Annotated in this window: 49 protein-coding genes (2 of these 49 running past the window's edge); 22 read left to right on the top strand and 27 right to left on the bottom strand. The window is 69.2% G+C overall.

Annotation, left to right across the window (positions count from 1 at the left end):
• Window positions 1-1,164, bottom strand: partial view of an aspartate aminotransferase family protein gene (locus A3862_RS17725; protein ID WP_043761220.1) — the 5' portion only. The gene continues 138 nt to the left of window position 1, outside the view; the window shows 1,164 of its 1,302 coding nt (coding positions 1-1,164); its start codon is at window positions 1,162-1,164; its stop codon lies beyond the left edge, outside the window.
• 95 nt (window positions 1,165-1,259) lie between these two features.
• On the opposite strand from A3862_RS17725, the gene A3862_RS17720 reads away from it, so the two are divergent.
• Window positions 1,260-2,114, top strand: a complete 855-nt coding sequence (locus A3862_RS17720) for a LysR family transcriptional regulator (RefSeq protein WP_043758065.1) — start codon at window positions 1,260-1,262, stop codon at window positions 2,112-2,114.
• 72 nt (window positions 2,115-2,186) lie between these two features.
• Here A3862_RS17720 and A3862_RS17715 read toward each other — a convergent pair whose 3' ends face one another.
• Window positions 2,187-2,915 carry a hypothetical protein gene (locus A3862_RS17715; RefSeq protein ID WP_236961363.1) on the bottom strand — a complete coding sequence of 243 codons (729 nt, stop codon included), beginning with the start codon at window positions 2,913-2,915 and terminating at the stop codon, window positions 2,187-2,189.
• A 746-nt stretch (window positions 2,916-3,661) separates the two neighbouring features.
• Between A3862_RS17715 and A3862_RS17710 the strand changes: the two genes are divergently transcribed.
• Window positions 3,662-4,726: a WcbI family polysaccharide biosynthesis putative acetyltransferase gene (locus tag A3862_RS17710; protein ID WP_043758069.1), complete on the top strand. Its 1,065-nt coding sequence runs from the start codon at window positions 3,662-3,664 to the stop codon at window positions 4,724-4,726.
• Between the two features lie 80 nt (window positions 4,727-4,806).
• Window positions 4,807-5,835 (top strand): alpha/beta fold hydrolase, encoded by a 1,029-nt coding sequence (locus A3862_RS17705; RefSeq protein WP_043758072.1) that lies wholly within the window; start codon window positions 4,807-4,809, stop codon window positions 5,833-5,835.
• Here A3862_RS17705 and A3862_RS17700 read toward each other — a convergent pair.
• Window positions 5,804-6,538 (bottom strand): dihydrofolate reductase family protein, encoded by a 735-nt coding sequence (locus tag A3862_RS17700; protein ID WP_043758075.1) that lies wholly within the window; start codon window positions 6,536-6,538, stop codon window positions 5,804-5,806. The genes A3862_RS17705 and A3862_RS17700 overlap by 32 nt on opposite strands.
• Window positions 6,539-6,723: 185 nt before the next feature.
• Here A3862_RS17700 and A3862_RS17695 point away from each other — a divergent pair, with 185 nt between their 5' ends.
• The 4 genes from A3862_RS17695 to A3862_RS17680 are packed head-to-tail and all read left to right on the top strand — an operon-like array spanning window position 6,724 to window position 10,770.
• Entirely contained in the window at window positions 6,724-7,161 is a 438-nt protein-coding gene (locus A3862_RS17695; protein WP_043353228.1) for a GlcG/HbpS family heme-binding protein, read from the top strand.
• Between the two features lie 2 nt (window positions 7,162-7,163).
• On the top strand, window positions 7,164-8,750 hold the full coding sequence (locus tag A3862_RS17690) for a peptide ABC transporter substrate-binding protein (RefSeq protein ID WP_043758077.1): 1,587 nt from the start codon (window positions 7,164-7,166) through the stop codon (window positions 8,748-8,750).
• Entirely contained in the window at window positions 8,747-9,670 is a 924-nt protein-coding gene (locus A3862_RS17685; protein WP_043758079.1) for an ABC transporter permease, read from the top strand. Before A3862_RS17690 ends, A3862_RS17685 begins: the two co-directional genes overlap by 4 nt.
• On the top strand, window positions 9,637-10,770 hold the full coding sequence (locus A3862_RS17680; protein ID WP_442919043.1) for an ABC transporter permease: 1,134 nt from the start codon (window positions 9,637-9,639) through the stop codon (window positions 10,768-10,770). The genes A3862_RS17685 and A3862_RS17680 overlap by 34 nt, the downstream gene beginning before the upstream one ends.
• A gap of 26 nt (window positions 10,771-10,796) precedes the next feature.
• Here the strand turns inward: A3862_RS17680 and A3862_RS17675 are convergent, their stop codons facing one another.
• From A3862_RS17675 to A3862_RS17650, 6 genes are all read right to left on the bottom strand, one after another.
• A complete protein-coding gene (locus A3862_RS17675) occupies window positions 10,797-11,753 on the bottom strand; it encodes a D-2-hydroxyacid dehydrogenase family protein (protein ID WP_205782296.1) in 957 nt (318 codons plus the stop codon).
• Between the two features lie 237 nt (window positions 11,754-11,990).
• The gene (locus A3862_RS17670; RefSeq protein ID WP_111473853.1) at window positions 11,991-13,619 is read right to left on the bottom strand and encodes a dihydroxyacetone kinase subunit DhaK; all 1,629 of its coding nucleotides are present in this window, start codon (window positions 13,617-13,619) and stop codon (window positions 11,991-11,993) included.
• Between the two features lie 132 nt (window positions 13,620-13,751).
• Window positions 13,752-14,639 (bottom strand): carbohydrate ABC transporter permease, encoded by an 888-nt coding sequence (locus A3862_RS17665; protein ID WP_043353258.1) that lies wholly within the window; start codon window positions 14,637-14,639, stop codon window positions 13,752-13,754.
• A gap of 47 nt (window positions 14,640-14,686) precedes the next feature.
• Window positions 14,687-15,643: a carbohydrate ABC transporter permease gene (locus A3862_RS17660; protein WP_043353236.1), complete on the bottom strand. Its 957-nt coding sequence runs from the start codon at window positions 15,641-15,643 to the stop codon at window positions 14,687-14,689.
• Window positions 15,644-15,666: 23 nt separating this feature from the next.
• Window positions 15,667-16,974 (bottom strand): ABC transporter substrate-binding protein, encoded by a 1,308-nt coding sequence (locus A3862_RS17655; RefSeq protein WP_043353238.1) that lies wholly within the window; start codon window positions 16,972-16,974, stop codon window positions 15,667-15,669.
• A gap of 71 nt (window positions 16,975-17,045) precedes the next feature.
• The gene (locus A3862_RS17650; RefSeq protein WP_043380019.1) at window positions 17,046-18,107 is read right to left on the bottom strand and encodes an ABC transporter ATP-binding protein; all 1,062 of its coding nucleotides are present in this window, start codon (window positions 18,105-18,107) and stop codon (window positions 17,046-17,048) included.
• Window positions 18,108-18,407: 300 nt separating this feature from the next.
• Here A3862_RS17650 and A3862_RS17645 point away from each other — a divergent pair, with 300 nt between their 5' ends.
• From A3862_RS17645 to A3862_RS17635, 3 genes are read left to right on the top strand one after another with little or no spacing between them, the layout of a single operon-like run.
• Window positions 18,408-19,601, top strand: coding sequence for a fumarylacetoacetate hydrolase family protein (locus A3862_RS17645; RefSeq protein ID WP_043758084.1), 1,194 nt, complete (start codon window positions 18,408-18,410; stop codon window positions 19,599-19,601).
• A 60-nt stretch (window positions 19,602-19,661) separates the two neighbouring features.
• The gene (locus tag A3862_RS17640) at window positions 19,662-21,029 is read left to right on the top strand and encodes an FAD-binding oxidoreductase (protein ID WP_236961361.1); all 1,368 of its coding nucleotides are present in this window, start codon (window positions 19,662-19,664) and stop codon (window positions 21,027-21,029) included.
• Between the two features lie 10 nt (window positions 21,030-21,039).
• A complete protein-coding gene (locus A3862_RS17635) occupies window positions 21,040-21,321 on the top strand; it encodes a DUF167 family protein (protein ID WP_043758086.1) in 282 nt (93 codons plus the stop codon).
• Between the two features lie 183 nt (window positions 21,322-21,504).
• Here A3862_RS17635 and A3862_RS17630 read toward each other — a convergent pair whose 3' ends face one another.
• Genes A3862_RS17630 through A3862_RS17610 form a run of 5 tightly spaced genes read right to left on the bottom strand, consistent with a single transcriptional unit; the run spans window position 21,505 to window position 28,072 of the window.
• A complete protein-coding gene (locus A3862_RS17630) occupies window positions 21,505-22,434 on the bottom strand; it encodes a 3-keto-5-aminohexanoate cleavage protein (RefSeq protein WP_043380028.1) in 930 nt (309 codons plus the stop codon).
• Between the two features lie 2 nt (window positions 22,435-22,436).
• Window positions 22,437-23,360, bottom strand: coding sequence for a 3-hydroxyacyl-CoA dehydrogenase (locus tag A3862_RS17625; RefSeq protein ID WP_043758088.1), 924 nt, complete (start codon window positions 23,358-23,360; stop codon window positions 22,437-22,439).
• Window positions 23,357-25,915, bottom strand: a complete 2,559-nt coding sequence (locus tag A3862_RS17620) for a branched-chain amino acid ABC transporter ATP-binding protein/permease (protein ID WP_043758092.1) — start codon at window positions 25,913-25,915, stop codon at window positions 23,357-23,359. The genes A3862_RS17625 and A3862_RS17620 overlap by 4 nt, the downstream gene beginning before the upstream one ends.
• A gap of 14 nt (window positions 25,916-25,929) precedes the next feature.
• Window positions 25,930-26,805, bottom strand: coding sequence for a branched-chain amino acid ABC transporter permease (locus tag A3862_RS17615; protein ID WP_043353271.1), 876 nt, complete (start codon window positions 26,803-26,805; stop codon window positions 25,930-25,932).
• Window positions 26,806-26,812: 7 nt separating this feature from the next.
• The gene (locus A3862_RS17610) at window positions 26,813-28,072 is read right to left on the bottom strand and encodes an ABC transporter substrate-binding protein (RefSeq protein ID WP_043353273.1); all 1,260 of its coding nucleotides are present in this window, start codon (window positions 28,070-28,072) and stop codon (window positions 26,813-26,815) included.
• A 119-nt stretch (window positions 28,073-28,191) separates the two neighbouring features.
• On the opposite strand from A3862_RS17610, the gene A3862_RS17605 reads away from it, so the two are divergent.
• The 5 genes from A3862_RS17605 to A3862_RS17585 all read left to right on the top strand — a co-directional run bounded on the left by A3862_RS17605 (window position 28,192) and on the right by A3862_RS17585 (window position 35,524).
• Window positions 28,192-28,905 (top strand): GntR family transcriptional regulator, encoded by a 714-nt coding sequence (locus A3862_RS17605; RefSeq protein ID WP_043353275.1) that lies wholly within the window; start codon window positions 28,192-28,194, stop codon window positions 28,903-28,905.
• Window positions 28,906-28,907: 2 nt separating this feature from the next.
• A complete protein-coding gene (locus tag A3862_RS17600; RefSeq protein ID WP_043758097.1) occupies window positions 28,908-29,675 on the top strand; it encodes an SDR family oxidoreductase in 768 nt (255 codons plus the stop codon).
• A gap of 155 nt (window positions 29,676-29,830) precedes the next feature.
• A complete protein-coding gene (locus A3862_RS17595; protein ID WP_043758099.1) occupies window positions 29,831-31,636 on the top strand; it encodes an IlvD/Edd family dehydratase in 1,806 nt (601 codons plus the stop codon).
• Window positions 31,637-31,834: 198 nt separating this feature from the next.
• Entirely contained in the window at window positions 31,835-34,822 is a 2,988-nt protein-coding gene (locus A3862_RS17590) for an FAD-binding and (Fe-S)-binding domain-containing protein (protein WP_043758101.1), read from the top strand.
• A 21-nt stretch (window positions 34,823-34,843) separates the two neighbouring features.
• Window positions 34,844-35,524, top strand: a complete 681-nt coding sequence (locus A3862_RS17585) for a GntR family transcriptional regulator (RefSeq protein WP_043353288.1) — start codon at window positions 34,844-34,846, stop codon at window positions 35,522-35,524.
• Window positions 35,525-35,528: 4 nt separating this feature from the next.
• On the opposite strand, the gene A3862_RS17580 is transcribed toward A3862_RS17585, so the two are convergent.
• Window positions 35,529-36,458 (bottom strand): class I SAM-dependent methyltransferase, encoded by a 930-nt coding sequence (locus A3862_RS17580; protein WP_043758105.1) that lies wholly within the window; start codon window positions 36,456-36,458, stop codon window positions 35,529-35,531.
• Window positions 36,459-36,643: 185 nt separating this feature from the next.
• Window positions 36,644-37,297, bottom strand: coding sequence for a GntR family transcriptional regulator (locus tag A3862_RS17575; RefSeq protein WP_043353293.1), 654 nt, complete (start codon window positions 37,295-37,297; stop codon window positions 36,644-36,646).
• A gap of 194 nt (window positions 37,298-37,491) precedes the next feature.
• On the opposite strand from A3862_RS17575, the gene dctP reads away from it, so the two are divergent.
• The 4 genes from dctP (at window position 37,492) to A3862_RS17555 (ending at window position 41,214) form a co-directional block, all read left to right on the top strand.
• Window positions 37,492-38,514 carry a TRAP transporter substrate-binding protein DctP gene (gene dctP / locus A3862_RS17570; protein WP_043353295.1) on the top strand — a complete coding sequence of 341 codons (1,023 nt, stop codon included), beginning with the start codon at window positions 37,492-37,494 and terminating at the stop codon, window positions 38,512-38,514.
• On the top strand, window positions 38,511-39,203 hold the full coding sequence (locus A3862_RS17565; protein ID WP_043380051.1) for a TRAP transporter small permease: 693 nt from the start codon (window positions 38,511-38,513) through the stop codon (window positions 39,201-39,203). Before dctP ends, A3862_RS17565 begins: the two co-directional genes overlap by 4 nt.
• Complete coding sequence (locus A3862_RS17560; protein WP_043356157.1) at window positions 39,200-40,552, top strand: TRAP transporter large permease; 1,353 nt, start codon at window positions 39,200-39,202, stop codon at window positions 40,550-40,552. The genes A3862_RS17565 and A3862_RS17560 overlap by 4 nt, the downstream gene beginning before the upstream one ends.
• 194 nt (window positions 40,553-40,746) lie before the next feature.
• Window positions 40,747-41,214, top strand: coding sequence for a YbaK/EbsC family protein (locus tag A3862_RS17555; protein WP_043758108.1), 468 nt, complete (start codon window positions 40,747-40,749; stop codon window positions 41,212-41,214).
• A 9-nt stretch (window positions 41,215-41,223) separates the two neighbouring features.
• On the opposite strand, the gene A3862_RS17550 is transcribed toward A3862_RS17555, so the two are convergent.
• The 4 genes from A3862_RS17550 to A3862_RS17535 all read right to left on the bottom strand — a co-directional run bounded on the left by A3862_RS17550 (window position 41,224) and on the right by A3862_RS17535 (window position 46,045).
• Window positions 41,224-42,036 carry an enoyl-CoA hydratase/isomerase family protein gene (locus A3862_RS17550; RefSeq protein WP_043758109.1) on the bottom strand — a complete coding sequence of 271 codons (813 nt, stop codon included), beginning with the start codon at window positions 42,034-42,036 and terminating at the stop codon, window positions 41,224-41,226.
• Window positions 42,037-42,059: 23 nt separating this feature from the next.
• A complete protein-coding gene (locus tag A3862_RS17545; RefSeq protein WP_043758112.1) occupies window positions 42,060-43,280 on the bottom strand; it encodes a CaiB/BaiF CoA transferase family protein in 1,221 nt (406 codons plus the stop codon).
• Between the two features lie 6 nt (window positions 43,281-43,286).
• Window positions 43,287-44,579 carry an MFS transporter gene (locus A3862_RS17540; protein ID WP_043380055.1) on the bottom strand — a complete coding sequence of 431 codons (1,293 nt, stop codon included), beginning with the start codon at window positions 44,577-44,579 and terminating at the stop codon, window positions 43,287-43,289.
• A 215-nt stretch (window positions 44,580-44,794) separates the two neighbouring features.
• The gene (locus A3862_RS17535; RefSeq protein WP_043758115.1) at window positions 44,795-46,045 is read right to left on the bottom strand and encodes a nitrate/nitrite transporter; all 1,251 of its coding nucleotides are present in this window, start codon (window positions 46,043-46,045) and stop codon (window positions 44,795-44,797) included.
• 501 nt (window positions 46,046-46,546) lie between these two features.
• On the opposite strand from A3862_RS17535, the gene A3862_RS17530 reads away from it, so the two are divergent.
• Complete coding sequence (locus A3862_RS17530) at window positions 46,547-47,482, top strand: L,D-transpeptidase (protein ID WP_043758118.1); 936 nt, start codon at window positions 46,547-46,549, stop codon at window positions 47,480-47,482.
• Between the two features lie 61 nt (window positions 47,483-47,543).
• Here the strand turns inward: A3862_RS17530 and glpX are convergent, their stop codons facing one another.
• The 3 genes from glpX to A3862_RS17515 form a co-directional block, all read right to left on the bottom strand.
• Window positions 47,544-48,527, bottom strand: a complete 984-nt coding sequence (gene glpX / locus A3862_RS17525) for a class II fructose-bisphosphatase (RefSeq protein WP_111473852.1) — start codon at window positions 48,525-48,527, stop codon at window positions 47,544-47,546.
• Window positions 48,528-48,672: 145 nt separating this feature from the next.
• A complete protein-coding gene (locus A3862_RS17520; protein ID WP_043758120.1) occupies window positions 48,673-49,989 on the bottom strand; it encodes a homoserine dehydrogenase in 1,317 nt (438 codons plus the stop codon).
• 109 nt (window positions 49,990-50,098) lie between these two features.
• Window positions 50,099-50,785: a ceramidase domain-containing protein gene (locus A3862_RS17515; protein WP_043758121.1), complete on the bottom strand. Its 687-nt coding sequence runs from the start codon at window positions 50,783-50,785 to the stop codon at window positions 50,099-50,101.
• A gap of 95 nt (window positions 50,786-50,880) precedes the next feature.
• Between A3862_RS17515 and xth the strand changes: the two genes are divergently transcribed.
• Both xth and A3862_RS17505 read left to right on the top strand, forming a co-directional pair.
• A complete protein-coding gene (xth, locus tag A3862_RS17510) occupies window positions 50,881-51,675 on the top strand; it encodes an exodeoxyribonuclease III (protein ID WP_043758125.1) in 795 nt (264 codons plus the stop codon).
• Between the two features lie 71 nt (window positions 51,676-51,746).
• Entirely contained in the window at window positions 51,747-52,370 is a 624-nt protein-coding gene (locus tag A3862_RS17505; protein ID WP_043380068.1) for a glutathione S-transferase family protein, read from the top strand.
• A gap of 27 nt (window positions 52,371-52,397) precedes the next feature.
• Here A3862_RS17505 and A3862_RS17500 read toward each other — a convergent pair whose 3' ends face one another.
• The 4 genes from A3862_RS17500 to A3862_RS17485 form a co-directional block, all read right to left on the bottom strand.
• On the bottom strand, window positions 52,398-53,300 hold the full coding sequence (locus A3862_RS17500; RefSeq protein WP_111473851.1) for a tetratricopeptide repeat protein: 903 nt from the start codon (window positions 53,298-53,300) through the stop codon (window positions 52,398-52,400).
• Window positions 53,287-55,017 carry a dihydroxy-acid dehydratase gene (gene ilvD, locus A3862_RS17495; RefSeq protein ID WP_043380071.1) on the bottom strand — a complete coding sequence of 577 codons (1,731 nt, stop codon included), beginning with the start codon at window positions 55,015-55,017 and terminating at the stop codon, window positions 53,287-53,289. Before ilvD ends, A3862_RS17500 begins: the two co-directional genes overlap by 14 nt.
• Before the next feature lie 675 nt (window positions 55,018-55,692).
• Window positions 55,693-56,553, bottom strand: a complete 861-nt coding sequence (locus A3862_RS17490) for a transglutaminase-like domain-containing protein (RefSeq protein ID WP_043758127.1) — start codon at window positions 56,551-56,553, stop codon at window positions 55,693-55,695.
• Between the two features lie 70 nt (window positions 56,554-56,623).
• A protein-coding gene (locus tag A3862_RS17485; protein ID WP_043758130.1) for a LutC/YkgG family protein crosses the window boundary here: on the bottom strand, window positions 56,624-57,017 show its 3' portion. Its footprint extends 200 nt past the window's final position; only the last 394 of its 594 coding nucleotides appear in the window; its start codon lies beyond the right edge, outside the window — the gene reads right to left on this strand; the stop codon is at window positions 56,624-56,626.

Raw genomic sequence — 57,017 nt, 5'->3', positions numbered from 1 at the left:
GTCCAGGCAGCGCCGGGTGATCGCATCGCCCAGATCCGGCGCCGGCACCTTCGTGCCCCGGTCGGCCACGATCTCGACGCCCTGCAGAAGCCCGCGGCCCCGGAGGTCGCCGATGCAGGCGAAGCGCTGCTGAAGGGCGCCCAACCGCGTGGCGAGCCGGGCGCCGGCCTCCTCGGCCCGGGCGACGAGGCCGTCGCGCCGGACGATCTCCAGCACCTTGAGGCCCACCGCTGCGGGCAGCGGATCGGAGACGTGCGTGGTGTAGAACAGGAACCCGCGGGCGTGGCAGAGATCCTCGATCTCCGGCGTGGTCAGGACCGCCGCGAGCGGCAGGCCGGCGCCCAGGGTCTTCGACAGGGTGAGGATGTCCGGGACCACGCCGTCGCGTTCGCAGGCGAACATCAGGCCGGTGCGGCCGATGCCCGTCTGGGCCTCGTCGATGATCAGCAGCATCCCCCGCTCCGCGCATTTCCGCTTGAGCGCGGCGAGGTAGCCCGGCGGCAGTTCGAGGATGCCCCCGGAGCTGAGGATCGGCTCGGCCAGGAACGCCGCGAGGTTGCCGGTCGATTGCCGGTCGACCAGCGCGAAGGCGTAATCGAGTTCGGTCTGCCAGTCGGGGGCTCCGTCCTTCTCGAAGGTGGGGCGGTAGGCGTTCGGCGCGGGGATCGCGAAGGAGCCGACGGAGGCCGGGCCATAGCCCTTGCGGCCGGCGCTGTAGGTCGCCCCGGCCGCCCCCGCCGTCATCCCGTGCCAGGATTGCGCGAAGCTCACGACCTCCCAGCCGCCCGTGGCGAGCTTGGCCATGCGCAGGGCGGCCTCGTTGGCCTCTGCGCCGGTGGTCAGCAGGAGCGTCCGTTCGAGGTCGCCGGGGGCGATCCGGGCCAGCTCCGTCGCGAGATCGACCACGGGCCGGCTCAGCATGCCGCTGAACAGATGGTCGAGATGTCCGACATGATGCGCGGCTACCGCGGCGATCTCGGGATGCCCGTGGCCCAGGATCGCGCTCATCTGGCCGGAGGTGAAATCGAGGATCTTCCGGCCGTCCGCGTCGTAGACGAAGCTGCCCTCCGCCCGCTCGATGATGACCGGCGCGAAGGAGCCCCCGTACCGCACGAGATGCCGACGTGCGCGCATCCAGAAATCGGCGTCGTCGTTCCGTGTCATCGTCGGTCCTGCACCCGGGTCCAGCCGCACCATGCTAGGACCGCCGCGGACGGCAGAAAAGCTTATCGTTCTGAACCGAGAGTTCAGAGGTTCTTATGGCTCACAGCCTCGACATCGATCTTCTGCGCAGCTTCGCCGCGGTGGCGGAGACCGGCGCCCTGAGCCGGGCGGCGGAGCGGGTCAGCCGCAGTCAGGCCGCCCTCAGCATGCAGATGAAGCGCCTGGAGGATCTCGTCGCGCAGCCGCTTCTGCGGCGGACGGGGCGCGGGGTCTCCCTGACGGTGCAGGGGGAGCGCCTTCTGGTTCATGCGCGCCGGATCCTGTCCGCGCACGACGACGCCCTGGCTGAATTGTCCGGACGGAGTCTCACCGGCACGCTGCGGATCGGCTGTCCGGACGATTATGCGCAGGCGTTCCTGCCGGCCCTGCTGCGCGGCTTCGCACCCCGACACCCCGCGGCGGCGATCGCGGTGGTCTGCGCCGCGACGCCCCGTCTGGAGGAGCGATGGCAACGCGGTGGACTCGATCTGGCGCTGGTCTCCGTTGCCCGCTCGGCCGAGGGGGAGATCCTCCGGCACGAGGAACTCGTCTGGGTCGCGCCGCGCGGTGCGCCCGCGGCTTGGCCCGACCCGCTGCCGCTCGCCCTCGGCGATCCCGATACCCTCGATCATCGGGCGGCGCGGGCCGCCCTCGACAAGGCGGGGCGCCCATACCGGATCGCCTACGCGAGCGGCAGCCTGTCGGGCCTGCTGGCCGTGACGCGCTCCGAGCAGGCCGTGGCGGTCCTGACCCGCGCTGCCGTCCCGCCCGATCTGCGCATCCTGACCCGCAGCAGCGGATTGCCGGCGCTGCCGCGCATCGGTCTGACGATCCGCATGGATGGAGCGCATGCCACTCCGCTCACGCGGGCCTTCGCCGCCCATGTCCGGTCCGTTCTGCCGGCGCTCTGAGCCTGCGATCGATCGGCGAGGGAAAGCCGATCGACCACGACGGTGAAGCCCAGCGCCGCCGCATGCCAGGATCTACGCTTCGTCACCGGATTTCGGCCAGAACACAACGATGTCGTCGTTGTCGACATCGATCCAATTGAAGTGCGTCTTCGGGTTGTCCTGACTGATGCTTTCGAAATGCGCGCTGTTGCACAGAACGTAGACCTCCCGCTCCGGCCCGTGGAAGCCGATATCGATCTCCAACTGGCGAAGGGCCGAGCGGAGGTCCGTATCGGACAGGTGTGCGCCCCGGAACTTCCGGCCAGCCACGTCCGGAAAGGCCGCGCTCCAGGCTGCCATGACCCGGGGATTGTCATACTGAACGACCGTGTCGGTTCCCACGATGCGGGATGGACTGTGATCCAGCCGGACATCCTCGCTCCAGTTGCGGTTGGCGGCGCCGATCGTCTTCGTCGTTTCCGGAGAGACGACAGGCGTCGTCGCCGTGACCGTCGCCATGGCCGCCGCGGCAATCTGGCTGCCGCGCCGATCCGGCGGATCGAACGGCATGACGTCGATCGCCCGGATCTGGGTTTCGGCCAGCGCGAAGACGGCGCCGGCCGCCTCCGGCGAGAGCGTGTAGATGGACCGGGGATCCGGTGCAGCCGAGACGGCGGCCGGCGCCGTCTTCGCTGTCGTCAGCCCGAGTTCTTCGGCGTGGTTCGCTTTCTGGGTGGCAGCCGTGACGGCAGCCAGGGGAGGTATGTAATCCATCGCGCGGTCTCCATCTCTTCGAGCCGATGCGCTCCCATCGCCGCTCAACGTGAGCGGCGTGCCTCAGCGTGCTGCGCCGGCAGACAGACGTGCCGGCGGTACAGCGGGCGAATGCCGTCCGGACCGGCAACCGGCGCGGCGACGCCCGGCAAGGCCGGGCCGAGCTGCGGTGTCGCCGCGCGGCGCGACCAAGCGCGTCAGCGGTCGCGCCTGCCGGGTCATGCCGTAGGCGGCCGGCGGCGCGGGGCGGCCCGTTCAGAACTGGACGCGCCGGTCCGTGATGCCGGTTAGGCGGAGTGGCGGGGATGCAAGCGGGAAACGCCTCGGCTCTCGGGCGCCACGCGGTCCTCATGACCACCGGCACCCAATCCGCGAGCTTCATGCTCCGTTAATTCTTACGTGCACTCAAACACTTGAAGGTGTCAAGTCTATTCTGGCCGTGCCCGCGCCTTTCCACGGTGTCGGCGACGATGTGCGAAGACAATAGGCCTGTAACGCAACAGGGTTTTCTATTTTTATACTGAAACATGGAGTGGATGACACGCAGTTCTCGGCGGTCATGCCAAGGCATGCCCCATCATGCCATGAGGCGTCCCGATTCACAGGATGCGCGGTGCGCCTGTGCCGTGGACACCCGGTGGATGCCATGCGGCGGTCCGCGGCCCGGTGATCGGGCGACCCGGTGGCCGGGGACGACGGTGCCTTTCGTCCGGCAAACACCGCCGATTCCCTCGTCCGATGGGTGGGCGAAGGCTGCGTTTGCCCGCAGCCCGCGGACATGCGAGAGAGGCCGAATGTTGACCGTCGATAGCCTCTGGCGCGCGCGGCACCGGCTCGCGCAGTTCGGGAAGAAGCGGACCGGATCGCCGCGCATCCTCGTGATCGGCGTCTGCCAAGCGGGGTCCATCGCCAAGACGATGCGCTACCTGCTGCCCGAGGCGCGGGTGGATTTCGTGTCGGCCTTTACGGCGGCCCGCCGGTTCCCGCGTCTCGCGGACCTGATGGCGCATGCGGACGGCTACGACCACGTCTTCAGCAGCATCTACCTGCCCCGGTTCAAGGGCGGCGGCACGATCGACACGCTGCGGACGCACCCGAAGGTGCGGTTGATCCCCACCATCGTGTTCAGCGCCTATCATCCGGATCTCGTCCATGTGGGCGTGCAGGATTCCGTCACGCTCAACGGCCTGATCTCGGGGCCGATGGGGCATTCGCACTCGGCGATCACGCTGTTCGCCTACCTCTCCGGATTCTCGCAGGCGCAGGCGCTGCGCCTGTTCTCCGAGCCGGTCTTCGAGCGCCTCGGGTATTTCAATCTCTGGGACGAGTCGGTTTCGTATCTGCGCGGGCTCGGCGTCCAGGCCGGGTACGATCTGGACACGCACCTCACGCGCTGGGCGCGCCGGGGCTGCTTCATGCACTCGATCAACCACACGAAGCTCTACGTCGTCGCCGACCTCGCCCGGGGCCTGCTGACCCGGGCCGGCGTACCGTTCGAGGAATGCGATCTCGACGCGTTCCTTCCGGACGATCTCGGCGGTCAGGGCAGCTGGCCGGTCTATCCGGAGATCGCCCAGCATTACGGCGTGCCCGGCAGCGCCCTGTTCTTCAAGGCGGAGACGCGCCGGTCCGGTCCCGCGCGCACGATGAGCCGGGCCGAGTTCGTCGCCGCCTCCTACGCGAATTACGACCGGCGCGAGCGCAAGCTTCTGATCTCGCAGCGTGTCCAGGGCTGGCTCAGCGACCCGCCGACGGTGGATTTCCTGCGTGAGGCCGCCGGGCGCGACGCGGCGCCGGCGCGGTCGGAGAGCCGGGCCCCGGCCCTGAGCGCCGGCAGCCTCGCCGGACACGCGTCTTAAGGTTCAGGCGGGCACTTCCCATCGGTCCCGGCGTTGTCGCGCACGGCCCGCGGCTGCGGGATGGACGTCGAGGTGGTTCGATGGGCTCTCAGTCCCGGCACAGCGCCGGTCGCTTCGCGGCCGCGGCGGCCCTGACGCTCGTCGGCTCGGCCGCGGCCCTGGCCGGCTGGAGCGGGCTCGCGGTGAACCGGCGGATGCGCCTGCCGCCCGCCCTGCCGGGGCGGCACGAACGGCTCCGGACCCGACGCGCCGGCGAGATCTCGCTCTACGGGTCGACCGAGGCCGAGGGCGTGCCGCTCCTGCTGATCCATTCCATCAACGCCGCGGCCAACGCCTACGAGGTGCGGCCGCTCTATCTGCGCTACCGCGGCACGCGGCCTGTCTACGCCCTGGACCTGCCGGGTTTCGGCTTCTCGGAACGGTCGCGCCGCTGGTACACGCCGCGGCTGATGGTGGAAGCGATCCACGCCGCGGTCGATGAGATCCGGCACCGGCACGGCGGCTGGGCGATCGATGCCCTGGCTGTCTCACTGTCGGCCTCGTATCTCGCGCGGGCCAGCCTGGAACGGTCGGATGCCTATCGCAGCCTCGCGCTGATCAGCCCGACGGGATTCGATGGGCGGCTCTCGGGGGACGGTCCCCCGGACGGTCATCGCGGCCGCGACTGGCTGCGCGACGCCCTCGACCGGCCGCCCCTGGGCCGGCCGCTGTTCGATGCCCTGGTCACGCGGCCGAGCATGCGCTTCTTCCTGCAGAAGACCTTCGGCTCGTCCGCCATCGACGAGGGTCTGCTCGCCTATGATTACGCGTCGGCGCACCAGCCCGGCGCCGAGCACGCCCCCTGGTGCTTCATCGCCGGTCACCTGTTCCCCACCGACGCGACGCGTCTCTACGAGCGCCTGCGCCTTCCGGTCTGGATGGTGCACGGCACGCGCGGCGACTTCGTCGATTACCGGCTGGCGCCGCGTGTCGCCGACCGGCCCAACTGGCGCGTCGAGACCCTGCCGACCGGCGCATTCCCGCATTTCGAGCAGCCGGCGGCGGTCGCGGCCGGCTACGACGCGTTCCTGGCGAGCATCATCCGGCTGCCGGCGGCTCGACCGGCGTGATCCGGTAGCGCAGCCACACCACGCCGTCGGAAAGGCGCTCGCAGGCCGTCAGGTCGAGCTTGCGGCGGCTGCCCATCGTGTCCGCCTCCTCGCCGGCGAAGTCGAACACCGCGGGCGTCCCGGTCAGGCCATCGACGGCGGGCACCAGGAGCAGGCTCAGTTCGTCGATGATCCCGGCTTTCAGCATCGAGCCGTTGATGTGGCCGCCGCCCTCGACGAGGAGCCGCTCGATCCCGAACAGCGTGCGCAGCTTCGTCGCCGCCAGGGCGAAGTCGACGGTCCGCTCGCCCGCGAACAGGTAGGACTGGCCGCCGGCCCGGAGCGCGCGCAGATGCGGATCCGGCACGGATTCGGTGAGCACCACCACCACATGGTCCCCCTCGATGGTATTGCGCGCGCCCCAATCCAGACGTCCGCGCGCATCGAGGGCCACGGCGTAGCCCGGCGCGTCGCGGCGGGCGACATGATCCGTCCGCGGGACCGGAACGCCGTCGTCCCGGACCGGCTCCGGCAACGGATCGGCGCTGTCGGCATAGCCCTGCATCGTCACGCGCCCGCACATCCAGGCATCGCCCTTCAGCTCGCCGTGGACGCGCTCGTAATGGCTGTCGGCATCCAGCGTCTTCCAGCGGCGCACCTTGATCCGGCCGTCGACCGACGAGGTCATGTGACAGATCACGTATGGGCGTTCGGCGGATGCCATGGACGATCCTCGATCAGCGCGCCGGGGCTCCCCCCGCGAACACCCGCGAAACTAGGCGGATCGTCCCTTCGGCCCAGGGCGGCGCGCGGGATCGAACGCCGCAGCGATCCGCGTCTGTGGACCCGGCGCGCCCCGGTCCGTAAGAATGCGGCGGCCGCCGGGAGCGGCGTCCGTGTTGGATTCCAATGATCGACCTGACCCTCGAGGCCGCCCGCACCATCGTCGACACCGCCCTGCGGGAGGCGCGGACACGGACTCTCAAGCCTCTGGCCGTCGTCGTCTACGATGCCCGCGGCGCCCTCAAGGCGGCCGCGGTCGAGGACGGGACCTCCCTGCGCCGGGCCGAGATCGCGAGCGGCAAGGCCAACGGCGCGCTGGCGCTGGGTCTCGGCTCCCGGGCGATCCACGCTCGGGCGGAGCAGCAGCCCTATTTCGTCGCCGCCGTGACCCATCTGGCCGGCCCCGCCGCCCTCGTGCCGGTGCCCGGCGGCGTGCTGATCCGGTCCGGTGAGGGACGGCTCCTCGGCGCGGTCGGCATTTCCGGCGACACCTCCGACAACGACGAGATCTGCGCGGTGGCCGGCATCGAAGCCGCCGGCCTGAAGCCGGAAACCGGCGCCTGACCATGCGCCTGCGTCGGCGCGACTGGCTGGCCGGCGCGATGGCCCTCTCGGCCGTGCCGCCCGCCCGCGCGGCCGAGGCGCTCTACCGCCGCGGCAACGACGCCGATCCCGAGACCCTCGACCCGCACCGCTCGTCCACGGTCGCGGAGGCGCATATCCTGCGCGACCTCGGCGACGGGCTGCTCACCTACGACAATTGCGGCGCCATCATCCCGGGCGCCGCACGCGCCTGGACCGTCTCGGACGACGGCGCGACCCTGCATTTCGACCTGCGGCCCGACGGTCGCTGGTCGAATGGCGAGCCGGTCACCGCGGAGGATTTCGTCTACTCGCTCCGCCGGATGCTCGATCCGGCCACGGCGGCGAAATACGCCGAGATCCTGTTCCCGATCCGCAACGCCGCCGCCGTGAACCGCGGCGAGAAGCCGGCCGACGCCCTGGGCGTGGTCGCGGAGGCGCCGCTGCGGCTCGCGATCACCCTGGAACAGCCGACGCCCTACATCCTGGAACTCCTCACCCATCAGACCGCCCTGCCGGTCCACCGCGCCTCGGTCGAACGCTACGGCGACAGTTTCACCCGGCCGGGAAACCTCGTGACGAACGGGCCCTATCGGCTCGCCGACCGCGTGCCGGGCGGCGCTATCACGCTGGAGGCCAACCCGCACCATCCGGATGCGGCGAGCCTCGCGATCCGCCGGGTCGCCTTCCTGCCGACGCCCGACATCGCATCGGCCGTGCGCCGCTACGCCGCCGGCGAGATCGACTCGCTCTCCGACCTGCCCGTCGACCAGATCGCCGACCTGCGTCGCCGTTTCGGAACACAGGTTGTGCTCGGACCCTTGCTGGGACTGGCGGCGCTGGTGGTGAACACCCGCAAGGCGCCGTTCTCGGACAGGCGCGTCCGACAGGCGCTGTCGCTCGTGATCGACCGGGAATACTTGGCCGACGGGCTCAACAGCGGCACCATGAGTCCCGCCTATTCCCTATGTCCGCCCGGCCTCGACAATTACCGGACGCCGCCCGAGACCGAGGGCCGCCGCGGCCTGCCGATCGACCACGAGGCGGAGGCGCGCCGACTGCTCGCCGAAGCGGGCTTCGGCCCGGACCGCCCCCTCACCCTGGAGTACCGGTTCAACATCAGCGACAACAACCGCACCGTCGCGGTGGCGCTCGGCGACATGTGGCGCGACCTCGGGATTAGGACCCGCTTCGTCTACACCGACGCCAAGACGCATTTCGCCCACCTGCGCGACGGCGGCGATTTCGACGTCGCCCGCATGAGCTGGCTCGCCGACTATTCAGACCCGCAGAACTTCCTGTTCCTGCTCCAGAGCGGAAATGACGGCATGAATGCCGGCCATTGGTCGGATGCCGCCTACGACACCCTGATGGCGCAGGCGGCCGCCGAGCGCGACCTCACCCGACGGGCCGGCCTGCTCTACGACGCGGAGGCCATCGCCCTGCGCGAACTGCCCTGGATCCCGCTGATGCATTACCGCTCCAAGGCGCTGATCGCGCCGCGGCTGCACGGCTACCATCCGAACCTGCGCAACGCCGCGCCGACGCGGTTCCTGAGGCTCGACGCGTGATCCGCTTCATCCTGCGCCGCCTGCTCCAGGCGGTGCCGACGCTGCTCGCCGTGGTGACCGTCAGCTTCTTCCTGATGCGGCTGGCCCCGGGCGGACCGTTCGACCTGGAGCGGCCGCTGGCGCCCGCCGCCATGGAGAACCTGCGCCGGGTGTACGGCCTCGACCGGCCGCTCGTCGCGCAGTTCGGCAGCTATCTCGCGGCGCTGGTGCGGGGCGACCTGGGCCCCTCCTTCGCGTTCCGCGACCAGAGCGTCCTGGATCTGATCGCCCGGGGCCTCCCGGTCTCCGCGACGCTGGGCGCCCTCGCCCTCGTGCTGGCCACCGCGCTCGGCGTCGGGCTCGGGATCGCGGCGGCGCTCCGGCGCGGCGGCGTCATCGATCGGCTCCTGGGCGTCGGTGCGGCCCTGACCCTCTCGCTGCCGAGCTTCGTGGTCGCGCCCCTGCTCCAGATCGCCTTCGGGCTGACGCTGCGCTGGCTGCCGCTGGGAGGCTGGAACGACGGCGCCCCGAGCCACCTGGTCCTGCCGGTCGTGACGCTGGCCCTGCCGCAGGTCGGTGCCCTGGCCCGGCTGACCCGGACCTCGCTGGCCGAGACCCTGCGGACGCAGCCGGTCCGCACCATGCGCAGCCTCGGCCTGCCGCCGGCCCGCGTCACCCGCCACGCCCTGCGGGGCGCGCTCCTCCCGGTTGTGGCCTATCTCGGGCCGCTGGCCGCGTCCCTGCTCACCGGCTCGGTGGTGGTGGAGACGATCTTCGGCCTGCCGGGGATCGGCCGCTACTTCGTCGAGGGCGCGCTCAACCGGGACTACACGCTGGTGATGGGCACGGTGCTGCTGGTCGCCGGACTGGTCATCGCCCTCAACCTCGCCGCCGACCTCGCCTGCGCATGGCTCGACCCGCGCCTCCGGGCGGCGTCTTGACCGTCACCGCCGCGGCTCCGGGGCCGGCCCGGCGCGCCGTTCTCCGCTTCGCCCGGGAACGCACCGCCGTGGCGGCCCTCGCCGTGCTGATCCTGATCGCCCTCGCCTGCCTGATCGGTCAGGGGCTCACCGGCCACGATCCGGAGCGCGCCTATCCGGACCTGCGTCAGCTCCCGGCCGGCCTCACCGCACAGCCCGATGCCGAGCATCTCCGGCCGGCGCTTGAGCGCCTCGCCTTCCGGATGCGGGTCCGGCTCGACGCAGTCGCACGCGACGGCGACACGCTGCGGCTCACCCTCGGGTCCGACGCGGGCGTCGATCGGCGCAGTCTGGCCTATCTGCCGCGCTCGGCGCTTTTCGGATCCCCCGACATCCTGGACGAGCGCGACGGCGGTCGGAGCCTCGTCGTCGCGGTGCCGATCCGGCGCCTGCACTTCCTCCTCGGCACCGACATCCAGGGCCGCGACCTGCTGACCCGCTGCCTTGTCGCCGGCCGGATCTCGCTGGCGATCGGGCTCGCCGCCAGCCTCGTCGCCCTGCTCATCGGCGTCGCCTACGGTGCCACCGCGGGTTTCATCGGGGGCGCCGTCGATGCCGTGATGATGCGCGGCGTCGACGTGCTGTACGCCCTGCCCTTCGTGTTCTTCGTGATCCTCCTGCTGGTGTTCTTCCGCCCGAGCCTGCTGCTCATGCTGGTGGCGATCGCCGCGGTGGAATGGCTCGACATGGCCCGGGTGGTGCGCGCCGTGACCCTGTCGCTGCGCGAGCGCGATTTCGTCCGCGCTGCACGGGCGCTCGGCCTCGGCACACCCCGCATCATCCTCCGGCACATCGTGCCCAACACCCTCGGTCCGGTGGCGGTGACCGCCACGCTGCTGGTGCCGCAGGTGATCCTGCTGGAGAGTTTCCTGTCCTTCCTCGGGCTCGGGGTGCAGGAGCCGCAGACGAGCTGGGGCGTCCTGATCGCCGAAGGCGCCCGTTCCATCGAGGGGGCGCCCCACATGCTCGCGGCCCCGGCCGCCTTCCTGATCGCGACCCTGGTGGCCCTCAACCTGATCGGCGACGGCCTAGCGGATGCGCTGGACCCCCGCGGAGACTGATGCCGCGGTCGGCGGCTTCCTCGACCTCAGCCCAGCTGCCGGATCGGGGCACCGGCGAGCCAGGCTTCGATGTCCTCGACGGCCTGGGTGAAGAACGTCCGGTAATTGTTGCGCGACACGTAGCCGAGATGCGGCAATGCCAGCACGTTCGGCAGGCGGCGGAACGGGCTGTCAACTGGCAGCGGCTCGGTCTCGAAGACGTCGAGGCCCGCGCCGGCGATCCAGCCCTCGTCCAGGGCCCGCACCAGGGCGTCCTGATCGATGATCGGCGCCCGTGAGGTGTTCACGAGGAACGCGTCGCGCCGCATGCGGCGCAACTCGGCCGGCCCCAGGAGGCCGCGCGTCCGATCGCCCAGCACGAGGTGGATCGTGACGATATCGCTCGCCTCCAGCAGCGCCTCCTTCGAGGCTGCCCGCTCGACCCCCGCGGCGGCCGCGCGGGCCTCATCGAGGTTCGGGCTCCAGGCGATCACCCGCATGCCGAAGGATCGCCCGATCTGGGCCACCCGCGTCCCGATCTTGCCGAGCCCGAGAATGTCGAGGGTGGCGCCCGCGAGATCGGTTCCGATCGTGCTCTGCCAGGGCCCCCCCTCGCGCATGGCCCGGCCCTCAGACGCCACGTGACGCGCCAGTCCAAGGATCAGCGCCCAGGTCAGCTCCGTCGGCGGCGTCGGACTCGAATCCGTGCCGCAGACGACCACGTTGCGCGCCCGGGCGGCCGCAAGGTCGATCGCGAGGTTGCGCATGCCGCTGGTGACGAGCAGCTGAAGCCGGGGCAGCCGCTCCAGCAGGGCTGCGGGGAACGGCGTGCGCTCCCGCATGATCACAAGGATCTCCGCCTGCGCGATCCGCGCCACGAGGGCATCCGCATCCGGAATGTGCTCGGCGATGGCCGAGACGGCGACGTGATCGGCGAGGCGAGTCCAGTCTGTGAGCGCGAGGGCTGCCTGCTGGTAATCGTCGAGGATGAGGCAGGTGCGCATGGCGATGGGGTAGGCCTCGGTGGGCAGAGCGTCAACGAAGTCCGATCGATGACACGACGTCGGCTCTTCGAAACTGCGCCGCGGTCAAGCGAGCCCGTCACGCCACGACCGCGCCGTCCAGCCCGGAGCCCGGGATCGACCAGGCCTTCGGGGCGGGCGGCCAGTATGAGAGATCCCCCCTGTCGGGGCTCTCCCGACATTCGGCCGGCGGGATCGCGGAGGAGACGCGGACGGCTCCTAGGCCTCGGCCAATGCTGCGAACGCCACCGCGACGCCGGCGGCGCCGGGATCCTGAATACCGACGAGATCGCCCATAGCCAGGTAGCTCGAGCGGCCGGCGCCGGCGCGGGTCATGCGGGCCGTGGCTTCGGCACCGGCTCGGGCCGCCGCCGCGGCGGCGGTCAGGTCTCCACTCCTCAAGGCCTCGACGGCGGGAATCAGCGCGTCGAGCAGGGTGCGGTCGCCGGCCTGAGCGCCGCCATGGTTCTGGACGCGCGCGACGCCCTGCCCGAGCGCCGTGGGCCATGCGGCCCCGTCGGCAAGGGCCGAGGCCGTCGCGGCGAAGAAGATCGAGCCGAGCACACCGCTCGATCCGCCGACGGCGCGGCCGATCCGCTCGGCCAGGGCCCGGCACAGGGCGGCCGGATCGGCTAGCGGCAGTCGGTCGAACTCAGCCCGTACGGCGCGCGCGGCCCCCGCGAAGGTCGTCCCTGCATCGCCATCGCCGACCTTGGCATCGAGACCGTTGAGGGTCTCCTCAGCCTCGATCAGCGCCTTTGTGACGGCAGCGATGCGAGCCCCCGTGACGGCGTCGTGCGACGGTGTGAAAGTCTCACCCGCAAGCCCCTCCGGCACCGGCCGTAGGATCGGCGGCGCGATCCGGACTGCCGCCGGCCAGGCCGCGACCGGCACGGGCTCCGACAGGGCCCGCTCCAGCGCATCGTCGAGCGGGAGGACCGACAGCGAGGCGCCGTGCATGTCCAGCGCCGTCATCAGCGGCGCCGGACCGAGCAGCAGACGGACGCGCCGGCCCAGATCGGTGGCGAGCACCGCCCGCGTGAGGATCTGCATCTCCAGGGCTGAGGCGGAGCCGAGATTGTTCACAAGGAGGGCCAGACGGTCGGCACCCGCGATCGCCCGCGAAAGCTTGTCGGCCATCATGTGGGCGAGATCGCTGGCCCTCGGCAGGGTGATGCGTTCCACGCCCGGCTCCCCGTGGATGCCGAGGCCGAGCTCGGCCTGACCCTCCGCCAATCGCTCGCTGCGCGGCGAACCGGGGATCGTGCAGGTCGAGACCGCGATGCCGAGCGACTTCGCCGCTTCGGCCGCCCGGCGGGCAAGCGCCGCAACGGTTTCGAGCGATTCCCCGGCTTCCGCAGCATGACCCGCCGCCTTGTGGACGAACAGCGTTCCGGCGACGCCGCGCGGCTGCTTGGCATCCGGCAGGGCGATGTCGTCGGCGACGATCACGGTCTCGACCTTATGGCCCAGCGCCCGGGCCCGCTCGGCGGCGAGACCGAAATTCAGCCGGTCGCCCGCATAGTTCTTGATCACGAGCAGGCAGCCGGCGGGTCCCGTCACCGCGAGGATCCCGGCCAGCACCGCGTCGACGCTCGGCGAGGCGAAGACGTCCCCGCAGACGGCCGCGCTCAGCAGACCCGGCCCCACGAAACCGGCATGGGCCGGCTCGTGACCGGAGCCGCCACCGGAAACCACCGCGACCTTTCCGGGCTCCGGGACGGCGCGCAGGATCACGCGGATCCCGGGATCGCCCTCGAGCCGCGCAAGGCGCCCGCCGCTGGCTGCCAGCAGGCCGTCGAGGGCGTCGTTGACCAGGGTTGCGCGGGCGTCGATGACATGGGCCATGGCGTGACCTTCGATGGGGCGGTCACCGATTCTGGGTCGGCGGATCCGCACGCAGTGTCGGCGCAATCCGGTCGCCCAGGCAACGGCCTCGTCACGCCGTTCGCGATGATGGAGGCGTCGAGCCGGCCTCCGTCACTCCTTCACGGCGCCTGTGAGCGCCGACACGTAGTACTCGACGAAGAACGAGTAGAGGATCACCAGCGGCAGCGAGCCGAGCAGCGCGCCGGCCATCAGCGAGCCCCACTTGTAGACGTCGCCGTCCACGAATTCGCTCACGACGGCGATGGGCACCGTCTTGTTCTGTGTCGAGGACAGGAAGGTCAGCGCGTAGATGAACTCGTTCCAGCACAGCGTCAGAGAGAAGATCCCGGCCGAGATCAGCCCCGGGAAGGCCAGCGGCAGGATGATCTTGGTGAGGATCTGCCACCGGCTGGCGCCGTCCATCAGCGCGCATTCCTCCAGCTCGTACGGGATGGTCTTGAAGTAGCCCATCAGGAGCCACGTCGAGAACGGGATCAGGATCGTCGGGTAGGCGAGGATGAGGGCGATCGGCGAGTCGAACAGGCCGTAGGCCTGCACGATCGTGGCCAGCGGGATGAACAGGATCGAGGGCGGCACGAGGTAGGCGAGGAAGATCGCCGCGCCGACCCAGCCCGCGCCCCGGTAGCGCACGCGGACGCAGGCATAGGCGGCGAGCACGCTGGCGAACAACGACAGCACGGTCGCCGCCACCGACACGTACATCGTGTTCCAGAGCCAGCGCGGATACTGCGTCTCGAACAGCAGCTTGTGAATGTGCTTGAACGTCGGATCCACGACCCAGAACGGGTTGAACCGCTCCATGTCGATCAGCTGCTCGTCCGGTTTGATGGCCGTCAGCGCCATCCAGTAGAACGGGAACAGCAGCACGGCGAGGATGACGAGGAGCGGCAGGTAGGTGGTCACGAGCCGCCGGGGCAGGCGCTCGAGATAGGCCATCCCCTCCGAATTGTCGGTGAGCCCGGCCGGTCGCGCCTCCATCACGGGGGCGAGGTGCGGGTCGACGTGGGCGGGCGGTGCGGGCGCGCTCATCGGTCGGACTCCCCGGCCTGCCAGGCCCGGCGCTGCAGGCCGAACCACGAGATTCCGATGGCCGCGAGCAGGAACGGCACCATGGCGGTGGCGATGGCGGCGCCCTCCCCCAGGGTCCCCGAGAGGATGCCCCGCTGGTACGAGAGCGTCGCCATCAGGTGCGTGGCGTTGACCGGTCCGCCGCGGGTCATGGCCCAGATCAGCTGGAAATCGGTGAAGGTGAACAGCACCGAGAAGGTCATCACCACGGCGATGATCGGTGTCAGCAGCGGAAGCGTGATCCGCGAGAAGATCTGCCAGTTCGAGGCGCCGTCGAGGGTCGCGGCCTCGTAGAGGGACGGCGAGACCGTCTGCAGGCCGGCGAGCAGCGTGATGGCGATGAACGGCACGCCCCGCCAGATATTGGCGAAGATCACGCAGGCTCGCGCCATCGCTGGATCACCGAGGAAGTCGATGTTGCCGTCGATGACGCCGAGATGGCGCAACGACCAGGATATGATCGAGAACTGACTGTCGAAGATCCACCAGAACGCGATGGCCGAGAGCACGGTGGGGACCACGAACGGGATCAGCACGATCGAGCGGATGATCGCCTTGAACGGCATGTTCTTGTTGAGCAGCAGGGCGAGATAGAGCCCGATGCCGAACTTCACCACCGAGGCCACCGCCGTATAGAGGCAGGTGTTGAACACCGAGAGCCAGAAGACGTCGTCGTCCCAGAGCCACGCGTAGTTCTCCAGGCCGATGAACACGCCCTCGCGGCCGATCCGCGCGTTGGTGAAGGACAGCCAGATGCCCTTCAGCAGCGGATAGGCTAGGAACAGGCCGAGGATCAGCGCCGTCGGCAGCATGAACCAGAAGCCCGCCCAGCCGCGGCTCGCGCGCAGGCGCTGCCAGCCCGAGCGGATCGGGACAGCGACTGGCGCCGGCTCTGTCAGTGCGGAATGCGCCATGGTCTCGCCTCCGGCAGCCGCGCTCAGGTGTTCCGGAAGATGCGGGTCGCTGCGCGTTCGGCGTTCTTGATCGCGCCCTTCACGTCCTCACGGCCGGTGCAGTGGCTCGCGAACATGTCGACGATCACGAAGTCGGCGAGCACCGCGGCGATGCGCTCGCTGACCGGTGCGAGGCCGCCAGCCGCGAGGGAGCGCCGGCCGGCCTCGGCGAAGACCGCGTTCTTCGGGTCGCTCGTCCAGATCGGGTTCTTGGGGTAGTTCGACAGCGGCTCGCACAGGTAGCCCTGCGCCGCTTCGAGCCAGGGATTGTAGTTCGCTGCCTCCATCATGAAGCTGATGAAGGCCTTACAGGCGTTCGGCACCTTCGAGTATTTGAAGGCCAGGATCGGGAAGGCGAGCTGGAACTCGGTGGGCTTGCCGGCGGGGCCGATCGGCCAGACGGCGTGGTCCATGTCCTCGGCGAGCTTCGGGTTGTCCTTCTTGGCCGCGGCGTAGATCGAGATGCCGTTGTTGGTGAGGTACAGGTCGCCGGCGAGGAACGCCTTGTTGTTCGACGAGTCGTTCCACGACACCGTGCCGGGCACGAAGGTCTCGTAGAGGGATTTGACGTATTCCAGCGCCTTGGCGGTCTCGGGCGAGTTGATCACGATCTTCTCGTTGGCGTCCACGAGGTTGGCGCCGTGGGACCAGAGGGCCCAGTGGCACCACGTGTTGCCGTCGCCCGTGGCGTGACCCAGCGCGAAGCCCGCCGGCGTGTTGTTCTTCTTCAGGCCCCGACAGAGTTCGAGGAATCCGGCCGTGTCGGTGGGGAACTTGTCGAAACCGGCCTTCTTCATCGCTGAGATGCGGTAGTTCGGATAGCCGCCGTTGAAGGCGACGGGGATCGCGATCCACTTGCCCTTGACCTTGCCGTAGGCCTCCGCCGACGGGAACCAGGGCCCGTATTTCTTGGCGAGCGCGTCCGCCACGTCCTCCAGCGGCAGGCACTTGTCGGGGAAGAGTGCCGGGAACGAGAACAGGCCCCAGACCATGTCGGGGCCCTGTCCGGTATTGGCGGCCACCGATGCCTTGGGCTGGATGTCGTCGAAGGATTCGTTGGTCACCGTGACCTTGACGCCCGTCGCCTTGGTGAAGGCGTCGACCATCTTCATGAACGCCTCGTCCTCGCTCGGCACGAAGCGCTTCCAGCGCAGGAGCGACAGGCTGGCGCCGGGCTCGGGCTTCCACTCGGTGCTCTGCGCCCAGGCCCGGGCGAAGCCGAGGAGGTCGCCGCCGGCGAGGCCGGTCGCAGCGGCACCGGCGAGGAGGGAACGGCGGTCGAGAACGGGCATCGGTTCTTCTCCCTCAGTGAATCTGCTTCAGGTGCGCGCCGCGCGCGCGCCCGCATCGGCCCCGATGCAGGTCAGTTCGGCAGGCGACGGCCGGTCTCGGCGTCGAAGAAATGCACGCGGTTCGGACGCAGGGAGACGGTCTCGCCCGGCCGCTCGCGCACGCGCTCGCGCAGCACGCAGGTGAGCTCCTGGCCGAGGGCCCGGACCGCCAGCATGGTCTCGGATCCGGTCGGCTCCACGACCACCACCTCGGCGGCGATCCCGTCGGATGCGAGGTCGAAATGCTCGGGCCGGACGCCCAGGATGAGGGGGCGTCCCTCGACGCCGGAGGGGGCGTCGGCAAGCGGGATCGTCAGGCCGGTCTCGGTGGTGAAGGTGAGACGTCCGTTCGCCCGGACCTTCCCGGGCACGAAATTCATGGCCGGCGAGCCGATGAAGCCCGCGACGAACAGGTTGTCGGGCCGGTCGTAGAGTTCGAGGGGCGGCCCGATCTGCTCCACGACCCCGTCGTGCATCACCACGATCCGGTCGGCCATGGTCATCGCCTCGATCTGGTCGTGGGTGACGTAGATGGTCGTCGTCTTCAGGCGCTGGTGCAGCTCCTTGATCTCGGTGCGCATCGCCACGCGCAGCTTGGCGTCGAGATTCGAGAGCGGCTCGTCGAACAGGAACACCTGCGGGTCGCGCACGATCGCCCGGCCCATGGCGACGCGCTGGCGCTGGCCGCCTGAGAGCTGGCGCGGGTAACGGTCGAGCAGGTGGGTGAGACCGAGGATCTGCGCCGCCTTGTTCACGCGCAGGTCGATCTCGGAGGCCGCGGCCTTCCGGATCCGCATCGAGAACGCCATGTTCTCGCGGACCGTGAGATGCGGGTAGAGCGCGTAATTCTGGAACACCATGGCGATGTCCCGCTCCTTCGGCGGAACATCATTCACGACGCGCTCGCCGATCCGGATTTCGCCGCCGGAGATATTTTCCAGCCCGGCGATCATCCGCAGAAGCGTCGATTTTCCGCACCCCGACGGACCGACCAGGATCACGAATTCCCCGTCCCGGATGTCCACGGACACGCCGTGCAGGACGTTCGTCGACCCGAAAGCCTTGCGAACCTCGCGGATTCCCACCGAGGCCATGCTTCCTCCCGATCAAGGCCGCTCTATCGGCGGCTCTAGGGCGGCAGTACAAAGGAGGGGCCGGGGGAAAGCAAGCGGGGACCTGGGTAAAGCTACAGATAATCTTCGTTCTGTCAGGCGACGCGATCTGTACCCGTGACGAGGGCGCCGCGGTGAAACCAACCGTCGCGTCTCGGCGCGCCGGGGATGGTATGGGACCGCGATCCGGCCTCGCTGCCGGCAGGCCGATCCGGAATCGTGGCACCGAACCCCCGTCGCAGCGGGCTGCCCGGTTCCCGGACATCCGAGAGAGGTGAGCGCATGTCGTCATCGGGTCTGACTGCACGGGAGATCCTCCCCGCCGACGGATGCCGTGGCGCGCTCGTGGGCCGGGTCTGGCGTCCCGATGCGGCCGGGCCGAGCGTCGTGGCGATCCGCGCCGATTCCGTGGGTGAGGCTCGCGTCGTCGACATCACCGCGGCCTTCCCGACGGTCAGCGACCTGTGCGAGGCGCGCGACCCGGGAACGGCCCTGCGCGGCGCGGCGGGCGAGGATCTCGCAAGCCTGGACGCCATCTTGGCGAACACGCCGCCGGACGACCGCGACCCGGCCCGGCCCTGGCTCCTCGCACCGGTGGATCTGCAGGCGCTCAAGGCGGCCGGCGTGACCTTCGCCACCTCCATGCTGGAGCGGGTCATCGAGGAGCGCGCCCGGGGCGATCTCGCCGCCGCTGCGGCGATCCGTGCCGAGGTCGAGCGCTTGGTCGGCCACGACCTGCGTCGGCTGAAGCCCGGATCGCCCGAGGCCACGGCGCTCAAGGCGGTGCTGGTCGCGCAAGGGGCCTGGAGCCAGTATCTCGAGGTCGGCATCGGCCCCGATGCCGAGATCTTCACCAAGGCACAGCCGCTCTCGGCGGTGGGGTGCGGCGCGGATGCGGGCCTGCACCCGGATTCGCGCTGGAACAATCCCGAACCCGAAGTGGCCCTCGCCATCGCCTCCGACCAGCGAATCGTCGGCGCGACCCTCGCCAACGACGTGAATCTGCGCGACTTCGAAGGGCGATCGGCGCTGCTCCTCGGCAAAGCCAAGGACAACAACGCCTCCTGCGCCGTCGGCCCGTTCCTCCGCCTGTTCGACGACACGTTCGGTCTCGACGATGTCCGCCGGACCACGGTGACCCTCGAGGTCACCGGGACGGATGGCTTCCGGCTTGAGGGCACCTCGCCGCTCGCCGAGATCAGCCGCGATCCGGAGGAACTCGCGGAGGCGCTCATGGGGCGCACGCACAATTACCCGGATGGGGCCCTGCTCCTCCTCGGCACGATGTTCGCGCCGATCCAGGACCGGCACGGGCCCGGCCTCGGCTTCACCCATGCCGAGGGCGACCGCGTCGTGGTGGCGAGCCCGGAGCTCGGCAGCCTCGTCAACCGCATGCGCCCCTGCGACGCCTGCGAGCCCTGGACGTTCGGCGCCCGCGCACTGATGCGAAACCTCGCGGCGCGGAAGATTCTATGAGAGAGCGTCGCGCGGAGTGCCGCCCGACGCGGCGACCAGACCAAGCCTGAGATGATGCTGATGACCGACGCCGCCTTCCTCGACCGCCTCGCCGCGATCGTCGGACCGTCCGGCCTCGTCACGGGCGCGGAGCTCCGCGGGCGCTCGGCCAACTGGACGCGCCCGGCCGAGCCTTGCGCCGCTCTGGCACTCGTTCGACCCCGCAGCACGCAGGAGACCAGCGCGGTCATGGCAGCGTGCCACGAATCCGGCGTCGCCGTGGTGCCCCGCGGCGGAGCCACCGGCCTCGTCGACGGGACGCTCTGCCAGCCTGACGAGATCACGCTGTCGACGGAGCGGATGACCGGCATCGAGCCGGTGGATCCGCTGGGCATGACGGTGGTGGTCGGGACCGGCGCCACCATCGAGAGCGTGCAGGACGCGGCCTCGGCGGCCGGGCTGTTCTTTCCCCTGGACCTCGGCGCCCGCGGCTCGGCGACCATCGGCGGCGCGATCTCGACCAATGCCGGGGGCCTGCGCGTCCTGCGCTACGGCATGATGCGGGAGATGGTGCTCGGCCTGGAGGCCGTGCTCGCCGACGGCACCGTGGTGTCGTCCATGCGCCCCCTCATCAAGAACAACACCGGGCTCGACCTGAAGCAGCTGTTCCTCGGCACCGAAGGCACGCTGGGCATCGTCACGCGGGCCGTCCTGCGCCTGCGCCCCGAGCCGGCCGGCTACGCGACGGCACTCATCGCCTGCCCGGGGGTGGATGACGGCGCGCGGGTGCTGCGGGCAGCTCAAAGCGCCTTCCAGGGACGCGTGTCCTCCTTCGAGGGGCTGTGGCCGGATTTCTACCGCCTGATGACGGCAGCCGGACGGGCGACTCCGCCCCTCGGCCATGACTATCCGTTCTACGCGATCATCGAGATCGAGTGCGTCGTCGAGGAATCTGACCGTTTTCTGAGCCTCCTCGAAGGGCTGATGGGCGAAGGCACGATCCTCGACGCCGCTGTCGCCGCCTCGGAGGAGCAGCGCCGGGGCATGTGGCGCATCCGCGACCGCGTGGAGCATCTGAATGCCGACGGGATCGAACGCGCTTTCGACGTCAGCGTGCCGCTGTCGCGGATGGATGGCTACGTCCGCGGAGCGCTCGACCGGCTCGCGGCAATCCCGGGCTGCCGGGCCGTCGTCTATGGGCATATCGGCGACAACAACCTGCACTGGAACACGACCCGCCTCGACGTCGCCGGCAACGCCGCCATCGACGCGGCGATCTACGAGCCCCTCGCGGAGCTGAACGGCTCCGTCTCGGCAGAGCACGGGATCGGGCTGGAGAAGCGGAGCAAGCTGAAACTGTCGCGCTCGCCTGAGGAGATCGCCGTGATGCGGATGGTCAAGCGGGCGCTCGATCCGGACGGGCGGTTGAATCCGGGCAAGATCTTCTGAGCGATCGCCCGTGGCAACCCGGCTGGCTGTCCGCCTCACGCCGCGTGGCGGCCGCGACGCGGCGGAGGGCTGGGCACGGGACGAGAAGGGCCAGCCCTACCTGAAGGCGCGCGTCGCGGCGCCACCGGTGGAGGGTGCCGCCAACGAGGCCCTCGTGGCGATGATCGCCAAGGCGCTCAAGGTCGGACGCCGCTCGGTCCGCATCGTCGCCGGCGATCAGAGCCGGTTGAAGATCCTGGAGATCGACGGCGTCATCGAGGCGGATCTCGAACGGGTGTTCGGTCAGCCTTGAGAGGCTGCCGACCCGGCTTTTGCGCGGAGCGGGAACATCCAGCCGGGCACGCTCGCCGATGGCTCGCTCCGCTGAGCGGCTTTGCCCTGGTCGCCAGGAGGGCCCGGGCTCGCGAAACCCCGCGGCGGGGGACAGTGCGCTTCGCCAATCGCGACGCACTGTCCCGATTCGCAGGACGCGCTGTCAGAACGCGACCTTGTCGCCGCCCTTCAGCGCCAGCATCTCGCGCGCCTCATCGGGCGACGCGACGGCGAGGCCGAGCCCCTCGATGATCGACCGGACGCGGCGCACCTGCGCGGCGTTGGTCTCGGCGAGCTTGCCGGGCCCGTCCCACAGGCTGTCCTCGAGGCCGACGCGGACGTTGCCGCCCATCGCGGCCGCCATGGCGGCGATGTTCATCTGATTGCGACCCGCCCCGAGCACCGACCAGCGGTACTGATCGCCGAACAGCCGATCGGCGGTGCGCTTCATGTGCATCACGTCGTCGGGATGCGCGCCGATCCCGCCCTGCAGTCCGAACACCGTCTGGATGAACAGCGGCGCCTGCACGAGGCCGCGGTCGAAAAAGTATTTCAGATTGTAGAGATGCGCGGTGTCGTAGCACTCGAACTCGAATTTCGTCCCGTTCGGACCGCAGGTCGTCAGGATGTGCTCGATCTGGCCGAAGGTGTTGCGGAAGATGATGTCCTTGTTGCCGAGATAGTCCCGCTCCCACTGATGCTTCAGGTCCTTGAAGCGGTCGAGCATCCCGAACAGGCCGAAATTCATCGAGCCGAGGTTCAGGGAGGCGACCTCCGGCTGAAAGGTCGCGGCCGGGCGCACCCGCTCCTCGATCGACATGGTCGGCGCGCCGCCGGTGGTGATGTTCACCACGCAGTTCGAGCGCTGCTTGATCACCGGCAGGAACTTGGCGAAGGCCTCGGGTGTCTGGTCGGGCTGGCCGTTCACCGGATTGCGGGCATGCAGATGCACGATGGCGGCGCCGGCCTCGGCGGCGCCGATGGCGGCGTCGGCGATCTCCTCAGGCGTCACGGGCAGGTGCGGCGACATGCTGGGCGTGTGGATCGCGCCCGTCACCGCGCAGGTGATGATGACTTTCCGCTGTGAGGCCATGCTCAGTCCTTCTGTGAAGCCTTGTGGGCCCGGAGCGCCGCCAGCCGCGTGTCGCGGCGGTCCATGCGTGCGGGTAGATCGTCCGGCGGCTGCCACTTGGCCAGGATCGCCTCGGTGGCCGGCGCCTCGTAGACCGAAGGCGGCGCCGGATCGGCGGCCAGGCTTTTGTAGAAGCCGGTATAGCGGGCGCAGTAATCGGCGATGCCGCCCGGCGCGTTCAGCTCGATCGTCTCGAACGGTCCCATGAAGCTCCAGCGCAGGCCGAGCCCGTCCGCGACGGTCTTGTCGAGATCCTGCGGGGTGACATAGCCCTCCGAGGCGAGACGGAACGCCTCCGCCAGCAGGGCGCCCTGAAGCCGGTTGAGGATGAAGCCCTCGATCTCCTTCAGCACCGTGATGGGGACCTGTCCGATGGCCTCGTACACCGCTCGCGCTCGTGCCAGAGCCGCCGGATCGGTCCAGGGCGCGCCGGAAATCTCCACGAGCGGGATCAGGTGCGGCGGATTCACCGGATGGCCGATGAGGCAGCGCGCCCGACCCGGCAGATCCTCGGTGAACAGCGAGCAGCGGATGGCCGATGAGGACGACGCGATCACCGCGTCCCGCGGCGCGTGGGCATCGAGCTCGGCAAAGAGGGTCCGCTTGACGTCGAGCCGCTCGGGCCCGTTCTCCTGGACGAAGTCCACACCGTCGAGGGCGGCGGCGAGACTCCCCGCGCTCCGGATGCGCCCGGCAGCTCCCTCTGGATCGGTACAGAGCCCGTTGGCCGCCAGGGTGCGGAGGCCTTCGGCGCAGAGCGGAAGCGCGGCCTCGGCGACGCCTTCGGCGGAATCGAACAGCCGCACGTCCCAGCCGGCACGGGCGAAGATCATCGCCCAGGCCCGGCCGATCAGGCCGGCGCCGACGATTGCGACGCTTTCGGTCATAGCCACAGCACCTTCCGTCTCAGCTCCTGATCTTCGCGCAAGAGGCGCGACTCGCCCGCCCACTGCACGCTGCCCCGCTCCAGCGCTACGGTCCGGTCGGACAGGGCCAGCGCCAGATCGAGGTGATGGTCCACCAGGATGATCGCGATCTCGCGGCGCAGCCGGTCGAAGGCCTCGAACAGCTCCTCGGTCACGGCCGGCGACAGGCCTTCGAACGGCTCGTCGAGAAGCAGGAGCCGCGTATCGCCCGACAGCGCGCGCGCCACCGCCACCATCTGCTGCTCGCCGCCCGACAGGCGGGCGGCATCGACGGTCCAGCGCTCCTTGAGCCGCGGGAAGAACTCCAGAACCTTCTCCTCGTCCCAATGGATGCCGGCACCGGTGAGCCGCCGCAGACGACCGAGGCCCAGATTCTCGGCGACGCTCATCCCGGCGAACAGCGCCCGCCCCTGCGGCACGTAGCCGATGCCGAGCCAAGCGATCTTGTCGGGCGAGAGGCCCGCGATGTCCCGGTTGGCGAGCACGATCCGGCCGGCGGCCGGTGATGCTGTGCCGATCAACGTCTTGAGCAGGGTCGACTTGCCGGCGCCGTTGCGGCCGAGGAGCGCCACCACCTCACCCCGGTTCACCGTGAGGTTGACCCCGTTGAGGATGTGCGACTTGCCATAGAAGGTATCGACGCCCTCCATGGCGAGCAGCGTCTCGGCCTCGGCGGCGCTGGCGCGCGGCTTCGCGGCGATCGCCGCCGTGCCCGATCCGAGATAAACCGCCTGGACCCGGGCATCGTCCCGGGCATCCGCGACGGAGCCGTCGACCAGCACGGCGCCGTCGGCCATCACGGTGACGCGGTCGGCCAGACGGAACACGCGGTCGATGTCGTGCTCCACGAGCAGGACCGGGATGTCGGCCGAGAGCGCCTTGATCAGCTCGCCGACGCGCTCGCGCTCGGCGGCGGCCAAGCCGGCGAGCGGCTCGTCGAGAAGCAGCACGCGGGGTTGCGTGGCCAGCGCCAGCCCCATGTCGAGGAGCCGCTGGCCGCCGTAGGACAGGCTGCCGGCCTCGGCCCGCTCGATCCCGGCGAGGCCCGTCCAGCGCAGCAGCTCGGCGGTGTCGTCGGCGATCGCGCGGATCGAAAGGGCGTCCCGCCAGGGGCTGAAATGCGCCGCGTGGCGCGCCTGCACCGCCAGGCGGACGTTCTCCTGCACCGAGAGGCCCGGGAACAGGTTGGTGATCTGGAACGAGCGCCCGAGTCCGGCCCGGGTGATCGCGTGCGGTTCCAGGCCGGCGATCTCTTGACCGTCGAGGCGGATGCTGCCGCCGCTCGGCCGGAACATGCCGGAAAGCAGATTGAAGGCCGTGGTCTTGCCGGCACCGTTGGGGCCGATCAGGGCGTGAAGCGTCTTGTCCGCCACCGCGAAGGAGACGCCCCGCACCGCGTTCACGGGGCCGAAGTTCTTCCTGATGGCATCGGCGACGAGAACCGGTCCCGTGCCGCGTCCCTCGGCGATGAAGCGCGCCGGGACGCGGCCCGAGGCGCCGGCGCGGCGGGCCGCCATGGCCGCGCCCTCGGTCGGGACGCGCCGGAACGGCTTGAGCAGCCGCGCCGCGATGCCGACCAGCCCGTCCGGCGAGAACACGATGAAGGCGACGAACAGCAGCCCGAAATACAGCAGCCAGTCGGCGGTGTAGATCGACAGGAACTCCCGGAACAGGATGTAGAACAGCGCGCCGAGGGCCGGCCCGAGGAACGAGCGCATCCCGCCGATCACCACCATGGCGAGCAGTTCGCCCGAGAACGCGATGGAGATCGGGTCGGCCGAGGTGAAGCGATGACTGTAGGCCGAGAGCGCCCCGGCCAGCCCGGTGATCGTCGCCGAGATCACGAAGGCCGCGAGCTTGTAGCGGTTGGTGGCGTAGCCGAGGAAGCCGGCACGCTGCTCGTTCTCGCGGATCGCCACGAGTACCGTGCCCATCGGCGAGCGCCGGAACCGCCAGAGCGCGACCAGCACCGCGAAGGCGATACCCGACACCGCCGCGTAGTAGGCGCCGGGCTCCTGCAGCACCGCCCAGCGGTGCAGGTTGCCGATGCCGTTCTCGCCGCCGGTCAGGTCGGTCCAGCGGAACGCGATGGCGTAGAGCATCGCCGTGAAGGCGAGCGTCAGCAGCGAGAAGTAGACACCCCGCCGTCGCAAGATCAGGGCTCCGGCCGCCAGAGCCGCGACTCCGGTGATCGCCAGGGCGCCGAGGAGCGGCAGCGCCATGTCGCCGGGGACAAGCCGCGTCTGCAGGATCGCCACCGCGTAGGCGCCGATCCCGAACCAGGCCCCATGGCCGAAGGAGGTGAGCCCGGTCCAGCCGACCAGGATGTTCAGGCCGAGCACGGCCAGGGCGAAGATCACCACGTCGGTGGCGGTGATCAGCGTCAGGCCAATGGCGTCGAGGGCGAAGGGCAGGACGATGAGGGCGGCGAGCGCCGCCCAGAGCTGGCGGCTCTCGCGCAGGATCAGGCCGCGCTGCGGCAGGGCGAGCGGCAGCGGCTCGGCGGTTCCGGACATGGGACGCTCTCCGCTCACTCGAACCGGGCGATGTGCTCGCCGAACAGGCCGCGCGGGCGCAGCAGCAGGACGAGCACCATGAGGGCGTAGACGGCGGCCTCGGTGGCCGGCGGATAGGCGTAGGCGGTGAGGCCCCGGACCACGCCGACGATCAGCGCGGCGAGCACCACCCCCCAGAAAGAGCCGAGGCCGCCGATCACCACCACCACGAAGGCGAAGGTGAGGATCTCGGCGCCCATGGCGGGCTGGACCCCTGTGACCGGGGCCATCATGGTCCCGGCCAGCGCCGCGAGTCCCACCGCGATGGTGACAACGGCGGTCATGTAGGGCCGGAGCGAGATGCCGAGGGCCGCGACCATGTCGGGGTTCTGCACGCCGGCCCGGACCACGCGCCCAAAGCTGGTGCGGGTCAGGAGCAGCCAAAGGCCGGCCACGCAGGCCACAGCCACCACGAGGATCGAGAGCCGGTAGCGCGAGTAGATCAGGTCGCCGATGAAGACCTGACCGCGCAGCCATGTCGGGATCCCGAACGGCACCGGCGCCGCCCCGAAGGCCATGCGCAGGGCCTGCTCGGCCACCATGGCGAGTCCGAATGTGAGGAGCAGGCCGAGGGTCGGATCGCCGCGGTAGAAGCGCCGCAACAGGAAGCGCTCGATCACAAGCCCGAGCACCCCCACCGCCAGGGGAGATGCGATGAGGGCGCCGCCGAAACCGATCGAGGGCGTCAGCAGCACGGTCAGGTAGGCGCCGATGGCGTAGAAGGCACCGTGAGCGAGGTTCACGATGCCGCCGAGGCTGAAGATCAGCGACAGGCCAAGCGCGATCAGCAGATATTGCACGCCGATCAGCAGGCCGTTGAGCACCTGCTCCAGGATGAAGACGAGCTGCATGACGGCCTCACGCCGGGAAGGTGCAGGCGTTCTCGTCACGGGTGGTGGCGAGGACCTCCAGGCTCTCGCCGGGACCGGGGAGCGGCCCGGTCGAGGTGAAGATGTCGTAGGGGTTCTTGACCTGATCCGCCGGCAGGGCGGTGATCGCGAACATCTCCTGCATCAATTCGTGGTCCCACGGGCGGAAATAGCCCTCGCGGACCTTGGCGATGTCGAACTTCGCGCCCGATTCCAGGTGCTCGACCACCTTGATCGACTCGGTCGCCTTCAGCTCGTTCATCGACTGCGCAACGATCTTGAGCGCGGTGTAGTCACCCCAGCCCTGGTTCTCCGGCGGCTTCTTGTACTTGGCCTTGAAGGCGGCGACGAACGTCTTCGCCGAGGGCGAGTCGATCTGGTGATGCCAGATCACCGGCCAGGTTCCGAGGAAGTTGCCGGGCCCGGCACCCCAGGCGAGCGCCGTGTCGAAGCCGAAGCCGGCGACCGGGAACGGCAGGCCGAACTCGCTGTACTGCTTGAGGAAATTGGTGATCTGCGCGCCCGCGAGGTTGCAGATCACGAGGTCCGGCTTGGCCTGACGGAGCTTGAGCAGGAAGGGCGAGAAGTCCGTGAGCTCGGTGGGGATCAGATCCTCGCCGACGAGCGTCGCGTCGTTGGCCGCGAAGTATTTCTTGGCCTGCTTCAACAGGTCGTGGCCGAAGGCGTAGTCGGCTGTGAGCGCGTAGACCTTGCGACCCTTGATCAGGCCCCGGTCGAGCAGCGCCCGCCCGCAGGCGCGCACCATCATGGTGTTCTGCGATTCGACGTGAAACATGAAGCGCTTGCAGTCGGAGCCGCGCAGCGCGTCCGAATTGGCGCCGGTGTTGATGAATAGGATCTTCTCCCGCTGAGCCACTTGGCTGATCGCCAGCGCCGAAGCCGAGTTGATCTCGCCGACGAGGCACGCCACGCGGTCCCGCTGGACCATGCGCTCGGCCTTGGCCGAGGCAGTCTGCGGGTTGACGCTGTCCTCGGAGAGAAGCTCGACCTTCCGACCCGCGATGCCGCCCGCGGCATTGATCTCCTCGACCGCGAGCTGCGCCGCCTGCACGGCGAACTCGCCGAGCGGTCCGAGGAAGCCGGTCCGCGGCGTCAGGTGCCCGATCCGGATCACGTCCGACTGACCCTGCGACAGGGCCGGGCTCGCAAGAGCCGGCGCGAGAAGCGCTGCGCCGCCGGCTTTCAGAAGGCTGCGGCGAGAAAGGGAATCCCCGAACCGGTCCGTCATCGTTCCGCTCCCGTGCGTTTCCTCCAGCCGGGTTGTTGTTGTGGGCTCTGGCGGCCCTCACCCAAACTGTGATCACAGATCACTAGCGCGATAGTGCCGGATCCGTCTAGGGTCGGCATATGAATTCCACATCGGTCCTTGCCGAACTGCCTCTGCTCGAACGGCGGACCCTGTCCGACACCGTCTATGAAGCCCTGTCGGACCTCCTGGCCTCGGGACGGCTGGCGCCGGGCGACCGGCTGTCCCTGCGCCAGAGCGCGGCGGCGCTCGGCGTCTCGGTCATGCCGGTCCGCGAGGCGGTGAGCCGTCTGGCGGCGGACGGCGTGCTGGAAGTGGCTCCGAACCGGGTGATCCGGGTGCCGGTCATGAGCGCGGACGCCTTCCGGGCTCTGGTCGAGACCCGCATCGCCGTGGAGGGCATCGCCGTGGCCCGTGCGGCCGAGCTAAGGACCGCCACGGAACTCGCAGCGATCCGGCGGACCGAGGCCGCGTTCCGGGCGGAAGCGGAGGCGGCAGAGCCCGACCGGGCGCGCGCGGTGCAACTCAACCGCGATCTGCATTTCGCGATCTACGGTGCCTGCGGACTCGGTCCCCTGCAGGAGATCATCGCCCGGCTCTGGCTGAAGGCGGGCCCGGTGATCAATCTGGATCTGCGCGCCCATCCGGAGCGGCTGCGCCAGGGTTTCGCGCTTCGGCGGCACGCCGAGGCCGTGGTGGCGATCGAGAACCGGGACGGCGCGGCCGCCGCCGCCGCGATCGCGGCCGACATCCGGGAAGCCGCGGAGTTCATCTTGACCCGCGGCGGATTGCGGGACGTTCAGGGAGAGGACTGATCATGGATCTGGGGATTGCCGGCCTGCGTGTCTTGGTGACGGCGGGTGCTGCCGGAATCGGCCGCGGGATCGTCGAGGCCTTCCTGGAGGAAGGGGCGCGTGTCTTCGCCTGCGACGTAGACAGCGAGGCACTGGCCGGTCTGCCGGACGCGGTCGGCCGTATCCGGACCGATGTCGCCGACCGCGATGGCGTCGCCACGATGATGGACCGCGCGGTCGAGTTCCTCGGTGGCATCGACGTGCTGATCAACAATGCCGGCATCGCCGGCCCGACCGGCCGGGTCGAGGAGATCGCCCCCGAAGAGTGGGACCGATGTCTCACCGTGTGCCTGACCAGCCAGTTCAACTGCGCGCGCCTCGCGGTGCCCCATCTGCGCCAAAGCCCGAACGCCTCGATCGTCAATCTGTCCTCGGCGGCCGGCAAGTTCGGCTTCGCCCTGCGCAGCCCCTACGCGGCGGCCAAATGGGGGGTCATCGGCTTCACCAAGTCTTTGGCGATCGAACTCGGCGGGTCCGGCATCCGGGTGAATGCGATCCTGCCGGGCTTGGTGGCCGGCGACCGGCAGCGCCGGGTGCTCGAATCGAAGGCCCAGCAGCAGGGCACGAGCTTCGCCGAGATGGAAGCCCGCGCCTTCTCGTTCGTTTCGGTCAAGGACTACGTCACCGCCCGGCAGCTCGCCGACCAGATCCTGCTGCTTTGCTCGCCCCGCGGCCGGACCATCTCGGGTCAGGCCATTTCCATCGACGGTGACACGCGGATGCTGTCCTGAAATCAATCCAGCGCCGATGAGGCTGCCCTGCCTGATGCGCCGGAGTATCCAAAACCGAGTCCGGGGCGCCGCGACCGCGGTCACGCGTCCTGCGGCCGCTGCCGAAGACAGGAGCCGGACCGTCCGCGCCGGCCACAGGATGCGAGGAAGCGACCATGAGCGACAAACGCCGGATCACGCCATCTGACCTGCGCTCCAAGGCGTGGTTCGACAACCCGCACAATCCCGGCATGACCGCGCTCTATCTGGAGCGATACCTCAACTATGGACTGACGCCGGAGGAGTTGCGTTCGGGCAAACCTCTGATCGGCATCGCCCAGACGGGGTCCGACCTGTCTCCCTGCAACCGCCACCATCTCGAACTCGCCAAGCGGGTCCGGGAAGGCATCACGGCGGCCGGCGGCGTTGCCTTCGAATTCCCCTGCCATCCGATTCAGGAAACCGGCAAGCGTCCGACCGCGTCCCTCGACCGAAACCTCGCCTACCTGTCCCTGGTGGAGGTGCTGTACGGCTATCCCCTCGACGGCGTCGTCCTGCTCACCGGCTGCGACAAGACCATGCCGGCCTGTCTGATGGCGGCGGCCACGGTCAACATCCCGGCGATCTCGCTGAATGTCGGGCCTATGCTCAACGGCTACTTCCACAAGGAGCTGACCGGCTCGGGCACCATCGTCTGGAAGGCCCGGGAGCGGCACGCGGCGGGCGACATCGACTTCCAGCAGTTCATGGACATCGTCGGATCCTCGGCGCCGTCCACGGGCCACTGCAACACGATGGGCACGGCCTCCACGATGAACGCGCTCGCCGAGGCGCTCGGTCTCGCCCTGCCCGGCTCGGCGGCGATCCCGGCCCCCTACCGCGAGCGCGGGCAAGCCGCCTACGCCACCGGCCAACGGATCGTCGAGATGGTCTGGGAGGACCTCAAGCCCTCCGACATCCTCACCCGCGAAGCTTTCGAGAACGCCATCGTGGCCAACGCGGCGATCGGCGGCTCGACCAACGCGCCGGTCCACATCAACGCGATCGCGAAGCACATCGGTGTTCCGCTGACCTGCGACGACTGGGAGCGGGTCGGATTCGAGATCCCTCTCCTGGTGGACATGCAGCCCGCCGGACGCTGGCTCGGCGAGGAGTACTTTCGCGCCGGCGGCCTTCCGGCGGTCTTCGCGGAGCTGATCGACGCCGGGAAGGTCCACGAGGGCGCCCTGACCTGCAACGGCCGAACCGTGGGCGAGAACTACCGCGGCCGGCACAGCTGGAACCGCGACGTGATCCGCGCCTATGGCGCGCCGCTGATGGAGCGCGCGGGCTTCCTGAACCTCAAGGGTAGCCTGTTCGATTCGGCGATCATGAAGACCTGCGTGATCTCCGAGGAGTTCGCGGCCCGCTACCTGCGCAATCCGAACGACCCGATGGCCTTCGAGGGGCGCGTCATCGTGTTCGACGGACCGGAGGACTACCACACACGGATCGACGACCCGGCGCTCGACATCGACGAGAACACGATCCTGATCATGCGCGGAGCCGGACCGATCGGCTATCCCGGCGCCGCCGAGGTGGTGAACATGCAGCCGCCGGGATCGCTGATCCGGCGCGGTGTCACCGCTCTGCCCTGCATCGGCGACGGCCGGCAATCCGGCACCTCCGGGACGCCCGCCATCCTGAACGCCTCGCCCGAGGCGGCCGCCGGGGGCGGGCTGGCCCTGTTGCAGACCGGCGACCGTATCCGCATCGACCTCAATCGCCGGAGCGCCGACATCCTGCTCCCGGCCGACGACCTCGCCCGCCGGCGCGCGGATCTGGAGGCGCGCGGCGGCTATCCCTACCCGGCGACCCAGACTCCGTGGCAGGAGATCTATCGCGATCAGGTCGATCAGCTCGATCAGGGCATGGTGCTCAAAGGCGCGGTGAAGTTCCAGAAGGTCGCGCAGGTCTCCGGAGTGCCGCGGGACAACCACTGAGGCCTGTTCCCCGGGTCGGCCGCGGGGTTGAAACATGCGGTGTCCTGAGCAACCCTTGCGACGGCCCTCCGGGCCTACGGCTGCACAGGGCATCGCGAGCCCGCTCTCCAGCGCGACAGCGCGGCCAATTTGCTCCGCACTGAATTTTGAATACATTTCCCGTCAGGTGGGCATGTCCCATCACGGGAGGGATCGATCGTGACGGAAGCGAGGGCGCATGCCCCGGCGCCGCGGGCCGCGGCGCGCCTGGAAGCCGGATTGCCGCGCAGGCTGGCGGAGCAGCTCCAGGGCGAGGCGCGGTTCGACGCGTTCACGCGTGGACGCTACAGCACGGACGCGTCGATCTACCAGATCATGCCGGCCGGCGTGGTGCTGCCGCGCTCCGCGGCCGACATCGCCGCAACCCTGCGCATCGCCGCCGAACACGGCGCGCCGGTGATCCTGCGCGGCGGTGGCACGTCGCAGAACGGCCAGCCGATCGGTTCGGGCCTGGTGGTCGACTGCTCGCGGTACTTCAACGGCGTCCGGGCCTACGATCCGGAGGCGGGCACGATCACGGTCGAGCCCGGCATGGTGCTGGAGCGGCTGAACGCCCGGGTGAAGGCCGACGGATGGTTCTTCCCCGTCGAGCCCTCGACGGCGACCCGCTGCACCATCGGCGGTATGGCGGGCAACAATTCCTGCGGCGCCCGCTCCCTGCGCTACGGCAAGATGAGCGACAACGTCCTGGCGATGGAGGCGCTGTTCCACGACGGCGAGGCCTTCGGCTTCGGACTGACCGGTGACGTCCGGTCGGGCGTGAACGGCTCGGATCGGGCGGCGGCGCTGGCCGCGAGGATGCGCGGCCTCGCCGAGGATCACCGCGCCGAGATCGAGGCGCGCTTCCCGAAGGTCCAGCGCCGCGTCGGCGGCTACAACCTCGACGCGCTGATCGAAGCGCAGCCGAACCTCGCGCACCTGCTCGTCGGATCCGAGGGCACGCTGGCCGCGACCACGGCGGTGACGCTGAAGCTCTCGCGCCTGCCGACGCATCGGGTGATGGGCGTGTGCCACTTCCCATCCTTCCGGGCCGCCATGGAGACGACCCGGCACATCGTCGGCCTGGACCCGGTGGCGGTCGAGCTCGTCGACAACAACGTCCTCGTGCTCGGCGCCGATATCCCGCTGTTCCGCACGACGCTGGCCGACATCACCCGCGGACAGCCGAACTGCCTGCTGCTCACCGAATTCGCCGGCGACGACCTCGCCGCCGTGACGCGCGACCTGAAGCGCCTCGACGCCTGCATGGCCGATCACGGCTTCCCGGACGCCGTCGTGGAGGTGGTCGAGCCCGCCCGCCAGAAATCGGTGTGGGAGGTTCGCGAGGCCTGCCTCAACATCATGATGTCCATGAAGGGCGACGCCAAGCCGGTCTCCTTTATCGAGGATTGCGCCGTCCCGCTGGAGCACCTCGCCGATTACACAGACGCGGTCACGGCGGTCTTCGCCAAGCACGGCACCCGCGGCACGTGGTACGCCCACGCTTCGGTGGGCTGCCTGCACGTTCGCCCGATCCTCGACATGAAGGAGGCTGGCGACGTCCGCCGGATGCGCGCGATCGCGGAGGAGACCTCCGAGCTGGTGCGCCGCTACAAGGGCTCGTATTCCGGCGAGCATGGCGACGGCATCTCACGCTCGGAATACATCGAGCCGCTGTTCGGCTCGGTCCTGACGCGCGCCTTCGAGGACGTGAAGGACGCGTTCGATCCCGAGAACCGCCTCAACCCCGGCAAGATCGTGCGCCCGCTCGCGATGGATGACCGGTCTCTGTTCCGCTTCAAGCCCGACTACACGGTGACGGAGCCGATAAAGCCGGCGCTCGACTGGTCGGATTGGGGCGGCTTCGGCTCCGCCGTCGAGATGTGCAACAACAACGGCACCTGCCGGAAGCTCGCCGGCGGCGCCATGTGCCCGTCCTACCGGGTGACGGGGGAGGAACAGCACCTCACGCGCGGCCGCGCCAATTCCCTGCGGCTCGCCATCTCCGGCCAGCTCGGTAAGGAGGCCTTCACCAGCCCGGAGATGAAGCGGACTCTCGATCTCTGCGTCTCCTGCAAGGCCTGCCGCCGGGAATGCCCGACCGGCGTGGACATGGCCAAGATGAAGATCGAGTTCCTGCACCATTACCACGCCCGCCACGGGCTGCCGCTCCGCGAACGGCTCATCGCCATGATGCCGCTCTATGCCGGGGCGGCCGCGAAGCTCGCGCCGTTCCTCAACCTGCGCGACCGGTACCCGGCCCTCGCGGCCCTGTCGGAGCGCGTCGCCGGCCTGTCGGCTAGGCGCTCGTTGCCGCGCTGGCGTAGGCCCTGGAGCGAGCAGGGCGAACCCGCGCATACCCACGACGTCGCGGGGGATTTCCGCGACGTGATCCTCTTCGGCGACACCTTCAACCGTGCCTTCGAGCGGGAGAATCTCGAGGCGGCCGAGCGCGTGCTGCTGGCCGCGGGCTACCGGCTGCATCGGGTCTATCCGGCCCGCGGCCGGCGCCCGCTCTGCTGCGGCCGGACGTGGCTCTCCGCCGGCCAGACGGACCGGGCCCGGCTGGAGGCGCGCCGAACCCTCGACGCGCTTCTGCCCTTCGTCCGCGCGGGCGCGCGGGTCGTCGGCCTGGAACCATCCTGCCTGCTCACGTTCCGGGACGAGTTCACAGCGCTCCTCCCCGGTGCGGATTCGGCGCTTCTGGCGCGGCAGTCCGTCCTGTTCGAGGAGCTGCTGGCGGCAGACCTGACGGCGGGCCGGATCGCGCTACCGTTCGCGGATCAGGGCGGGCGCGTCGCGCACCTGCACGGCCATTGCCACCAGAAGTCGTTCGGCGTGATGGGCTCGGTGGAGACGGTGCTCCGGGCCGTGCCGGGGCTCGACCTACGGGTCGTCGAGTCGAGCTGCTGCGGCATGGCCGGCGCCTTCGGCTATCGGCCGGAATCCATCGAGACATCCTTCGCCATGGCAGAGCTGTCGCTGTTCCCGACCCTGCGCGCCGCCGGGCCGGACGATCTCGTGATCGCCGACGGGACGAGCTGCCGACATCAGATTCACGATGGCCTCGGTCTCGAGGCGGAACATGTGGCTCGCGTTCTCGATCGGGCCCTCGTGCCTCGACACTCCATTGCCGGAGACTTACACATACACAACAGGTCGCACTGATCTGGTTTGTGTCGGGGGACCATGAACAAGATCGAGCCCGGGATCGGCATCAGCCGCCGCTACCTCCACGACGAGGTCGCGGACCGGATGCGGGAGCTGATCCGGTCCGGGGAGATGGAGCCGAAGGCCCGGATCAACGAGAGCGAGCTGACGGAGCGCTTCGGGATCTCGCGGACCCCGCTCCGCGAGGCGATCAAGATCCTGGCGACGGAAGGGCTGCTCGAACTGCTTCCGAACCGCGGGGCGCGGGTCGCCAGCATCTCGGAGACCGAGCTCGAGGAAATGATGGAGGTGATCGCCGGGCTCGAGGCGACCGCCGGGGACCTGGCCTGCCGCACCATCACCGACGCCGAGATCGACGCCCTCGCGGTCGACCACGACGCGATGGTGGCGGCCTGGCAGTCGGGCGACGAGGCGGGCTACTTCAGCCACAACCGCCGGATCCACGAAGGCATCATGGCGGCCAGTCGCAACGTCATTCTGGCGAATATCTACGAGAGCCTGTCCGGCCGGATCCAAAGGTCGCGGTATTCCGCGCACCAGACCCCGGATCAGTGGGCCCGCGCGGTCTCCGAGCACGAACGGATGATCGAACTCCTCCGTGCTCGGGACGGCGCTGCCCTGGCCGTCCTGATGCGCGAGCATATCCGCGGGAAGAAGTCCGTCATCGCCGCCAATTACGGCGCGGCGGAGGTTGCTTGAAGGCTCAGCCCGGCATCCCCGTCATCTCGAACCAGAACGACGCGCCCGGGGTGCGGGAATCGTTCGCGTAGAGGAACGGAATGTCCGGTCCGGTCGCGCGGGCGGCAAAGACCGTCTTCACCCGGGCGCTCATCGCCGGGTCCTGACAGATATACATCACCGGCACGGTCACGCGGAACGGCGGAGCGCCGCACATCAGCATCGCGGCCAGAAGATACTGCTCGTTGTACAGGCGGCAATTCCAGGCTGACGGATAATCGTCCGGAATGAAGATGTCGTGGATCTGTACGATCACGCCCGGCGCGAGGCGCGGCATCACCTCGAAAAAGAACACCGTGACGTCGGAATTCGCGAAGGACCGATGCGATCCATCGAAGAACAGGATGTCGCCGGCCTTCAGTTCCTCGAAGATCTTCAGGTCGCAGGATTCCAGCGGGCTGCGGACCGTCCAGTCGCACAGGGCGTCGATCTCGCGGCGTGGCATCGGATCGATGGAGGTGATCCGCGTCGGCAGCTTCAGCGTGTCGATCGCGTGGCGCGCGAAGCAGGTCGAGCACCCGGAGCCGATCTCGAAGTATCGTTCAGGGCGCTTCCAGGCCAGCATCGTCAGCAGGGCGGCGCCGTCGAGGGCGGTGAACCACGTGTTGTTCCAGTGCGGTGCAGCCGAACCCGCAGCGTGCGCGTCGTGCGGGACGCTGTGGAGCAGGTCGGCCTGCGCTTCCAGGGCGGTGAGGAACGCCTCGTAGGCCGCATGGTTCTGGCCGAGGACGGCTTTGAGCCGGCCGTGCGGCGCCTGGCCCGGCTTCCACCGCGCGGACGGCACGACCGGATAGTAATCGTGGACCGTATGACTCCAGCGGAAGGCTTCGCCGCTCGCCCGGAAGATATCCACCCCCGCGCGTCGGCCGGCAGTCCTGACAACGTCCTTCAGCATGGTGCCTCCCGGGTTCCGGGTGAAGGATGCCGGGATTGCAACTTCTGGTCGAGTCCGGTGGACCACCTACGCAGTCCGACCTGATTTCACGGTTAGGAGGCGATGAAGACGCACCGGCTTCGCGGCCCGCTGCGGGCGGTCTGCGCCGCGGGATGATTGTCAGGCACCCGGACAGGTCGAAGCTTTCAGGCCGCGCTCTGCGCCCGCAACCCCGCGACCAGATCGGTGAACCGGTCACCCTGGACGATGACGTGGCTCCGGAGCGCCTCGGCCGCCCCGACTTCGTCTCCGGCGATGATGGCAGCGACGATCGCTTCGTGTTCGGCAAGCGATTGCGGCAGGCGCTGGCGCACGCGCAGCTGCAGACGCCGATACGGCGCGAGACGGCGGTGCAGGGACAACGCCTGCTCCGCCAGGAAGGCGTTGCGGCTGGCCCGATACACCACCGTATGGAACACGTAATTCTCGGCGTAATAGGCCTCGGTATCCTCCGTCGACAGGGCCCCGCGGCAGCCTTCGAGGGCGGCGCGCAGCGCGGCGGCATCCTCGGCCACGAGGCGGCGTGCGGCGAGGCGACCGCACGCCGCCTCGATTTCCGCCATCGTCTCGAACATGGCCAGCAGCAGGTGTGGCTCGGGCGCACTGACGATGGCGCCGCGCCGGGGCTTCGTCTGGACGAGTCCGGTCACGGCGAGCTGCAGCAGCGCCTCGCGGATCGGCGTGCGCGAGACCCCGAAACGGGCCGCGAGCTGATTCTCATCGAGCCGCGATCCCAGCGCGAGTTCGCCCGCCACGATCTCGTCCTCGATTCGCTGCCGTAGCCGTTGCGCGTGGCTCATGCGCCTGGTTCCTCCCCCGATCGTCGGGCCGCGCGTCGTCCCGCCCGTTGAGGCCGGCGGATGTCCAACGCACGCGAACATTATGCTGGAGCATTGACAAAATATACAAGGCGGTTTTCCATGCATACAACGAAGCGCCCCACTATTGCGGCGCACAAAACTTTGCCGCGTTGTTTGCGGTGCGGGAGAAATCCATGACGCCAACTCGTCGCTCGCTGATCGCGGCCACGCTCGCGGCTCCGGCGGTCCTGCGGTTCGGGCTGGGCTCTGCCCAGGCCGCCACCACGCTGAAGCTGTCCCACCAGTTCCCGGGCGGCACCATCGACGAGGGCGACTTCCGCGACCGCATGTGCCGGAAGTTCGCCAAGATGGTCGGCGAGCGCTCGAAGGGCGCCCTGGACGTCCAAGTCTATCCCGGCTCCTCGCTGATGAAGACGAACGCCCAGTTCGGCGCGATGCGCAAGGGCGCCCTCGACATGTCGCTCTATCCGAGCCCCTATGCCGGCGGCGAGGTGCCGGAGCTGAATATCGGCCTGATGCCTGCGCTGGTGACGTCCTATGCCCAGGCGGTGGCCTGGAAGGCGGCGCCGGTCGGGCGCAAGCTCTCGGAAATCCTCGACGCCAAGGGGATCGTCCTGGTCTCGTGGGTCTGGCAGGCCGGCGGCGTCGCGAGCCGCGAGCGCGCCCTCGTTTCGCCGGCCGACGCCAAGGGCATGAAGGTCCGGGGCGGTTCGCGCGAGATGGACATGATGATGAAAGAGGCCGGCGCAGCCACCCTCTCCATCCCGTCGAACGAATCCTACGCGGCGATGCAGACCGGCGCCTGCGATGCGGTGATCACCTCGTCCACCAGCCTGATCTCCTTCCGCCTGGAAGAGCTGTCCAAGGCCCTCACTTCGGGCCGCGAGCGCTCCTACTGGTTCATGCTCGAGCCGATCATGATGTCGAAGATCGTGTTCTCGGGCCTGCCGAAGGAGCAGCAGGACCTGATCATGGCGGTGGGCACCGAGCTGGAGGCCTTCGGCCAAGCCGGCGCCAAGGAGGATGACACCCGGGTCGAGGAGATCTTCTCCAAGGCCGGGGCCAAGGTCGTCCAGGTTGACGAGAAGTCGCTGGGTCAGTGGCGGGACCTCGCCCGCAACACGGCCTGGAAAGATTACGCCGCCAAGAACGCGAACTGCGCGGAACTGCTGAAGCTCGCGGAGCAGGTCGCGTGAGCCACGGCTTCGACGCGGCTACGGCCGCTCCGGAGGCGCGGGGCGCGGCCGAGCCGCGTCTGCCCGGCCTGCTCGGCGCCTTCGACCGGACGATGCGCCTGCTGAATCAAGTGATCCTGGCGGTCGGCGGCCTCTGCCTGGTGGCGGCCTGCCTCGTCCTGACCCACAGCGTGGTCGTCCGCTATCTCCTGAAGGAACCGACGGAGTGGCAGGACGAGATGGCGGTGTTCCTGATCATCGGGGCCACCTTCCTGTCGGCCGCCGGCGTCCAGGCCAAGCGCGGCCACGTCGCGATCGAGGCCCTGACCGGTCTCCTGCCGCCGGCCGCCAACCGCGTGCGCCTTCTGCTGGCCGACATCGTCAGCCTCGCCTTCTGCCTGTTCTTCGCCTGGAAGAGCTGGTCGCTGGATCACGAGGCCTGGGTCGACGGGCAGGTCTCGCAATCGACCTGGGGGCCGCCCCTCTGGATCCCCTATACGCTGATGTCCGTCGGGATGAGCCTGCTGTGCATCCAGTTCGTCCTCCAGATCGCCGAGGGCCTGGCCTACGGGCCGCGGGCCGCCGGCTGGGCACAGCCCAAGATCGGGCTCGGGGCCGACGTCAACCGCGACATGCACGGGGCGCCCGAGGTTGCGCCTCGAGGACCGGATCCGATGGGTCAGACCGTTTCCGCGAAGGTTGAACGATGAGCACGGCCGCGATCGGCTTCCTGTACGCGGGCGCGACCCTGGGTGCGATGCTCTCGGGCATCCCCATCGCCTTCGCCCTCGGCTTCGTGGCGCTCGCCTTCATGGTGGCGTTCATGCCCGGCGCCTCTCTCGATACGGTGGCGCAGAACGTCTACGAGGAGATGGCCTCCATCACCCTGCTGTCGATCCCGCTCTTCATCCTGAAGGGTGCGGCCATCGGCCGGTCCAAGGCCGGGCAGGACCTCTACTCGGCCATGCACGCCTGGATGCACCGCATCCCGGGCGGTCTCGGCATCGCCAACGTGTTCGCCTGTGCGCTGTTCGCCGCCATGGCGGGCTCGAGCCCGGCAACCTGCTCGGCGATCGGCTCGGCCGGCATCCCGGAGATGCGCAAGCGCGGCTACTCGCCGGGCTTCGCCGCCGGGATCATCGCGGCGGGCGGCACGCTCGGAATCCTGCTGCCGCCCTCGATCACCATGATCCTGTACGCGGTGGCGGCCGAGCAGTCGCTCGGACGCCTGTTCCTCGCCGGCATCGGACCCGGGCTGCTGCTCGTGGCCCTGTTCGCGGCGTGGTCGATCGTGCGCTTCCGCTCGGAATACGCCGCGGCCAAGGCCGTGATGGAGCGTGGCGGACCGGCCTCGCCGATCCTGGCCGACGATCAGTACAGCATGGCGCAGCGCTTCTCGACGCTGCCGCGGGTCCTGCCCTTCGTGGTCCTGCTCACCGGCGTGATGGTGGCGCTCTACGGCGGCTACGCCACGCCCTCGGAAACCGCGGGTCTCGGCGGCCTGATGGCGCTGGCGCTCATCGCCGCGATCTACGGCGTCTGGCGGTTCCGCGACGTCACGCCGATCCTGACCGCGACCCTGCGGGAATCGACCATGCTGATGCTGATCATCGGCATGTCGCTGCTCTACGCCTACGTGATGAGCTACCTGCACATCTCGCAATCGGCCGCCGCCGCGATCGTCGCGATGCAGCTCTCGCCCTGGCTGCTGCTGCTGACCATCCTGGCGTTGGTGATCGCGCTGGGCTTCTTCCTGCCGCCGGTCTCGATCATCCTGATGACGGCGCCGATCATCCTGCCGCCGCTCAAGGCCGCCGGCTTCGACCTCGTGTGGTTCGGCGTGGTGATGACCATCACCATGGAGATGGGCCTGATCCACCCGCCGGTGGGCCTGAACATCTTCGTCATCAAGAACATCGCCCCCGACATCCCGCTGTCGGACATCATCTGGGGGACGCTGCCCTTTGTGATCCTGATGGCGGTGGCGATCCTGATCCTGTGCCTCGTCCCGGGCATCGCCCTGTGGCTCCCGGACCTGCTGCTGGCGACCACACGGTAGGCGGACCGAAGCATCGATTCCTCAGGCAGGCCCTTCTCCGTCCGGGGAAGGGCCTGCCGCATGCCGGGGTGCAGCCGCGCGAGCGCCGCCTCCCACGCACCGGCGGGTCGCGTCCAGGCAATGGCTGAAGCGTGCCGGAGCGCCTACGGCAGCGGGCTTCCCGCACTGCCCTGATCGAAGCTTCGGAACGAATCATGAGTCTCGCATCCGTGCGCGCCTTCTTCGCCGAGAAGGCGCCCGACATCGCGGTCATCGAGCTTGAGGCCAGCACCGCGACCGTCGCCGAGGCGGCCGAGGGCCATGGCGTCGCTCCGGCGCAGATCGCCAAGACCCTGTCGATCCGCGTGGGCGATCATGTCGCTCTCGTCGTCACCCGTGGCGACGCGCGTCTCGACAACAGGAAGGCCAAGGTCGTCTTCGGCGGCAAGGTGAGGATGCTCGATCTCGGCGAGGTCGAAGCGGTCACCGGCCACCCTGTGGGCGGCGTCTGCCCGTTCGGCCTGGCCACGCCCCTGCCCGTCTACTGCGACGTCTCGCTCCAAGCGTTCGACGAGGTGGTGCCGGCCGCCGGCGGCACCCACAGCTCTGTGCGGATCGCGCCGGCGCGGATGGCCGAACTGACCGGCGCCGCCTGGGTCGATGTCTGCGCGCTGCCGACCTGAGGGCTGCCCTCAGCGCCCGGTCCAGTTGGGCGGGCGCTTGCCCAGGAAGGCCTCCATGCCTTCGCGGAAATCCTGGCTCATGTAGCACATGAGGATCAGGTCATCGCCGGGATGTGGCGCGCCCTCGGCGACAGCCTCCTCCTCCGCCAGCCGCCGGAGCCCTTCCTTGGTCGCCTGCATGGTCAGCGGCGCGTGGTTGGCGAGGAGCTGCGCCAGGGTATCGACACGCTCGGTGAGCGCGGCGCAATCGGCGACCACTTCGCCGACGAGGCCGATGGCCAGCGCCTCCTCGGACCCGACCAGGCGGGCGGTGAAGATGATGTCCTTCACCCGCGCCGGCCCGATCAGACCGGAAAGCCGCTTCAGATTGCCCTGGCTCAGGCAATTGCCCAGCGTCCGGGCGATGGGGAAGCCGAAGCGGGCATCGCGGGTGGCGATGCGGAGGTCGCAGGCCGCCGCGATGGCCGCGCCGCCGCCCGTGCACGCACCCGCGATGGCCGCGATGGTCGGAACCCGCAGCCGCTCCAGGGAGCCCAGCACCTTGTCCATGAACCGCTCGTAGCCCAGCGCATCCTCCGCCGTGCTGAAGCTGCGGAACTGGGCGATGTCGGTGCCGGCCGCAAAAGCCTTCTCGCCGGCACCGGTGATGATCAGCGCCTTGATGGCCGGATTGCCGGCGATCGCCTCGCAGCAGGTGATCAGGCCCTGATACATCGCGAAGGTAAGCGCGTTGCGGGCCTGCGGCCGATTCAGGACGATGCGGGCGATGCCGGCCTCATCGGTCGTGAACAGCAGTTCGTCGGTGGCGGGCGTGGCGCTCATGCGCGGATTCTCCGTGTGCCGGCTCAGGCCGCGGTCTCGCGGACCACGCCGCGCGCGATCAGCGCGTCGATTTCGGCCGGCGCATACCCGGCCTCCGCAAGGATCGCGCGGGAATGCTCGCCAAGCAACGGGGCCGGCCCATGCACGCGCCCCGGGGTCTCCGAGAACTTCACCGGCAGGCCGAGGGTCTTCATGCGGCCGACCCGCGGGTGTTCGACCTCCACCACCATCTCGCGGGCGAGGGCCTGCGGATCCCGGTGCATGGCATTGACGTCGAGCACCGGCCCGGCCGGGACGCCGCCGGCTTCGAGCCGGGCGAGCCATTCGGCCGAGCTGTGGGCCCGGAAGATCGGCGCGAGGGTACCGGCGAGGTCCTGCCGGTTGGTCATCCGGTCGCGGTTGACGGCGAAGCGCGGATCATCGGCGAGGGCCTCGGCGCCGATCGCCTTCAGCAGGCGCAACCAGTTGGTCTGGTTGGCCGCCCCGATCGTGATCCAGCCATCGGCGGTCTCGAAGGCCTCGTAGGGCGCGTTCAGCGGATGGGCCGAGCCCATCGGTCCCGGCGCGATCCCGGTCGCCATGGCGATGGCCGATTGCCAGTAGGTGTGGGTGATGCCGGCCTCGAACAGCGAGGTGTCGACAGCCTGGCCCTTTCCGGTCCGGAGCCGGTTCGAGTAGGCCGCCAGAACGCCCATGGCGGCCAGGATGCCGGCGGTGATGTCGGTCACCGGCGGTCCGCACTTCATCGGGGGCCGCCCCGGGCCCTCCCCCGTGATCGACATGAGCCCGCTCATGCCCTGCGCCACGAGGTCGAAGCCGGCTCGCTCCGCATAGGGACCGGTGCGGCCGAAACCGGAGAGCGAGCAGTAGACGAGGGCCGGAAATTCCTCGCGCAGCGTCTCGTAGCCGATCCCGAGGCGCTCCATCGTGCCGCCGCGGTAGTTCTCGATCAGCGCGTCGGCCCCCTTGAGCAGGCGGCGCAGGACCGCGACACCGTCCGGGTCCTTCAGATCGAGACTGATGCCGCGCTTGCCGCGGTTCATCATCATGTAGGCGGCGCTCTCGCCTTCCAGGGCCGGCGGAACGGTGCGACGCGTGTCGTCGCCGTCCATCTTCTCGACCTTGATCACCTCCGCGCCCATGTCGGCGAGCATCAGCCCGCAGACCGGACCGGCCATGATGTGGGCGAGTTCGATCACCCGCATCCCGGCGAGCGGACCGGACCGTTTCATCGCTTCCGCCATCGCGCGCTACTCCCCGGCCGCCACGGAGCCCACGCGACCATCGAGTGGCGGGGCGGGATCCACGAATTCCCGCTCGGGGTGCATCGTGAAGGCCAGCGCCGCACCGAGCAGGCACAGGCCGATCGAACCGACGAAGGGCAGCGTCCAGCTCCCCGTCATGTCGACGATCACGCCGAAGACGATCGGCGAGACGATCGCGGCCACGGCCGAACCGGTATTCATCAATCCGCTGGCGGTGCCGGCATATTTCGGCGCGATATCCATTGGCACGGACCAGATCGGCCCGATGACCAGCTCGGCGAAGAAGAAACCCGAGGACAGGAGCAGCGCCACCAGGGTCAGATCCCGCGTCATGAAAACGCCGGCGAGGCTCGCAGCGGCACCGAGGAACCCGACGACGATCACCGACAGGCGGGCGAGCTTCACCTTGCCGGTCCGGTGCAGGATGGCGTCGCTCATCATGCCGCCAACCGTGTCGCCCACCACGCCGGCGAAGAACACGCCCGAAGCGAACAGCGCCGAGTTCTTCAGGTCGAGGCTGTAGTTCTCCTTGAAGAAGCTCGGCAGCCAGCCGAGGAACAGCCACAGGGTCCAGCCGTAGCAGAAATACGTGATGGTGACCGGCAGCATGCGGCGGGTCAGAGCGCCCCACGGGACGCTCTGCTTCGCCCCGACCTTGCGGGGCGGCGGCAGCGTGTCGAGTTCGGCCCGGGTGATCGCCGGATGGTCGGAGGGATCGTCGCGGAAATACAGCCACCAGATCGCCACCCAGATAAAGCTCACGGCGCCGAGGATCACGAAGCTGGTCCGCCACCCGAAATGGAAGATCAGGAAGGCGACGATCGGCGGCGCCACCGCGTTGCCGAGGCGCGCGAAGGCGTGGGTGATGCCCTGGGCGAAGCCGCGGCGGCCGGGCGCGGTCCAGTTCTGCATTGCGCGGGTGGCGGTGGGGAAGGTCGCACCTTCGCCGAAGCCGAGCAGGACCCGGGCCAGGAATAGGCTCACCAAGCCGCCGACCATTCCGGTCAGGATCGTCGCGGCGGCCCAGATCACGCCGCAGGCGAGCAGCGTGCGCCGGGCGCCGAACTTGTCGCCGACCGACCCGCCGATCACTTGGAAGATCGCGTAGGGATACGCGAAGGCCGACAGAATCAGACCGAAATCGGTCTTCGACATCCCGAAATCGCGCATGATCTCTGCGCCGGCGGTCGCGATGTTCACCCGGTCCAGATAGGTGATGAAATACATCACGCAGAGCAGGCCGAGCACGCCGTTCGTGGCGCTGATGCGCTTCGACATCGACCGTTCCTCCCATCGGGGCGCCGCCGCTGGCGGTCGCCGGGCGCCTCGGCTGATGGACCGGACGCTCTTTCATAATGCATTATTCAAACGCGTCGCGCGGCAGAACGCAATCGCCGACTTGTATCCGGCGCGCGATCGATCCGGTCGCCCCAACGGAAAACGGGGGCCGCCCGGGCCCCCGTTCTGGGTGATCGCGTTCGCGACGCGGGCTGTCAGGCCGTGACGGGCTGCAGCTGGTTCTGTTCGGCTTCGGTCGCTGTGCCCAGGGCCTTGCCGCGAGGCCCGACCCAGCTTCCGACCCACTTCCGCTGCCAGAGGGCGAGGCAGCCGAGCACGACCGCCGTGAAGGCGGCGTAGCCGATGAAGCCGATGGAGAACGACCCGGTATACTGCTTGGACAGGCCCATGACGTTTGGAAGGATGGCGCCTCCGAGGGCCCCGATTTCGCCGATCATCGAGCCGGCGACGGCGGTGTTGTTGGGCCACCGCAGGGGAACGAGCTGGAAGAGGGCGCCGTTGCCGGCCCCAAGCGCCGCGAAGCACAGCATGAACAGGATCGTGGTCAATGCCAGCGACGGGGTCGCCGTCAGGGACAGGAGCGTGGCGATCGCCGCGAGCAGCACCACCGACAGCACGGCGATCCCGCCCATCCGATCGGCGAAGTAGCCGCCGACGATCCGAATCCCCGAGCCCATGAAGGCCGCCAGCATGGTCAGGCGCCCGGCCTCGACCTTCGTCACGGCGAACTGCTCGTAGAAGAAGGTCGGCAGGAAGTTCGACAGGCCGATGAAGCCGCCGAAGGTGATGACGTAGATCAGCGAGAACGCCCAGCCGTCCTTGGTGAAGAGGCAGGAGACGTGTTCCTTGAACGACTGATGCTCGCAATCCGGCGGCTCCTTGGCGAGCACGATCATGATCGCCAGCGGCAGGAGCATGACGAGGCCGGCGAAGGCGTAGGTGGTCTGCCAGCCATAGGCCTGCGCCAGCGGCGGGGCGAACAGCACGGCCAGCACGGTGCCGGAATTGCCGGCGCCCGCGATGCCCATCGCCAAGCCCTTGTGCTCCGGTGGGAACCATCCCGATCCGAGGGACAGTGCAACGCCGAAGGACGCGCCGGCGATGCCCAGCAGGACGCCCATGGCGAGCACGTCGTTGTAGGACGAGACGAAGAGATATCCGTAGGCCATCGCCAGCATGATCACGCTCATCTCGGTGATCGCGGCATTCTTGCGGCCGATATACTGGGCCAGAATTCCAAGCGGGAAGCGCATCAGCGCCCCGGCGAGGATCGGAAGGGAGATCATGAATCCGGTCTGGGCCGGCGTGAGCTTGAAGGTCTCGGTGATGAACGGGCCCATGGCGCCGTTCAGGACCCAGATGGCGAAGCAGAAATCGAAATAGAGGAATGCCGCGAACAGCGTCGGGGGGTGACCCGACTTCATCACCGTTTTGAAGCTGGCCATAGCTGGTGCTCGTCGAAAGGAGGCGAACCGCTGCGCGGTCGCTCATGCCGGGGATCCGGACTCACACCGTCCGCTGTTTGGAGCGCCGTTGCTCCGCCGCCGCAGCAGGCGCGGCTGATCCGGCAATGCAGCATGCGTGCCACGTCCGGTTTGATGCGCGACGCGCCGATCGCCCCAAACGGTCGGAGCCGGGATCGGTTCGGAATCGATCCAGCCGCTGCCGTTCATCGAGGCAGGCCTGCCGAGTAAACGGGCGGCCGGACGGCGCCATCACGGATCGGTGAGCGCCGCAGCTCGTAATGGTTGCTGCATGCGCGCAACACAGGGGCGGAGAAACGGTCCGGAAGACCCAGTAAATTGCCTTCGATCACGGTCGGCAACTTGGCGGCAAAGCGTGAGTTTTGCTAAGCCCCGGGACGAGCTCCGCCGCGACTTCGTGCAGGCCCGCTCGATTGCGCGCCGCGGCAAGTCCCGGTGTCGCCTCCCGAGGAATTTCGATCCATGTCCGCCTCGATCCGTCGCCTTCTCCTGGCCGGCTTCACAGTCCTCGCCTTTGCCTCGACCGTTCACGCCCAGGGCCGCGGCCCGGTCGGCGATGCCGGCATCGACGGGTTCGGCGATGACGGCCAGCTCTATCAGGATCAGAGCGGTGCGCTCTATGTGCGTCGCGGCGGCCGCTACCTGCCCTATACGGGCCGCACGGATTTCGTGCGCCCCGCCCCGGCGGTACAGGCGCCCGTTGCTCCGCCAGCCGCCAGCTTCGACCCCGACGCGACCGTCCCGGCCCGTCCGGGCGGGGCACCGCCCGCCGAAGGTCTTTCGCCCCTGGAGGCCGCGAAGGCGAAGGCCATCCTGCGCGCGCCCGACAACGAGCCGATCGATTACGCCAAGATCTATGGCCCGATCACCGACGACGTGTTCCCGGTGCAGGCGTTCAACTACAAGAAAATGAACCCGGCCTTCTTGCGCCAGGAGATCGCCTATCACGGGCCCTACGAGCCGGGGACGATCATCGTCGACCCGCGGGCCCACCAACTGACCCTGGTGGAGGGCAACGGCCGGGCCCGCCGCTACGGCGTCGGTGTCGGCAAGCAAGGCTTCTCGTGGTCGGGCACCGCGACGGTCAATTCCAAGCAGGCCTGGCCGGATTGGTATCCGCCCAAGGAGATGATCGCCCGCAGCCCGAAGCTCGCGAGCGAGGTCGACAAGCTGCAGAGCGGCCTCGGCGTCTCGGGCGGCCTGCGCAATCCCCTCGGCGCCCGGGCCATGTACCTCTGGCAGGGCAACAAGGACACGCTGTTCCGCATCCACGGGACTCTGGAGCCTTTCTCCATCGGCAAGAGCGTGTCGTCGGGCTGCATCCGCATGATCAACCAGGACGCGATCGACCTGTTCAGCCGCGTCAATGTCGGCACCAAGGTGGTCGTGCTGAATTGATGCCCGGCTGAACCGCGATCAGCCGCGCCGCCGGTAGAACCGGCGGCAGCGGCCTGCGGCTTCAGGTCAAGCCGCGGCGGTGCTCGCCGAGGATTCGCCGGACCGTGCCGGCCTCGGAACGGTAGACCAGCGTCTCGGTCTGGATCCGGTCCGGTCGAAATCGGACGCCCCGCAGAAGCGCCCCGTCCGTGATGCCCGTGGCGGCCACGATGACGTCGCCGCTCGCGAGGTCGGTCAGATCGTATTTCCGGTCGAGATCCTCGATGCCCATCTCGGCGGCCCGGCGCCGCCGGTCGGGCGTGTCGAGGATCAGGCGTCCCTGCATCTGGCCGCCGATGCAGCGCATCGCCGCGGCGGCCAGGACGCCTTCGGGAGCCGCCCCGGTTCCGAGATAGATGTCGATGCCCGTCTCTTCGGGGCTCGCGGTGAAGATGATCCCCGCGATGTCGCCGTCCGAGATCAGGCGGACCGCCGCGCCGGCCGCCCGCACCTCGGCCACGAGGGCGGCGTGCCGGGGCCGGTCGAGGATCAGGGCCGTGATCTGCTTCGGCTCGACCCCCTTGGCCCGGGCCAGGGCAGCGATGTTGTCGTTGGGACTGGCGTCGAGATCGACGAGACCCGGCGGATAGCCCGGCCCGATGGCGATCTTCTGCATGTAGACGTCGGGGGCCGCGAGGAGCGAGCCACGCTCGGCCATCGCCATGACCGCGATCGCCCCGGGCATGTCCTTGGCGCAGAGGGTCGTTCCCTCCAGCGGATCCACCGCGATGTCGACCTCCGGCCCCTCGCCGAGACCGAGCTGCTCCCCGATGAACAACATCGGCGCCTGGTCGCGCTCCCCCTCGCCGATCACCACGGTTCCGCGGATGGGCAGGCTGTTCAGCTCGTCGCGCATCGCGTCGACCGCCGCCTGGTCCGCCGCCTTCTCGTCGCCCTGACCGCGCAATCGCGCGGCGGCGATGGCGGCGCGCTCCGTGACCCGGGCGAGTTCGAGGGCGAGCGTGCGCGGGACGCCGCGCGATGCCGACTTGGGGGCCTCAGCCATGGTTTCCTGCCTTTGTCCGAGCCCGATCTTGAGGTCGGATCCCGGGTGGACGCCGTCGAATGACGGCCGCCAAGCCTATACCCCTGTTCGCGAGCGCCCACTATCCTGCATCAAGGCCTCGCGGATCACCGTCCGGCATGCACTGTTATTCGCGCTCGATCCGGATCACCTGCGGCGGCTCCGCCAGCAGGCCGTCGGCGCCGATCGCGTCGAGGGCGTCCCGGATGTTGCCCTCGGTCGCCGCATAGGTGATCAGCACCAGCGGCACGGGCCGTCCGGAGCGGCCGTGCGGATCCGTCTCCGCGCCCTCGATGCGGCGTTGCAGGATGCTCTCCAGGGATATCTCCCGCTCGGCCATCCGCTGAGCGACACCCGCCGCGACGCCCGGGCGATCATGGACGGTGAGGCGGATGTAGTAGCCGCCCTCGTGCCGCTGCATCTCCACGCGCTCACTGGGGCGCATCGCGGCGGCCGGAATGCCGAAGGTCGGGCGGATCACGCCGCGCGCCACGTCGGCGATGTCGGCCACGACCGCGGAGGCCGTCGCCTCGCCGCCGGCACCGGGACCGATCAGCGTCAGCTCGCCCACCGCATCCGCGTCGATCGTCACGGCGTTGGTCACGCCCATGACCTGCGCGATCGCGGAGGATTTCGGCACCATCGTCGGGTGGACCCGCTGCTCGATGCCCGCCTCGGCCGCCTGCGCGACGCCGAGGAGCTTGATCCGGTAGCCGAGCTCGTCCGCCATGCGCAGGTCGAGAGGCTGCACCCGGGAGATGCCCTCCACCGACACGCCCTCGGCGTCGACTGCGGTCCCGAAGGCCAGGCTCGTCAGAATCGCGAGCTTGTGGGCCGTGTCGAAACCTTCGACGTCGAAGGTCGGATCGGCCTCGGCGTAGCCCAGGGCCTGCGCATCCTTCAGGCAGGCCTCGAAGGTCAGGCCCTCGCGCTCCATGCGGCTGAGGATGTAGTTGCAGGTGCCGTTGAGAATTCCGTAGACGCGGGAGATCGTGTTGCCCGGCAGGCCCTCGCGGAGGGTCTTGATCACCGGGATGCCGCCGGCCACCGCCGCCTCGAAGGCGAGCGCTACGCCCTTGTCCTCGGCGCGCGTGGCGAGGGCGGCACCGTGGCGGGCAAGCAGCGCCTTGTTGGCGGTCACCACCGGCTTGCCGGCATCCAGCGCCGCCTCGACTACCGCCTTGGCCGGTCCTTCGGCGCCGCCGATCAGCTCGACCACGCAGTCCACGGAACCGGACCGGGCGAGCGCCACCGGATCGTCGAACCATTCGATGCCGGCGAGGTCGAGGCCGCGGTCCCGGGTGCGGTCGCGCGAGGACACCGCCGTGACGCGGAGATCGAGGCCCGCGGCGGTGAAGGCGGCGCGGCGGCGCTCGACCATCCGGACCACGGCCGCACCGACGGTCCCGAGTCCGGCGATCCCGAGGCGAAAGCTCACTGTCATGACCCCTTCCGTACCCGGGCGACCGTGATGGACCGGGCGCCCGATGCGGCGCACTTCTGCAAGAATTCCGCACCGCCCGCAAGGAAACGGCCCCGGATCGCCGGACGGCTCACCCGGCGGACTCGCGGTGCCGCACCGCCGTCGCCACCAGGGCGTAGAGGATGACGGCGTTCAGCACGTGCCAGAGCGGATGGGTGCCGGTCGGCAGAAGCGTGCAGGCGGCCTGATCGGCGGTCCGCGCGGCGAGCGAGATCAGGAACAGGAGGCCGATCCCGGCGAGTCGCCGCCCGGTCCCGAGAAAGCGCTCCTCCGGCCGACGCGTGACCGCCCCCGCGATCCCGAACAGTGCCAGCAGGGCGGGCAGGTAGTCGACCGATCCGTTGGTGAGCCGCGCGACGTCGAGGCCGGTAAGCCCGTCGAGCACGGGCGTGAGGGCGAAGCCGAGGAGCGCGAAGCCCCCCGTCGCCGCAGCGACCCGGATCGGCGCCAGTCTCAGGAATCGCCGCAGGGCCAGCGCGAGATACGCGTAGATGAACAGGGCGATCGGGATCACGTCGGCCAGCATCGACCAGTAGACCGCCAGCGTGTGAAACAGGAACGAGCCGATGCCCACCACCGCGACCAGGGCGGATAGGACGAGGCCGGCTCGGTCCGGCGGCTCGGCTGCGGAGGCGCGTCGTGCAGCAGCGGCAGCCGCCACGAGGAAAGCCGCGTTCGACAGGGCGTTGGCCGGCTCGGCCCAGAATTGCGGACCGCCGCGCTCGCAATAGGCTCTCACCGGCTCGAACCAGTCCATCCGCCGACCCTAGATCCCCGTCCTTGCGCCGGGATGGCCTTGTCAGCGCGACGCGAAGCGCGGATGACGGCCCGGCGGCGACCGGAAGCGAGGCGATGCGGATCACCACCTGGAACGTCAATTCGATCAAGCAGCGGCTCCCGCATCTTCTCGCCTTCCTCGAGGAAGCGCGGCCCGACGTGGTCTGCCTGCAGGAACTCAAGTGCCAGGACGAGGCCTTCCCGCGGGCCGACATCGAGGCGGCGGGCTACGCGGTCGAGACGCTGGGCCAGAAGGCCTATAACGGCGTCGCGCTCCTCGTCCGGGAACCGCTCACCCTCTCCGAGATCCGGCGCGGGCTTCCGGGCGATGCGTCGGACGAGCAGGCCCGCTACATCGAGGCGCTCATCTCCGGCGCGGAGACGCACCCGGTCCGCGTGGCGTCGATCTATCTGCCGAACGGCAATCCGGTGGACAGCCCGAAATATGCCTACAAGCTCGCCTTCATAGAGCGGCTGCGGCTCCACGCCCGGGCACTCCTGCAGGACGAGATCGCGGTGGTGCTGGCGGGCGACTACAACGTCATCCCGGAACCTGCCGACGCGGCCGATCCGGAGGCTTGGCGCTCCGACGCGCTCTTTCTCGGGACGACCCGCGCGGCGTTCCGGGCGCTTCTCGCCGAGGGCTATACCGATGCGCTGCGCGCCTGCGACCCGCGCGATGGGCTCTACACCTTCTGGGATTACCAGGCCGGTTGCTGGCAGCGAAATGCCGGGATCCGCATCGATCACGTGCTGCTGTCGCCCCAGGCCGGCGACCGCCTGGTCTCGGCCTCGGTCCAGAAGCATCTGCGCGGGCTCGATAAGCCGTCGGATCATGTGCCGGTGACGGTGGAACTGACGGCCGGCTGAAAAGATAACCCATGTTGGCGGGCGCAGCGACCAGACCGGTCGCCGCCCGTCTTTCAGCTCAGGAGCCACGCTTGATCGTCTACGGTACCGGCTATTCGCCCTACGTCCGCAAGGTCCTGGTCTCGCTTGCCGAGAAGGGCATCGCCTACGAGCACAGGCCTGTGATGTTCCACGCGCCGGATGCCGACTTCCAGGCGGCGAGCCCGCTCGGGAAGATCCCAGCCATCGAGGACGACGGTTTCCGCCTTGCCGATTCATCGGCGATCCTCTGGTATCTGGAGCGGAAGCACCCGACGCCGGCCCTCGTTCCGACCGAACCGAAGGCGCTCGGCCGCGCCGTCTGGTTCGACAAGTTCGGCGACACCGAACTGTTCGCGAAGCTGATCGTGCCTTTCGTCCAGCGGGTGCTGAAACCCAACATGATGAAGCAGCCGACCGACGAAGGTGCGGTCGCCCAGGCGCTCGACACGGACCTGCCGCCGCTGTTCGACTATCTGGAGCGCGAGATCTCGGGCCCGTATCTGGTCGGTGACGCGTTCAGCATCGCCGACATCTCCATCGCGACCAGCTTCTACAATCTGCACTTGGCGCAGGCGAAGGTCGATGCCGACCGCTGGCCGAAGCTTGCGGCCTATGTCGACGCCACGCTGGCGCGGCCGTCGTTCAAGGCCGCACTCGAGGCCAAGAAGGGCTGAACCGGCCGGGCGGTCCGGCGGCGGCGCTCAGCGCCGCCGCCGGATCGAGCCCACGGTTTGCAGTTGCGTCTGCGCCTCGGCGCGGTCGTCCTCGCTCGCGGCCGCCCAGTTCTTGTCGTAGAGCGCGACGATCCAGTCGTCCTTCCGCGCTTCTGCCCCTTCCCGCGCGAGGGAGAGCCACATCAGGCCCCTCACCCGCTGGATCGGGATCCCGCCGAGACCGTTGACCAGCATGTCCCCGAGCAGTGCCTGCGCCGGATGGTGGCCCTTCTCGGCCGCGAGGTTGAACCAGCGCGCCGCCTGCTTCGGATCGGCCTCGACGCCCGTCCCGTCGAGGTAGAGCCGAGCGAGATTGTACTGCGCGTTGGGATCTCCGTAGTACGACGCGGCGTAGTTGAACATGTCGTAAGCGCGTTCGGGATTCGGGCGCACGTAGGTGCCCTTGATCCCTTCCAGGAAATAGGTGCCCAGAGCCGTGAAGGCGCTGCCCAGAACCGCCGAGTTCTGCGGGTCGGGGCCGTCATCGGTGCTGGCATCGGCGATCCGAGAGAAGAACTCGAACGCCTTCAAGTCGTCATGGGGCACGCCGTCGCCGTCGGCATACATCCGGCCGAGCTTCCACAGAGCCAGGGCGTGGCCCTGGCCGGCCGCGTATTCGAGGGCGCGGGCCGCGCCCTGCTTGTCGCCGGCATTGTACTCCCGCATGCCGGCCCGGAGCGCGTCCTTGGCCGAGCGATAGCTCTTGTCGGCGACCGGCACCTGAACGGGCGTGCGGACATTGGCGTCCAGCGCGCGCGAGGTCTCGACCGGAAGCGCAAGCAAAGCGAGCGCCCAGGTCGCGACGGCGAAGCCGCGGGCGAACCGGAACCGACCGGGATCGGCCCCGACCGGCGCCCTGCGCCGGCTGAGGTCAGTCCTAGACGTCCGCATAGCTCTGCGTCTCCTTGGCACCTCCCGGATGGGTCACGGCGCCGTAAAGCGCCGGGCCGACGCCTTGCGCGTATTTCCAGAGGTAGCCGGAGGTCGCGGAGTTCGGACGCGGCGTCCAGGCCTTCCGCCGCTCGGCGAGTTCCTCGTCCGAGAGAGCGACGCTGAGCGTGCCCTGGATGGCATCGAGGGTGATGACGTCGCCGTCGCGGATCAGGCCGATCGGACCGCCCACGGCGGCTTCAGGTCCCACATGGCCGACGCAGAAGCCGCGTGTCGCGCCCGAGAAACGCCCGTCGGTGATCAGCGCCACCTTGTCGCCCATGCCCTGCCCGTAGAGCGCCGCGGTGGTCGACAGCATCTCGCGCATGCCGGGACCGCCCCGGGGCCCCTCGTAGCGGATGACGAGGACCTCACCTTCCTTGTAGCCGCGCGACTGCACGGCCGCGAAGCAGGCCTCCTCGCCGTCGAACACCCGGGCCGGGCCGGTGAAGACCTGCTTCTCGGCCGGGATGCCCGCGACCTTCACGATCGCGCCCTCGGGGGCGAGGTTGCCCTTCAGGCCCACGACGCCCCCGGTCGGGGTGATCGGCCGGTTGGCCGGGTAGACGACGTCCTGGTCCGGGTTCCAGGTCACCCGGTCCATGTTCTCGGCGATGGTGCGGCCGGTGACCGTCATGCAGTCGCCGTGCATGAAGCCGTGGTCGAGGAGCGTCTTCATCAGCAGCGGGATGCCGCCGACCTCGAACATGTCCTTGGCGACGTAGCGCCCGCCGGGCTTCAGGTCGGCGATGTAGGGCGTGCGGCGGAAGATCTCCGCCACGTCGAACAGCGTGAATTCGATGCCGCATTCATGCGCGATGGCCGGCAGGTGCAGGGCGGCGTTCGTGGAGCCGCCGGAGGCGGCCACCACGGTGGCGGCGTTCTCCAGCGCCTTGCGGGTGACGATGTCCCGCGGGCGGATCCGATTCGCGAGAAGCTCCATCACCTTCTCGCCGGCGGTGGCGCAGAACTTGTCGCGGATCTCGTAGGGGGCCGGGGCGCCGGCCGAGTAAGGCAGCGCGAGGCCGATCGCCTCGGAGACGGTTGCCATCGTGTTGGCGGTGAACTGCGCGCCGCAGGCGCCGGCCGACGGACAGGCGACCTGCTCCAGCTCGTCCAGATCCTCCAGGCTCATGTCGCCGACGGCGACCTTGCCGACGGCCTCGAACAGATCCTGGACGGTCACGGGCTTGCCGCGGAACGAGCCCGGCAGGATCGAGCCCCCGTAGATGAAGATCGAGGGGACGTTGAGGCGCACCATGGCCATCATCATCCCCGGAAGGGACTTGTCGCAGCCGGCAAGTCCCACCAGGGCATCGTAGGCATGGCCCCGCATGGTCAGCTCGACCGAATCGGCGATGACCTCGCGGGACGGCAGCGACGCGCGCATGCCGCCATGGCCCATGGCGATCCCGTCGGTCACCGTGATGGTGCAGAATTCGCGCGGCGTGCCGTTGGCGGCGGCGACGCCCTTCTTCACCGCCTGCGCTTGGCGCATCAGCGAGATGTTGCAGGGCGCGGCCTCGTTCCAGCAGGAGGCGACGCCGACCAGCGGCTGGTGGATCTGCTCGCGCGTCAGACCCATGGCATAGAGATAGGAGCGGTGCGGGGCGCGGTCGGGCCCCTCTGTGACGTGGCGGCTCGGCAGCTTCGACTTGTCGTTCAAACGCGTCACCATGACTTCAGACCAAGCCTTCGCACAGCCGATCCCGAGGGTGCGCTGAACCGCGGCGCGTCGCCGTTCGCGAAGCGCCGGGATATTCATCCGCGTGCTCGGGAAGTCCTCGTTTCCGATCGGTAAATCGTTGTCGAGATTGCCGTTTACCGCGGATCTTGAGGTGGGCCCGGACTATGGCGGGATCGCGGCGTTTACAGGCAGGTCTCGGGGCGGAGCCGGGATCGTTTTACGGTGTTGCGACCCCGCCACAGCCACGCTTGCAGCCATTTCGCTCGCCAGGACCAAAAGAAGGACAATCGCGACGGCACCGCCCGGTGATCCGCCTCGATCCATCTAGTCTTCAGGATCAGCGCGGATCTTCGCAGAGGAATCCGGCCGCGCCGCGGCAAAACCGGCCGGAGATCGTCGGCGCAGCATTATCGCCGTGCGCGGTCTGCGCCAGAAAGACCTGGGCGGATCGGGAAATAACCCGTGGGACCTGATCCGTGGTTCGTTCGAACGCGGGGCCTGCAGGACCGCACCATAGCCCGCCCGGGACAGGGCGTATGTCCAGGCGACCGCACCGGTGGGCACGCTTTCCGATGCGGGAAGACGATCCCGTGACGGCGTCCGCGGGCGGCCGGCCGGACGGGATCACAGGATCACGGGATGGCCTGATCCCAGGCGGGTCGCGGCTCAGGCCGCCCCGCTCTGCGGCGCCGGGATCTCGGTGGAGATGGCGTCGACCGTGCGCGGCATCGGGCTGCCCTGCCCGTCCGCGCGCTGAATCCGCACCTGCTGGTTGACCGGCTGCATGTTGCCGAAGGGCGTCGAGAAGGCGATCTCGGCGGCATCGCGTCCGACGCCGATCCGCACCAGCCCGTCGAGGTCGGCTTGCCGTGTGGCGTCGAACAGCCACCAGCGGCCGTCGAGATAGGCTTCGAACACGGCGTGGAAGTCGCTCGGAACGAGCCCGTGGGCGTAGCAGCTCACGAACCGGGCCGGGATGCCGAGAGCGCGGCAGAAGGCGGCGCCGAGATGCGCGAAATCGCGGCATACGCCGGCGCGCTTGAGCAGCGACTCATGCGCGGTGGTCTCCCCGTCGCTGGAGCCCGGCTGATAGGCGATGTGTTCGTGGATCCAGTTGCAGATCTGGTTCACGCGGCCATAGCCCTTGGGCAGCGCGCCGAACTCGGCCAGAGCGAACGGCGTCAGCCGGTCCGAGGACACGAACCGGCTCGGCAGCAGGAAGGGCAGGATGTCGAGGGGCAATTGCCCGATCGGCGTCTCGTTGATCGTCGCGGGATCGGCCCGATGCACCGTGAGATCGACCTCGGCATTGTACTCCAGCGCGAACTGGCCGGTCGGCACGTTGACCGCGAGATAGCGGTTCTGGTGGTCGGGCGTGGTGTAGAGGTCGCGCTTGAGGTTCGGCGTCAGGACCAGGCTCTCGGTCAGGATCTCGACGCTCTTCAGCTTCGCCACCTCCAGATTGAAGATGAAGGTGGTGTCCGACAGGATATTGTATGACAGGCTGCAACCGAGGATGTAGCGCATCGGATCTCCTTGCCGGATGACGGCCTATCCGCCGCCCAAGCAAGGGGCGCGCCCGATCGTGGGTTCCGGATCAGGCGCGCCGCGGCAGCATCAGCACCGTGAGCGAGCGCACGCCCTGCGCGCCGTGGATCAGCACGCCCTCGATATCGGCGGTCGCCGACGGTCCGGTGTGCAGCACCGCGTAGGCCGAGCGGCCGAATTCCGGCCGGCGATAGGCGGCCTGCACGTTGGGCACGATATCGGCGGGATCGAGCAGAACGACGAGGTGCTGCGCGAGATAGGCGACCGCGTTGACGATCAGCTGATCCTCCGTGAACAGCACCGATCCCGTCTCGGCGATGCCGAACACAGCGCGCACCACCGCCACGTCCACGTCCTCGACCTCCTGCGGGGCGCGGACGCTCCGAAGGTCCCGGTTGCCGGTCAGTTCCGGTACCGCGGAGGCAATCACCTTGGCCGCATCG

It is taken from the genome of Methylobacterium sp. XJLW, from assembly GCF_003254375.1.
Lineage (GTDB): Bacteria > Pseudomonadota > Alphaproteobacteria > Rhizobiales > Beijerinckiaceae > Methylobacterium > Methylobacterium fujisawaense.
The sequence above is the reverse complement of the archived record's forward strand: the minus strand, read 5'-3'. Positions and strand labels throughout refer to the sequence as shown.

Excerpts from the sequence above, each read along its gene's own strand:
- A3862_RS17490 (WP_043758127.1), bottom strand. The coding sequence starts at position 56,553 with ATGCGCTACATCCTCGGTTGCAGCCTGTCATACAATATCCTGTCGGAC.
- A3862_RS17615 (WP_043353271.1), bottom strand. The coding sequence starts at position 26,805 with ATGCAGCTCGTCTTCATCCTGGAGCAGGTGCTCAACGGCCTGCTGATC.
- A3862_RS17560 (WP_043356157.1), top strand. The coding sequence starts at position 39,200 with ATGAGCACGGCCGCGATCGGCTTCCTGTACGCGGGCGCGACCCTGGGT.
- A3862_RS17585 (WP_043353288.1), top strand. The coding sequence starts at position 34,844 with ATGAACAAGATCGAGCCCGGGATCGGCATCAGCCGCCGCTACCTCCAC.
- A3862_RS17515 (WP_043758121.1), bottom strand. The coding sequence starts at position 50,785 with ATGGACTGGTTCGAGCCGGTGAGAGCCTATTGCGAGCGCGGCGGTCCG.
- A3862_RS17600 (WP_043758097.1), top strand. The coding sequence starts at position 28,908 with ATGGATCTGGGGATTGCCGGCCTGCGTGTCTTGGTGACGGCGGGTGCT.
- A3862_RS17675 (WP_205782296.1), bottom strand. The coding sequence starts at position 11,753 with ATGCGCACCTGCCTCATCCTCGACGATTACCAGCAGGCAGCCCTCGCG.
- ilvD (WP_043380071.1), bottom strand. The coding sequence starts at position 55,017 with ATGGTGACGCGTTTGAACGACAAGTCGAAGCTGCCGAGCCGCCACGTC.
- A3862_RS17680 (WP_442919043.1), top strand. The coding sequence starts at position 9,637 with ATGGCTCGACCCGCGCCTCCGGGCGGCGTCTTGACCGTCACCGCCGCG.
- A3862_RS17535 (WP_043758115.1), bottom strand. The coding sequence starts at position 46,045 with ATGGCCAGCTTCAAAACGGTGATGAAGTCGGGTCACCCCCCGACGCTG.
- A3862_RS17625 (WP_043758088.1), bottom strand. The coding sequence starts at position 23,360 with ATGACCGAAAGCGTCGCAATCGTCGGCGCCGGCCTGATCGGCCGGGCC.
- A3862_RS17630 (WP_043380028.1), bottom strand. The coding sequence starts at position 22,434 with ATGGCCTCACAGCGGAAAGTCATCATCACCTGCGCGGTGACGGGCGCG.
- A3862_RS17695 (WP_043353228.1), top strand. The coding sequence starts at position 6,724 with ATGATCGACCTGACCCTCGAGGCCGCCCGCACCATCGTCGACACCGCC.
- A3862_RS17660 (WP_043353236.1), bottom strand. The coding sequence starts at position 15,643 with ATGGCGCATTCCGCACTGACAGAGCCGGCGCCAGTCGCTGTCCCGATC.
- A3862_RS17550 (WP_043758109.1), bottom strand. The coding sequence starts at position 42,036 with ATGAGCGCCACGCCCGCCACCGACGAACTGCTGTTCACGACCGATGAG.
- A3862_RS17705 (WP_043758072.1), top strand. The coding sequence starts at position 4,807 with ATGGGCTCTCAGTCCCGGCACAGCGCCGGTCGCTTCGCGGCCGCGGCG.
- A3862_RS17710 (WP_043758069.1), top strand. The coding sequence starts at position 3,662 with ATGTTGACCGTCGATAGCCTCTGGCGCGCGCGGCACCGGCTCGCGCAG.
- A3862_RS17665 (WP_043353258.1), bottom strand. The coding sequence starts at position 14,639 with ATGGAGGCGCGACCGGCCGGGCTCACCGACAATTCGGAGGGGATGGCC.
- A3862_RS17650 (WP_043380019.1), bottom strand. The coding sequence starts at position 18,107 with ATGGCCTCGGTGGGAATCCGCGAGGTTCGCAAGGCTTTCGGGTCGACG.
- A3862_RS17640 (WP_236961361.1), top strand. The coding sequence starts at position 19,662 with ATGACCGACGCCGCCTTCCTCGACCGCCTCGCCGCGATCGTCGGACCG.
- A3862_RS17595 (WP_043758099.1), top strand. The coding sequence starts at position 29,831 with ATGAGCGACAAACGCCGGATCACGCCATCTGACCTGCGCTCCAAGGCG.
- A3862_RS17690 (WP_043758077.1), top strand. The coding sequence starts at position 7,164 with ATGCGCCTGCGTCGGCGCGACTGGCTGGCCGGCGCGATGGCCCTCTCG.
- A3862_RS17605 (WP_043353275.1), top strand. The coding sequence starts at position 28,192 with ATGAATTCCACATCGGTCCTTGCCGAACTGCCTCTGCTCGAACGGCGG.
- A3862_RS17580 (WP_043758105.1), bottom strand. The coding sequence starts at position 36,458 with ATGCTGAAGGACGTTGTCAGGACTGCCGGCCGACGCGCGGGGGTGGAT.
- A3862_RS17530 (WP_043758118.1), top strand. The coding sequence starts at position 46,547 with ATGTCCGCCTCGATCCGTCGCCTTCTCCTGGCCGGCTTCACAGTCCTC.
- A3862_RS17555 (WP_043758108.1), top strand. The coding sequence starts at position 40,747 with ATGAGTCTCGCATCCGTGCGCGCCTTCTTCGCCGAGAAGGCGCCCGAC.
- A3862_RS17655 (WP_043353238.1), bottom strand. The coding sequence starts at position 16,974 with ATGCCCGTTCTCGACCGCCGTTCCCTCCTCGCCGGTGCCGCTGCGACC.
- A3862_RS17670 (WP_111473853.1), bottom strand. The coding sequence starts at position 13,619 with ATGGCCCATGTCATCGACGCCCGCGCAACCCTGGTCAACGACGCCCTC.
- A3862_RS17700 (WP_043758075.1), bottom strand. The coding sequence starts at position 6,538 with ATGGCATCCGCCGAACGCCCATACGTGATCTGTCACATGACCTCGTCG.
- A3862_RS17545 (WP_043758112.1), bottom strand. The coding sequence starts at position 43,280 with ATGGCGGAAGCGATGAAACGGTCCGGTCCGCTCGCCGGGATGCGGGTG.
- A3862_RS17500 (WP_111473851.1), bottom strand. The coding sequence starts at position 53,300 with ATGCGGACGTCTAGGACTGACCTCAGCCGGCGCAGGGCGCCGGTCGGG.
- A3862_RS17645 (WP_043758084.1), top strand. The coding sequence starts at position 18,408 with ATGTCGTCATCGGGTCTGACTGCACGGGAGATCCTCCCCGCCGACGGA.
- A3862_RS17620 (WP_043758092.1), bottom strand. The coding sequence starts at position 25,915 with ATGTCCGGAACCGCCGAGCCGCTGCCGCTCGCCCTGCCGCAGCGCGGC.
- glpX (WP_111473852.1), bottom strand. The coding sequence starts at position 48,527 with ATGGCTGAGGCCCCCAAGTCGGCATCGCGCGGCGTCCCGCGCACGCTC.
- A3862_RS17575 (WP_043353293.1), bottom strand. The coding sequence starts at position 37,297 with ATGAGCCACGCGCAACGGCTACGGCAGCGAATCGAGGACGAGATCGTG.
- A3862_RS17540 (WP_043380055.1), bottom strand. The coding sequence starts at position 44,579 with ATGTCGAAGCGCATCAGCGCCACGAACGGCGTGCTCGGCCTGCTCTGC.
- A3862_RS17720 (WP_043758065.1), top strand. The coding sequence starts at position 1,260 with ATGGCTCACAGCCTCGACATCGATCTTCTGCGCAGCTTCGCCGCGGTG.
- dctP (WP_043353295.1), top strand. The coding sequence starts at position 37,492 with ATGACGCCAACTCGTCGCTCGCTGATCGCGGCCACGCTCGCGGCTCCG.
- A3862_RS17520 (WP_043758120.1), bottom strand. The coding sequence starts at position 49,989 with ATGACAGTGAGCTTTCGCCTCGGGATCGCCGGACTCGGGACCGTCGGT.
- xth (WP_043758125.1), top strand. The coding sequence starts at position 50,881 with ATGCGGATCACCACCTGGAACGTCAATTCGATCAAGCAGCGGCTCCCG.
- A3862_RS17610 (WP_043353273.1), bottom strand. The coding sequence starts at position 28,072 with ATGACGGACCGGTTCGGGGATTCCCTTTCTCGCCGCAGCCTTCTGAAA.